The organism is Pseudomonas sp. NFACC08-1, from assembly GCF_900106735.1.
Taxonomy (GTDB): domain Bacteria; phylum Pseudomonadota; class Gammaproteobacteria; order Pseudomonadales; family Pseudomonadaceae; genus Aquipseudomonas; species Aquipseudomonas fluorescens_Q.
Window position 1 is genome coordinate 170,027 of record NZ_FNNL01000005.1, and the last position, 56,114, is coordinate 226,140.

Here is a 56,114-nt window from a genome sequence, read left to right on the forward strand (position 1 = left end):
GCGCGCGCAATGGGCTGGTCGGCCGCTGCTCTGGCATATCTACCAGCAGGAAGAAGACGTCCACCTGGAAAAGCTCGAGGCATTTCTCAGGCTCTACAATCAGGGGCTTTCACCGGCTGCGCAAAAAGCGATCAGCGGTCTTTGGCGGGCCTGGAATGCCGGCCAGGACATGACCGAATATTGGAAAGCCACCCGTGAACAGCAGCAGGAACTGGCCGGACATGCCCAGGCGTGGTGTCTGGAACAGGCCTCGCGAGCCGATCTTGCCGCAGCGCTGGTGAAGTTTTATGTAAATTGGATATGATACGCGGCCTAGATTTTTGTAAATCCCATCCAAATTCGGATATTCGCAATGAAAACTGGTAAAGAACTGAAACCCGGGACCGTGATCCGTCTCGAAAACGATCCTTGGCTGGTTCAGAAAGCTGAGTTCACCAAGTCGGGTCGTAACAGCGCGATCATGAAGACCAAGCTGAAGAACCTGCTGACCGGTTACAAGACCGAGATCGTCTACAGCGCCGACGACAAACTGGACGACGTGATCCTCGACCGCAAAGAAGCGACCCTGTCCTTCATCAGCGGCGACACCTACACGTTCATGGACACCACTGACTACACCATGTACGAGCTGAACGCCGAAGACATCGAAAGCGTTCTGCCGTTCATCGAAGAAGGCATGACCGACGTCTGCGAAGCCGTGTTCTTCGAAGAACGCCTGGTTTCCGTAGAACTGCCGACCACCATCGTGCGTCAGGTTGACTACACCGAAGGCTCCGCTCGCGGTGACACTTCCGGCAAGGTGATGAAGCCTGCCAAACTGAAGAACGGTACCGAGCTGTCGGTCGCTGACTTCATCGAAATCGGCGACATGATCGAGATCGATACCCGCGAAGGCGGTTCCTACAAAGGCCGCGCTAAATAAGCGAAGCCTTGTGTATGAAAAAGCCCGACCATTGAGTCGGGCTTTTTTATTTCAAGTGTCTCAGCAGAACCCTGTGGCGAGGGAGCTTGCTCCCGCTGGGCTGTACAGCAGCCCCAAACCCAGACAACGCAATTATCCAGTCATACCGCATTTGCCCATTTTACGACTGCTGCGCAGCCGAGCGGGAGCAAGCTCCCTCGCCACAAAGGCTCCGGGGCCCAGTTATTTCAAGTGCTGCTTGAGCTCTTCGGACACCTGCAACATCGCCGAACGCACCGCTGGCACCTGGCTGACCACGTTGAGCAAGCCATAGTCGTGGATCATGCCGTTGTAGCGCACGGCGGTGACGGGTACACCGGCCGCGTCCAGCTTGCGGGCATAGGCTTCGCCTTCATCGCGCAAGACATCAGCCTCGGCGGTCTGCACCAGTGCTGGCGGCAGGCCCTTGAGTTGTGCGGTGCTGGCCCGCAGCGGCGAGGCATAGATCTCGCCGCGTTGCCCGGCATCGGTGGTGTAGTTGTCCCAGAACCATTTCATCATGTTTTTACTGAGGAAGTGCCCTTCGGCGAACTGGTTGTAGGACGCCGTCTCGAAGCTGGCGTCGGTCACCGGCCATAGCAACGCCTGGAAACGGATCGCCGGCGTGCCTTTGTCCTTCGCCATCAGGGCCACGACCGCCGCCATGTTGCCGCCGACGCTGTTGCCCACCACGGCCAGGCGCTTGCCGTCGACGTTGATCTGCTTTCCGTGTTCGGCCACCCATTTCGTGGCGGCGTAGGCCTGGTTGATCGCCACCGGGTAATGCGCCTCGGGTGAGGGCGTGTAGTTGACGAACACCGCGACAGCGCCCGAGCCCGCCACCAGATCTCGAACCAGGCGTTCGTGGGTCGGGAAGTCACCCAATACCCAGCCACCGCCGTGGAAGAACATGAATACGGGCAACTCACCCTTGACCCCGGCCGGGCGAACGATGGTCAGGCTGATCGGCTGGCCATCGACCTGGATGGTTTTCTCGCTGACGTCGGCCTTGGGCAAAGTCAGTTTCACCCCCGCCTGGGCGCCCACCAATACGGCGCGGGCGTCCTTGGGCGACAGTTGCTCCAGGGGCTTGCCAGTGCCGGCATTCAGCACGTCGAGAAACGCCTGGGTGTTGTGTTCGACGATGCCGTCGGCGAAGGCACTGCTGACGCTGAGGGTGAGAAGGGTGCCGGCAAAGGCTTTGCTGAGCGTGTTCATGTGCATCTCCTTAGGTTCGGGTCCAGGGTTGGTGGTCAGACGGTCACGTGCAGGCGCACATCAACGTTGCCGCGGGTGGCGTTGGAGTACGGGCAGACTTGGTGAGCCGCATCCACCAGGCTTTGCGCGTCGGCCTGGTCCAGCCCTGGCAGGCTGATGTGCAGGTCGATGTCGAGGCCGAAACCGCCGGGGATCTGGCCGATACCGACATGGGCGGTAATCGAGGCGTCGTCCGGGATCTTGCGTTTGCTCTGGCTAGCCACGAATTTCAGTGCGCCGATGAAGCAGGCCGAGTAGCCGGCGGCGAACAGTTGCTCAGGGTTGGTCGCCGCACCGCCTGCACCACCGAGTTCCTTGGGCGTGGCGAGTTTGACGTCGAGGATGTTGTCACTGGAGATCGCACGACCATCACGGCCGCCGGTGGAGGTTGCGATTGCGGTGTAGAGAGTTTGCATGATGAGAGCCTCGTTTCTAGGGTGGAGTTATCGCGCTAAATGTTTGCGCGCTAATTAGGTGTGAGGCAAATGTATAGCGCTAATATTTTGCGCGCAAGATAAATTTTTGAGGTGAGTTGAATTTGCGCCACTGAAAGGGCGTGTAACCCTTGAGCTAGAGCGTTTCAGCGCAGCAAAAAAAATTTAGATGGGCGAGTTAGAGATTAAGGAGCGGCAGGACCCCGCCATCGCGAGCAAGCTCGCTCCCACATTAGATTTGCGTCGAAGGCAGATTTATAGCCACTGAGCATCAAGTGTGGGAGCGAGCTTGCTCGCGATAGCGGTGGATCAGTTGGAGGTCAGTCAGAGGCTGTCTTGCAAATGCCCGCGCAGTGCCTGCAGGTCAAGTTGCAGCTTCTTCAACTGCTCCAGGGTCTGGCCGCTGGCGGCGAGGATGCATTGGGGAATGTCGAGGGCTTTTTCGCGCAGGGCGCGGCCCTGTTCGGTGAGTTCGACAATCACCACACGTTCGTCTTCACGGCTGCGGGTGCGGCTCAGCAAGCCCTCGACCTCCAGGCGCTTGAGCAGTGGCGTCAGCGAGCCGGGGTCTGTCAGTAGGCGCGTGCTGATTTCACCGACGGTCAATCCGTCCTTTTCCCACAACACCATCATCGCCAGGTATTGCGGATAGGTCAGGCCCAGGGCTTGTAGCAGCGGTTTATAGACCTTGGTCATCAGCAGCGATGTGGAGTGCAGGGCGAAACAGACCTGGTTGTCGAGTAGCAGGGCTTCGCAGGCTTCGGGGGTGTCGCGCAGGGTGTTCATGGCAGAACCTTCAATCAATGATCGATACGAATCTAGCGGGCGAATCTTTAATGCACCAGATAATTCTGATATTTCGGATGGATGTTACGTTTCCCCGCTGGCGCCGACTGCGTAGGATAAGCGCCCTGAGGAAAAGGGGAGTCTTCTGTGTTCGAATTTGCACTGTTCTTGGTCTTTGGTGCCGTGTTGGGCACCTTGGGGGGATTGTTCGGGATCGGTGGTGGCCTGATTGCCATTCCGGTGCTGGGCGTCTGGTTCGGCCTCGACCAGCAAATGGCCCAAGGGACAGCGCTGGTCATGGTGGTGCCCAATGTGATGCTTGCGTTGTGGCGCTATCACCAGCGCAATCGCATCGAATTGCGCCATGTCCTGCCGTTGGCTTCCATGGGGTTCTGCTTTGCCTGGCTGGGTTCGATCTGGGCCGTGGGGATCGACGCGAACAGCATGCGGATCGGCTTCGTCGCGTTCCTGATCGCGCTGACACTCTACAACATGGCCCGCATGTTCGCCGCCAACGCACCGGCTTCGGCGCAGATGCGTTATGGCTGGCCATGGCTCGCCGTGCTTGGGGCGGCGTCCGGTACCATGGGCGGCCTTTTCGGTGTTGGCGGGGCCGTGGTCGCGACGCCGATCCTGACCAGCATTTTTGGCACCAGCCAGGTGGTCGCCCAAGGGTTATCCCTGGCACTGGCCTTGCCCAGCACCGGCGTGACCCTCGCCACTTATGCGTTTCACCATGAGGTGGACTGGAGCATCGGCCTGCCGCTGGCCGTCGGTGGCCTGCTGAGCATCAGTTGGGGGGTGAAAGTCGCCCACGCCTTGCCGGAGCGGCTGTTGCGCGGGCTGTTTTGCGGTTTCCTGGTGCTGTGCGCGGTGCTGCTCGCCTTTAAAGTTTGAAGCCTTCGACGATGTGCTCGGCCAGGCACTCGGTGATCGGCGATGGGTTATGCAGGTTGCGGATCAGCATGATGCTGGCCTCGGGCAGTTCCGGCAGGTCTTCAGCTTCGCCCAGTACGCGCATGTCCGGGGTCAGCAGGCTTTCCAGTTGCGCCGTGATTGCCAGGCCGGCGCCCACCACCGCCATGAGCGCCGACAGGCTCGAGCTGTTGTATGCCACGCGATAATCGCGACCCATGGCATCCAGCGCATTGCAGGCCCATTGCCGGCAGAAACAGTCACTGTTGAACATCGCCAGCGGCAGCGGTGTTTGTTCATGGACATTGAAGCAAGCGGCTTCGGCCCAGACAAAGCGTTCCTTGCGCAGCAACTGGCCGATTTCGTCCCCCGGTTTGCGGGTGACGATGGACAGGTCCAGGTCCTGGCGCAGCAGCAACTGCTTGGACGACTCGCAGTGCACTTCAATTTCGATCAGCGGGTAGAACTGGGCGAAGCGTTGCAGGATGCCTGGCAGAAAGCGCATCACGTAATCGTCCGGCGTGCCGATGCGCACCGTGCCAACCATGTGCGGTTCACGCAGGGTATTGAACACTTCGCTGTGCAGCTTGAGGATCCGCCGCGCGTAACCCAACAGCACCTGGCCTTCAGCGGTGAGCTTGACCTGGCGTCCGTCACGCTCGAACAACCGTCGTTGCAACACGTCTTCTTCCAACCGCTTCATCTGCATGCTGACGGCAGACTGGGTGCGATTGACCAATTCCCCGGCCCGGGTGAAACCGCCTTGGTCGGCGATGGCGACAAAGGTACGCAGCACTTCCGTATCGATGCTCGGGTAACTCGACAATTGATCAATCTCCGAGATGTATTGCATAAGAAACATTCGTTGGATTGATCTTATCGTTAGCGCGAGACTTGATCCATCCCCAACGGAGGACATCACGATGAAAGGTCAAAAAGGTTATCTACTGATAGACAAACTCTCCCACGGCTTTTCCGTCAGCGCCCTGCTGCACAAGTTTAGCCGCTGGTACGAATTGCACCACGAGCGCGAACTGCTGGCCGGAATGAGCGACGAGGCGCTCAAGGACATTGGCGTGAGTCGTGCCGATGTGGAGCGGGAAGTGGTTCGGCCATTCTGGGACGACCCAATGCACAAATGAGCCATCCTTTCCTACACAAACCCCTTATTGGTGAGGTAGGTTGCGAGCAGACAAGGAGATCTCCATGCCCGCGACTCTGTCCTTTACCCTCAAACAGGCCCGGCGTCTGGCGTTGGCCGCCCAAGGATTCGATGGGCGCTCACCGCCAGCTTCGGTGCAACCCTCACGCCTCAACCGTCTGATCGAACGCCTCGGCGTCCTGCAGATCGACTCAGTCAATGCGTTGGTGCGCGCGCATTACCTCCCGCTGTTCTCCCGTCTCGGTCACTACAATCGCGATTTGCTTGATCAAGCAGCCTGGAGCCAGGGCCGACGTCGTACGCTGTTCGAGTACTGGGGGCATGAAGCCTCGCTGCTGCCGATGTCGATGTATCCGCTGATGCGCTGGCGCATGAATCGGGCGTCGGGTGGCGAAGGGATTTATCAGCAGTTGGCGCGTTTCGGCCAAGAACGCCAGGATGTCATCCGCCGCGTTCTGGCGTCGGTCCAGGAGCAGGGCGCCCTGGGTGCGGGCAGCTTGTCTACGCGTCAGGAAAAGGCCGGGCCTTGGTGGGACTGGAGTGCGGAGAAACATGCGCTGGAGTGGCTGTTCGCCGCAGGCGAAGTCACGGTGGCGGGGCGGCGCGGGTTCGAGCGGCTCTACGACTTGCCCGAACGGGTACTGCCGGCCTCGATCCTGCAGCAACCGTTGCCGGACGAGGCCCAGGCCCAACGCGCCTTGCTGCTGCATGCAGCCGACGCCTTGGGCATTGCGACAGAGAAAGACCTGCGCGACTACTTTCGCCTCGCTCCGGCCGACAGCCGCGGGCGCCTGGCTGAGTTGGAGGAGGCCGGAGAGCTGCTGCGCTGCCAGGTGCAGGGCTGGAAACAACCGGCCTGGTGTCGACCCGCGGCGAAAATTCCTCGCAAAGTCGCCGCCAGTGCCTTGTTGTCGCCGTTCGACTCGCTGGTCTGGGAGCGCGACCGCACCGAGCGGTTGTTCGACTTTCGCTACCGGTTGGAGATCTACACGCCTGTCCACAAGCGGGTGTATGGCTATTACGTGTTGCCGTTCCTGCACAATGAACGCATCGCCGCTCGGGTGGACCTGCGGGCGGAGCGGGCCCTGGGCCGGTTGGCGGTGCATGCGGTGCATGAGGAAGAGCCGGGGTTGGACGAGGAGGGGGTGCAAGCCTTGGCGGTGAACCTGCGGCGCATGGCCGATTGGTTGGGGTTGGAGCAGGTCCAGCTTAACTGTCAGCGGGTGGGTGGGGTTCGGTTGGCGGTGGCATTGGCCCAGTTAAGTGGTGACTGACCCGACGCTATCGCGAGCAAGCTCGCTCCCACATTGGATCTGTTGTGAACACAAAACCTGTGGTCACCCGGGACCCCCTTGTGGGAGCGAGCTTGCTCGCGATAGCAGTCCAACCGGCGAAGAAGAACCTACCGCCGAACCTGCTTCAATGTCTCGGCAATCAGGAAAGCCAGCTCCAGCGACTGATCGGCATTCATCCGCGGGTCGCAGTGGGTGTGGTAGCGGTCCGATAGCCCATCCTCGGTAATCGGGCGCGCGCCGCCGATGCATTCAGTGACGTTTTGCCCGGTCATCTCGATGTGAATTCCGCCGGCATAGGTGCCTTCGGCTTCGTGGACCTGGAAGAACTGCTTCACTTCGCCGAGGATCTGCGCAAAGTCCCGGGTCTTGTAGCCGCTGCTGGCCTTGATGGTGTTGCCATGCATCGGGTCGGAGCTCCACAACACTTGCTTGCCTTCACGCTGCACGGCGCGCAATAGCGGCGGCAAGTGTTCGCCGACCTTGTTGGCGCCCATCCGGGCGATCAGGTTCAGTCGACCGGGGTCGTTCTGCGGGTTGAGCACGTCGATCAGGCGGATCAGGTCGTCAGGGTCCATGCTCGGGCCGACCTTGACCCCGATCGGGTTGTTCACCCCGCGCAGGAATTCGACATGGGCGCCGTCCAACTGACGGGTACGGTCGCCGATCCACAGCATGTGGGCCGAGCAGTCGTAATAGTCGTTGGTCAGGCTGTCACGGCGCACGAAGGCTTCTTCGTAATTGAGCAGCAACGCTTCGTGGGCAGTGAAAAAGCTGGTTTCACGCAGTTGCGGCGAGCTGTCCATGCCGCAGGCGCGCATGAATGCCAGGGTTTCGTCGATGCGGTCGGCCAGGTGGCTGTATTTTTCCGCCAGGGCCGAGTTGGCGATGAAGTCCAGGTTCCACTTGTGCACCTGGTGCAGGTCGGCGAACCCGCCCTGGGCGAAGGCGCGCAGCAGGTTCAAGGTGGCGGTGGACTGGTGGTAGGACTGCAGCAACCGCTCCGGGTCCGGTACGCGGCTTTTCTCGTCGAAACCGATGCCGTTGACGATGTCGCCCCGGTAGGCCGGCAAGGTCACGCCGTCGATGGTTTCATCATTGGCCGAGCGCGGCTTGGCGAACTGCCCGGCCATGCGCCCAACCTTGACCACCGGGCAGCCGGCGGCAAAGGTCATGACGATCGCCATCTGCAAAAGGACCTTGAAGGTGTCGCGGATCTTGGCCGCCGAGAACTCGGCAAAGCTTTCGGCGCAGTCGCCCCCTTGCAGCAGGAACGCCCGGCCTTGGGTCACCTCGGCGAACTGACGGCGCAACTCCCGGGCTTCACCGGCAAACACCAGTGGCGGATAGCTGGCCAGGGTCTGCTCCACCTGCAACAGGTGCGCGGCGTCGGGGTAGCGGGGTTGTTGCTGGATCGGCAAGGCGCGCCAGCTGTCAGGGCTCCAGGGTTGGCTCATCGTGATCTCTAGGTGATTTACGCTCGGACGGCCATGTTATCAGCAAATTAGTGCGTGACCTGCTCCGGTTGCTTCGCGGACAATCGCGCCTTTGTCCCGTATCCGCAGGCTCAAGCCGGCACGGTCACCATCAGGAGATGAAATGACAGAGGAGCGCGTCGAGCATTTGCTCGCCGAGGTGCACGACGAGTTCGGCATGATTCGCGTATTCGAAGTGGCCGATTATCGGTTTCTCGAGTTTGGCGATGCCATCGAGCAGAGTTGCGTGTTCACAGCCGATCCTAGCTGGCTCGAATATGACTATACCCGCGCCATGCTCATTGGCGCGTTGTGTCACGAGCAGCCGGAAAGTGCACTGTTTCTGGGGCTGGGCGCTGGTACGTTGACCCAAGCCTGCCTCAAGTTCCTGCCGTTGGAAGATGTCGAGGCCATCGAATTGCGCCCCGACGTGCCGCGCCTGGCCATCGAATACCTGGGGCTGGATGACGATCCGCGACTGTACATCCGTGTTGGAGATGCACTGGAACTGCTTGAAAGCGCTGAGCCTGCGGACCTGATTTTCGTCGACCTCTATACCGATGTCGGTCCTGGCGTCGGGCACCTGGCCTGGGGCTTCCTGGAAAACTGCCAGAAACGCCTCAACCCGGGCGGCTGGCTGGTGATCAACCAATGGGCCACCGACGACGGCAAGCCATTGGGCGCGGCACTGTTGCGCGGTTTGTACCACCGGCATTATTGGGAGCTGCCGGTGAAGGAGGGCAATGTGATCCTGATCGTGCCGGCGGACCTGGATCAGGAGCTGGACATGCAAGGACTGGTGGCCAGGGCCGAAGGGCTGGCGCCACGCTTGGGGTATTCGTTGCAGTCATTGATCAAGGCGATCCGGCCGGCGACCTGATCAAAGGCCCCAAAACCTTTTGACAAGTGAGTTCCCCTGTGGCGAGGGAGCTTGCTCCCGCTGGGCTGCGCAGCAGCCCCTCTCAAGCTCACTCAATCAACCTGATCCACCGCGTCGCCGGGCTCTAGGGCCGCTTCGCGCCCCAGCGGGAGCAAGCTCCCTCGCCACGGGGAATTCGGCACGGCGTGGGTTAAGGGAATGCCTCGAGTCAGTGTCAGTCTCAAGAGCAAATCGGTTGATCGACCGGAATGCTTTTGTGGCGAGGGAGCTTGCTCCCGCTGGGTCGCGAAGCGGCCCCCTTCGATTTCAGATATCAACCCAGGCGTCTGCTTCGCAGCCGAGCGGGAGCAAGCTCCCTCGCCACCAAGGGCAAAGTTGTCTGGAGGTGAACCGTTTTAGCCGGCTGTCCCAAGGCCCAGGCCAACGAGCCCCATAACGGTATCTGGCAATAAAAAAAGCTCCCTTTTCGGGCGAATTCCGGTATAGTGCGCGCCGGCCTTTAGCCGGGCCGCGTCAAGGTAGCGCAATTCCCCGAAGTCAGCTTCGGTTGCATGTCCGCACAACGGATGCTTCCACGACGTTCTTTTTCATTCATTCGTTTTCGCAAATCCCCGCCGACAAAGCAGCCAGGGCGACTCTTGAGTCTCAACACGGCATGCGCAGCTTTGGAGCATGGGTCTTTGCGGATGCACTTAGAGGCAGACCCATGACCCAGGAAACCGGCGGCTTCGCCGCTTTTAATCTCAACCCGAACATTCTTGCTGCCGTCACTGCGACCGGCTACGAAGAACCTTCGGCGATTCAGCAGCAATCGATCCCGATCATCATGGCCGGCCACGACATGATTGGCCAGGCGCAAACCGGTACGGGTAAAACCGCTGCGTTCGCCCTGCCGATCCTGCATCGCATCGATCCTGCCAAGCGCGAACCGCAAGCCCTGATCCTGGCGCCAACTCGTGAGTTGGCGCTGCAAGTAGCAACCGCTTTCGAAACCTATTCCAAGCAGATGCCTGGCGTTACTGTTGTGGCCGTTTATGGCGGTGCCCCGATGGGCCCACAACTGAAAGCCATCCGTAATGGCGCGCAGATCGTTGTCGCTACTCCGGGTCGTCTGTGCGATCACCTGCGTCGTGACGAAAAAGTCCTGGCCACCGTGAACCACCTGGTTCTCGACGAAGCCGACGAAATGCTCAAGCTGGGTTTCATGGATGACCTGGAAGTCATCTTCAAGGCCCTGCCAGCGACCCGCCAGACTGTATTGTTCTCGGCTACCTTGCCGCAATCGATCCGTGCCATTGCCGAGCGCCACCTGCGCGATCCGCAACACGTAAAGATCCAGACCAAGACCCAGACCGTCACCGCGATCGAACAGGCTCACCTGCTGGTTCACGCCGACCAGAAGACTTCCGCCGTTCTCAGCTTGCTGGAAGTGGAAGACTTCGACGCCCTGATCATGTTCGTGCGTACCAAGCAAGCGACCCTGGACCTGGCCAGCGCCCTGGAAGCCAAAGGCTACAAAGCCGCAGCGCTGAACGGTGACATTGCCCAGAACCAGCGTGAGCGCGTGATCGACTCCCTCAAGGATGGCCGCCTGGACATCGTTGTGGCGACCGACGTTGCTGCCCGTGGCCTGGACGTTCCGCGCATCACCCACGTATTCAACGTGGACATGCCGTACGATCCGGAATCCTACGTTCACCGTATCGGCCGTACTGGCCGTGCTGGTCGCGAAGGCCGTGCGCTGCTGCTGGTCACCCCGCGTGAGCGTCGCATGCTGCAAGTAATCGAGCGTGTAACTGGCCAGAAGGTAGCTGAAGTTCGCCTGCCGGACGCCCAGGCCGTTCTCGATGCCCGCATCAAGAAACTGACCAACAGCCTGTCGCCACTGGTGGCTGACGCCGAATCGACCCACGGTGATCTGCTCGATCGCCTGACCGCCGACATCGGTTGCAGCCCGCGCGCTCTGGCCGCTGCACTGCTGCGCAAGGCCACCAATGGCCAAGCGCTGAACCTGGCTGCAATCGAGAAAGAGCGTCCCCTAGTGCCGAACAACGCACCGCGTGGCGATCGTCCTGAGCGCACCGGTGATCGTCCGGACCGTGGTGATCGCGAGCGTCGTGCTCCGATTCCGCTGGCCGAAGGCCGTGCCCGCTGCCGTACCGCGTTGGGTGCCCGTGACGGCATCGCCGCCAAGAACCTGCTGGGTGCCATCCTCAACGAAGGCGGCCTGGCCCGCGAAGCGATCGGTCGCATCCAGGTGCGTGACAGCTTCAGCCTGGTGGAACTGCCGGAAGATGGTCTGGAGAAGTTGCTGACCAAGCTCAAAGACACTCGTGTGGCTGGCAAGCAGCTCAAGCTGCGTCGCTATCGCGAAGATTGATCGGCTCTTGGGTTGATTGATCGAACATAAAAAATCCCCGACTGGTTCGGGGATTTTTTATGCCTGTCGTTTGGTGTGCCTTCAGGGGGCGTGGGTGGAGGCCAATCAGTCAATCGAACCGATAGATGTCCATCCCCAGCGTCCCCATCGTGAACCCCGCATGGACAACGCTGAACTTGCCCCCCGCACCCCGGGCAAAATACAGCGGCAGCAAGTGCTCATCGCTGGGATGGCTGCGCACGGCGTTCGGCGCCTGGCGACGGTAATCATGCAGCGCGGCCTCGTCGTCGGCCGCCAGCTTCTCAACCATCCAGTCGCGAAAGGCCTTGGCCCAGGGCTCAATGCTGTCGGGGCCGGCGTTCCAGTCCAGGTCGCGCAGGTTGTGGGTGATGCTGCCGGAACCGATCAGCAAGATGCCTTGCTGACGCAGGCTCGCCAGGGCCTGGCCGACCTGTGTCTGCAACATCGGTCCCTGGCGGCTGGGCAGGGAAACCTGCACCACCGGGATGTCGGCTTCTGGGTACATCAAAGACAATGGCACCCAGACGCCATGGTCGGACGGCCGTTGAGGGTCGAGGCGTGCCGGAAGGTTCGCGGTGTTGAGCACGGCTGCGATTTGTGTCGCCAGTTGAGGATCGCCAGGCGCGGGGTACTGCACCTCATACAAGGCTGGTGGAAAGCCGCCGAAGTCGTGCCAGGTGCGCGGCTGCGGATTGGCGCTGACCAGCAATTCGTTGCTTTCCCAGTGGGCGGACACGATGACGATGGCCTTGGGCTTGGGCAATTGAGCGGCCAGGCGAGCCAATGCCGGACCGCTGTCGCCGGGCTCCAGGGCGAGTATCGGTGAGCCATGGGAGATAAACAGGCTGGGCAGCATGAAGGGGCTCCTGAGCGTTAAGATGTGATCATCTTCCGTCAGGTCAATGATCTAAATCTAATATAAGTTTTAGCCCGTTTTTATCGAATTTCTTGGAGTGAATCATGGAGCCCGAGTTTTGGCACAAGCGCTGGTCATCGAACCAGATTGGTTTTCACTTACCGGAGGTGAACCCGTACCTGCAACGGTTTTGGCCGCAACTGGGCCTGGCCCAGGGCAGTCGGGTGCTGGTGCCATTGTGTGGCAAAAGCCTGGATCTGCTGTGGCTTGCCCATCAGGGGTACTCGGTGCTGGGCGTGGAGTTATCGGAAAAAGCCGCCAATGATTTTTTTCTTGAACATCGGCTTGAGCCGAGCGTGAGTGAAGAGGGTGTGTTCAAGGTCTTCCGTGCCGGGGGCATCGAAATCCGCTGTGGTGATTTCTTTGCCTTGAGTGCTGCAGATGTGGCCGATTGCACGGCGTTGTACGACCGCGCTGCGTTGATTGCCTTGCCAGTGGCGATGCGAGAGCGGTATGCGGCCCATCTGCAGAAGATCTTGCCCAATGGCGTCGGATTGTTGATTACCCTGGATTACAACCAGGATGAAATGCCTGGCCCGCCTTTCTCCGTGGGCAATGATGAGGTGCTGAGGTTGCTGGGTAATGCCTGGCGACTGGAGGTCTTGCAGGAGCAGGATGTGCTGGGGGAGAGCTGGAAGTTCTTGCAGGCTGGGGTGAAGCGGCTGGATGAGCGGGTGTATCGGATTTCCAATCGTTGACGGATGAAGCTGTGGTGAGGGAACCCCCTGCTTTTGTGGCGAGGGAGCTTGCTCCCGCTGGGCTGCGCAGCAGCCCCCTCTCAAGCTCACTCAATTAACCTGATCCACCGTGTCGCCGGGCTCCAGGGGCGCTTCGCGCCCCAGCGGGAGCAAGCTCCCTCGCCACAGATTCCCCGGCTGTCAGCCGCGACGACGCAGTGCGTCGATACGCTCTTCCAGCGGCGGGTGGCTCATGAACATGCGAGCCAGGCCCTGCTTGATGCCACCGTTGATGCCAAAGGCATTCAGGGTGTCGGGCATGTGCACCGGCAAGCCTTGCTCGGCGCGCAGGCGCTGCAGGGCGCCGATCATGGCGCTGGTGCCGGCCAGGCGTGCACCGGCGTCGTCGGCGCGGAACTCGCGCTTGCGCGAGAACCACATGACGATGGCGCTGGCGAGGATGCCCAGTACCAGCTCGGCGAAGATGGTTGCCACGTAGTAGGCGATACCCTGGCCTTCTTCGTTCTTGAAAATCACCTTGTCGACGAAATTGCCGATGATGCGGGCAAAGAACATCACGAAGGTGTTCACCACGCCCTGGATCAACGCCAGGGTCACCATGTCGCCGTTGGCGACGTGGCCGATCTCGTGGGCCAGCACGGCCTTGACTTCATCGGGGGAAAACCGCTCGAGCAAACCCTGGCTGACGGCGACCAGTGCGTCGTTCTTGTTCCAGCCGGTGGCGAAGGCGTTGGCCTCGTAGGCTGGGAAAATCCCGACTTCCGGCATCTTGATACCGGCTTCGCGGGACAGTTGCTCGACAGTTTGCAGCAGCCATTGTTCGTGACGCGTGCGCGGCTGGCTGATGATCTGGGTGCTGGTGCTCATCTTCGCCATCCACTTGGAGATGAACAGCGAGAACAGGGAACCGGCGAAACCGAACACCGCACAGAAAATCAGCAGCTGATTGAGGTTGAGATCAACCCCGTTGGCCGCCATGAACCCGTTGAAGCCGAAGAGGCTCAGGGTGATGCTGGCAATCAGCACGACCGCCAGGTTAGTGGCCAAGAACAGCAGGATGCGCATCATGGTTGTGAAAATCTCCTCGTGCTAAAGATGTAGCGTTATGCGGGGTATATAAGGTGCCGCCGCAGGCTATTCAACTCGCCGACTATTTCAAACTGTGTCCTACACGCGTCCTAAATGTTTGAAAGACTTTTCTGAAAGTGACCAGGGAAAAGAAATGCGCTGCCTGCCCCCCGTGAACGTTGAGCCCAGATGCATGTTGACCGTCCAATCCCCAGTGTAGAAGGCCCGACGGAGTCGGCGGAACGGATATGTTGCTGAATCAAACAGCGTGCGAGGTGAGGACGCCTCGCACGCTGCCTGGCTTACTGACGGTAGGACTTGAGGAAGTTGCCGATCCGGCCAATGGCCTGGTCGAGGTCATCGACCCGTGGCAGGGTCACGACGCGGAAGTGATCCGGCCACGGCCAGTTGAACGCCGTGCCCTGGACCACCAGCAGCTTCTCGGACAGCAGCAGGTCGAGGACGAATTTTTCATCGTTGTGGATCGGGCAGACCTTCGGGTCGATCCGCGGGAAGGCATACAGCGCGCCCATCGGCTTGACACAACTGACGCCGGGAATGTCGTTGAGCAGTTCCCAGGTTCGATTGCGCTGTTCCAGCAGCCGGCCCTGGGGCAGGACCAGGTCGTTGATGCTCTGGTAGCCGCCCAGCGCCGTCTGGATCGCATGCTGGCTCGGCACGTTGGCACACAGGCGCATGTTGGCCAGCATGTCGATGCCTTCGATGTAGCTCTGGGCGTGATGCTTGGGACCGGAAATAACAACCCAGCCTGATCGGAAACCCGCTACCCGATAGGATTTGGACAGGCCGTTGAAGGTCAGGCACAGCAGGTCCGGTGCCAGGGATGCAGTGCAGATGTGCACGGCGTCGTCGTAGAGGATCTTGTCGTAGATCTCGTCGGAAAACACCACCAGGTTGTGTTGGCGGGCCAGTTCCAGCATGCCCAGCAGTACTTCCCTGGAATACACGGCGCCGGTCGGATTGTTCGGGTTGATGATCACCAGTGCCTTGGTATTGGGCGTGATCTTGGCCTTGATGTCCGCCAGGTCGGGAAACCAGTTGGCCTGTTCGTCGCACAGGTAATGCACCGGATTGCCACCGGACAGGCTCACGGCAGCGGTCCACAGCGGATAGTCCGGCGCCGGCACCAGCACTTCGTCGCCATTGTTGAGCAGGGCCTGCATGGACATCACGATCAGCTCGGACACGCCGTTACCCAGGTAGATGTCCTCGATGCCGACACCTTCGACCTGCTTCTGCTGGTAGTACTGCATCACGGCCTTGCGGGCGCTGAACAGGCCCTTGGAGTCGCTGTAGCCCTGGGCGGTCGGCAGGTTGCGGATGACGTCCTGGAGGATTTCATCGGGCGCTTCGAAACCAAAGGGGGCCGGGTTACCGATGTTCAGCTTGAGGATGCGATGGCCTTCCTCTTCCAGGCGTTTGGCGTGCTTGAGCACCGGGCCGCGAATGTCGTAGCAGACGTTGGCGAGCTTGTTCGATTTGCTGACCTGCATGGCGATGTGTTCCCGAAAATGAACGATCCAGGCGGCGTATGAACCACCGTACTGGGAATCCTGCGTCTGTGCCCAGGCCTGACGCGGTATAGGCGTCACAATCCGTTTGAATGCGCATGACGTGACTGCCAGACTGGCGTCTGACGAGGCGCAATCATACGTGCCGCCCGATCTGCGGAAAAGCGTCGGATCGGGCTTTTTCAATTGCCGAGGTAGGACGATGGAAAAGTTGGAAAAAACCCTTGAAGAATGGCACTCCATGCTCGACCCGGAGCAGTACAACGTCTGTCGGCTGAAGGGCACCGAACGGCCATTCTCCGGTAAATACAACGCCACCAAGACCGACGGCGTGTACCACTGCATCTGCTGCAACGAGCCGTTGTTCGATTCGCAGACCAAATTCGATTCGGGCTGTGGCTGGCCAAGTTTCTACGCGCCGATCGAAGGCAGCGCGGTGGTGGAGGTGCGGGACGTCAGCCACGGCATGATTCGCACCGAGGTGGTCTGCGCCAGATGCGACGCCCACCTGGGCCACGTCTTCCCCGACGGCCCGCCGCCCACGGGTTTGCGGTACTGCATCAACTCGGTGTGCCTGGATCTCGTACCCCGTTAGGCACTGCTCACAATCCCCCCTGTGGCGAGGGAGCTTGCTCCCGCTGGGCGGCGCAGCCGCCCCAATAGGGGATGACGCGGTCTTGCAGGAAAACCGCACCAGCCGGGTTTACGACGGCTGCGCCGCCGAGCGGGAGCAAGCTCCCTCGCCACAAGAGCCTGTGGGCTCCACAGACCATGGGTTCGGATAATTAAATTGCACACAATTGAATCGCTCGCTATCTTCACCGCCTGTCCTATTCGTTTTGGAGCCTTGCCATGAGCGACAATCTGCTGAGCATCCCGTGCACCACCATCAAGGGGGAGCAAAAGACCCTCGCCGATTTCGCCGGCAAGGCTGTGCTGGTGGTCAACACGGCCAGCCAGTGCGGGTTCACTCCGCAATACAAGGGGCTTGAGGCGTTGTGGCAGACCTACAAGGACCAGGGCCTGGTGGTGTTGGGCTTTCCCTGCAATCAGTTTGGCAAGCAGGAGCCGGGCGACGAGGGGGCGATTACCGAGTTCTGCGAGTTGAACTTCGGTGTGAGTTTTCCGCTGTTCAAGAAAATCGAGGTCAACGGCGCCAACGCCCATCCCCTGTTCGTCCAGCTTAAACAGCGGGCGCCCGGGGTGCTGGGGTCCAAAGGCATCAAGTGGAATTTCACCAAGTTCCTGATCGGCAGGGACGGCCAAGTGGTCAAGCGTTTTGCCCCGACCACCAAGCCCCAGGACCTGACCGGTGAGATCGAAGCGCTGCTCAAATGAATGACCTGTCAGTCGATTCCCTGAAGCTCGACAGCCAGTTGTGCTTCAAGCTGTACGCTGCTTCGCGTGCAGTGATCCGTGGCTACAAGCCAATGCTCGATCAACTCGGCCTGACCTATCCGCAATACCTGGCGATGCTGGTGCTGTGGGAATGGCAGGACACGGCCCCGCTACAGCCCACGGTCAAGGCGCTGGGTGAGCGTTTGCTGCTGGATTCCGGGACGCTGACGCCGCTGCTCAAGCGCCTGGAACAGCTGGACCTGGTCCAGCGCCAGCGTTCGGCCCGGGACGAGCGGGAGGTGCACTTGAGCCTGACGACTGCCGGACGAGCCTTGCGTGAACAGGTCGGCCCGCTCAAGGCCCGCCTGTTGTGCGACAGCGGTATCGACCTGGACCGCCTCGCAACATTGCGAGACGGTCTCGATCACCTGTTGGGCCAGATCAAAGCGCTGACGTAGTCGGCACCCACTGGTCCAGCACTGCCGCCAGTTCTTCGCGGCGGAACGGCTTGGACAGGTAATCGTTCATGCCGGCCGCACGGCAGCGCTCACGTTCCTCGGGCATTGCGTTGGCCGTCAGGGCGACAATCGGCAGGTCCGACCAGCGCCCGCTTTGGCGGATCTGTCGACTGGCTTCGTAGCCATCCATTACCGGCATGTTGCAGTCCATCAACACCAGGTCGAACACCCGCTGTTCCAGTTGACTCAGGGCTTCGGCGCCGTGGGCTGCGACGGTGACTTCGCAGCCCAGTTTTACCAACATACCCTTGGCCACCAGTTGGTTGACCGGGTTGTCCTCCACCAGCAGCACCCGTCCACGCCTGGACGGCGCCAGGGCTTCGATCTGTGCGTCATCGATGACGGTCGCCTCGCTTTGCATGGCGCGCCGCAGAATCTGGTACAGCGCATGGCGCGCCAGCGGCCGGGCCTGTTGTATCAGCGGGGCGAGGGCGGCGGCTTCTTCGCTGGGCATGAAGCTGCCATAGGCGGTCACCAGCAGGATCGGTGCATCAAAGGTTGGCCGCAGGTTGAACAGGCATTCCGGGCAGTCGGTAATCAGTACGTCGGGTGTGAGCCCCAGCAACCCGTCGTCGATGGAACGCTGCACATAATCCAGGCCCCATCCCGGCAACAGCATGCCCAGCAACTCGGCCAGGCCGCTGTTGCTGCCGGTGATGGCGACGACGTTGCCGCGCAACGGTTCGACCGGCGTTGCCGGCAGATGGCAGGGCAGGGGCAGGTCGGCACAGAACTGACTGCCGAAGCCAGCTTCGGAACTGATGGTCAACCGGCCCTGCATGGCTTCGCAGAGGTTGTAGGTCAGTGCCAGGCCCAGCCCGGTGCCACCGAACTGGCGGGTAATCCCGGCGCCGGCCTGGGTGAACGGCTGCAGGATTCTCGCCTGGGCTTCCTGGGGGATACCGATGCCCGTGTCGCAGACCTCGATGCGCACGCCGCCGTCGTAATGACTCAACTTCACGTCGACCCGGCCGAAGCGCGTGAACTTCAGTGCATTGGACAGCAGGTTGCTGACGATCTGACGCACCCGGGTCGGGTCGCCGAGAACCTGCGCCGGGAACTGCGGCTTGATCAGGCAGGCCAGTTCGACACTCGGGGCCGCGTTCTGGGAAAGCAGGTTGGCCGTATCCTCCACCAGGGAGCCGAGGTCGAACGGGATGCGTTCGAGTTCCAGTTGACCGGCGTCGAATTTCGACAGGTCGAGGATATCGTTGAGCAGTTCGACCAATACCTTGCCCGAGTCATGGGCAATCGATAGCTGTTGCTGTTGTTCGGCCGTCAGGGGGCCGTCCAGGGACAGGGCGATCATTCCCAGCAGGCCGTTGAGCGGTGTGCGGATCTCGTGGCTCATGTTGGCGAGGAACGCAGAGCGGGCCTCGGCCATGTCCAGGGCCGTGCGCCGGGCCACTTCCAGTTCCTCGTTGGACTGGCTGAGGCGGGCGTTGCTGGCCTTGAGTTCGGCGGTGCGTGCCGAGACGATGTTCTCCAATTGCGCGAGGTATTCGGTGAGGCGATTTTCGGCCGTGCGCCGCTGCTGGATTTCGGTGGAGATATTTTCGAACTGCTGGTTGGCGACGGAAACCAGTACGCCGATTTCATCGGACTGGTGGCCGGCAGGGCATTCCAGGTGATTCTGTTCGTTGCTGCTCGGGTCGCGGCTGCTCAGTTCGCGGATGACCCGCACCAGGGGCTTGGTCAGCATCACGTAGAACAGTGCCAGCAGCAGGCCCGTCAGGATCAGGCTGCGGGCGAAGCCGTTGAGCAAGGTGACCTCGGCACGGCGCAGGAAACGACTGCCGAACGCATAGGTGTCGACGTCCAGTCGCAGCATGCCCAGGGATTCGTTGGGCAAATGATCCAGGTAGAGCCGATCCTCGAACTGACGCTGGGCGCCGAACAGAAAGTCGCTGATGAACCGGTAGCTGCTTTGCAGCTCGGGCCGCTTGACGCTGGCGAGCACGGTATTGTTGTTGTCGATCAGCTCGGCCCCAATGATGGCCGGTGAGCGCAACAGGCCCATGGACAGCTCCTGGGCGAGCTCGGCGTCGATGTTGTAGGCGATGCGCGAGGCCGGGTTGTGGCTGATTTCCAGCAGCGAGAGGATTTCACGGTTGATCGACGCGTCTTCGCTGGCATAATCGATGCCGATCTGCATCAGACTGAGCAAGGTGCCCAACACGAAGCCCACCAGGACGGTCAGGCGGGCCTGCTTGTAGGAAAGCCGTTGGGTGAATCTGATGTCCATTGAGTGATGAACCACTTACGTTTCCCTTCGCCGGTCAAGCATAGCTGATCATCTCTGAATACCGGTGCAGCCGGTGTGTATTGTGTGAAGTAGACCCGCCATTGGATACGACGTTTCGTAGCTCGAGCGCCATCATTACTGTGAACCTGTCCGAGGAGAAGACGTGGACTCGCGATTGAATGCTTTTCTTGAGCGTGCCGATGCCGTGCTGGCCCGGATCGAGCCTTTGCTGCCGGCGCCCCGGCCCACCATCGATTGGACCCAGACCCTGGCCGCCCGCTGGCAGCGTGACGGCCGTAGCGGCTACCTGCTGCCGCTGCAGGTCAGCCTCGACATGCGCCTGTCGGACCTGATCGGCGTGGACCGCCAGGTCGAACAACTGGGCCGCAACACCCGGCAGTTCATCGATGGCATGCCTGCCAACCATGCCTTGCTCTGGGGCTCGCGTGGCACCGGCAAGTCGTCCCTGGTGCGCGCCCTGTTGGCTGAACATGCCCCGCATGGCCTGCGCTTGATCGAGATCGAACGCGACCACCTGGCCGATCTGCCTCGGGTGGTGGAGCAGGTTGCGAAACTGCCCCAGCGCTTCGTGTTGTTCTGCGATGACTTGTCGTTCGAATCCGGTGAAGGCGATTACCGCGTGCTCAAGAGCGTGTTGGATGGATCCCTGGAGCAGGCGCCGGACAACGTGTTGCTGTATGCCACTTCCAACCGTCGTCACCTGGTACCGGAGAAGGAAAGCGACAACGAGAACTGGAAACGGGTCGACGGCGAACTTCATCCCAGCGAAGCGGTAGAGGACAAGATCGCCTTGTCCGACCGCTTTGGCCTGTGGCTGTCGTTTTATCCGTTTACCCAGGAGCATTTCCTTAACGTGGTGGAGCACTGGATCGGCGAATTGGCAGCCAAGGCTGGGCTGGCCTGGCAGCGCGACGAAGCGCTGGATGTACTGGCGGTGCGCTGGGCAACCGGTCGCGGCAATCGCAACGGACGTTGCGCTTATCAGTTTGCCCGCTATTGGGTAGGCCTGAAATTGTTGGAGCACAAGGCATGATCGATTTGAAGGGCACCGGAGTCGGCCTTGACGGCTACGCGTTGTTATCGGCACAACTGGAATCCTTGCTGGCCGATGAGCGTGACTTCATCGCCAACGCCGCGCAGTTCTCGGCTTTCCTGTCCAGTCAGCTGGACGACCTGAACTGGGCCGGTTTTTACCTCAATCGCAACGAAGAGCTGGTCCTGGGACCGTTCCAGGGCCAGATCGCCTGCGTGCGGATCCCCTTTGGCCGCGGCGTGTGCGGTACGGCGGCCGCGACCCGGCAGACCCAGCGCGTCGAAGACGTCCATGCCTTCGCCGGGCACATCGCCTGCGACAGCGCGTCGAACAGCGAACTGGTGGTGCCGCTGGTCAAGGACGGGCGCCTGATCGGCGTGCTCGACCTGGACAGTCCGAAACTGGCGCGTTTTACCGAGCATGATCAAGCCGGCATCGAGCAGTTGGCCGCGATATTCCTGCGCCTGACGGATTGCTGATCATACCTTCAACCCTGCCTTGACCAGCAGGCCGTGGGGATCGATTTCATCGATCTGGTGCGGGTCGAGGAACTGGTTGGCGTAGCTCAGGTAGATCTTTTCATCGATGAACAGCCCGAACAGCTCGGGATCGATATGGGCGTCACGGCACATGGTGGCCATGATGCCCAGGGCTTCGCTCAGTTTCTTCGCTTTCTTGTAGGGGCGGTCGGCTGCCGTCAGCGCTTCGAAAATGTCGGCAATGGCCATCATGCGCGCCGGCAGGCTCATCTCTTCGCGTTTGAGACGCTTGGGATAACCGCTGCCATCCATCTTCTCGTGATGACCGCCAGCGATCTCCGCCACGTTGTCCAAGTGGCTGGGAAAGGGCAACTGGCTGAGCATCAGGATCGTCTGCACCATGTGATGGTTGATGACGTAGCGCTCCTCGCGGGTTAGCGTGCCTCGCGTGATGCTCAGGTTGTAGAGCTCGCCGCGGTTGTATTTCCAGGCCGGTACGTCGAGCTGGAAGCCCCACGGATTTTCCGCCGGGATCAGTTCGGCTTCGTGGTGTTCGAGCAGGTGCTCGGGCTTGTCTGCCAACAGTGGCTCAGTGACCGGTAGTGTCGGCTTGGGCGTGCGGGCCTGGCGCCGGTTTTCTTCCCAGGAAACCCCCAGGCGATCATCGAGGGTTCGGGTCCACGGGCGTTGCGCGATGTGTCGCAGGCGCTGCAGATCGGCTTCGGCCATGGCTTCGGAGCCCAGGTTGCAGCGGGCGACGAAAGCAAAGTCGTCATCCAGTGCCGTCAATGTCGCGTCGCGCTGTTGCGCCAGGGATGACGGCTCGCCGCCGCTTGCCACGGCCTGCCAATAATCGACCCAGGCGTCGCGCTTGAGCACCTCGAAGCGGGTGCGTATCTCGTGGATCCGGTCGTTCAGGGTTTCCAGCTTGGTGGCCTTGTCGACCACATATTCGGGGGTGGTGACCTTGCCGCAATCGTGCAGCCAGGCGGCGATGTGCAGGGCTTCCCATTCGTCCTCGGTGGGCCGATAGGTTTCGAATGCCGGTACCTGGCTGGCAGCGGCCGCCTGGGCGAGCATCAGGGTCAGGACCGGCACCCGCTGGCAATGGCCGCCCGTGTAGGGACTCTTGGCATCGATCGCGCCGGCCAGCAACTGGATGAAGGCGTCCAGCAACTGCTTTTGCCTGGCTTGCAGGCGCTGACCCTCGATGCTCACGGCGGCGGCACCGGACACGGCCTGCAGGAAGGCGATGCGGTCGGGCTGCAGTTTTTCCAGGTCGGCTTCGGTGCCGCTGTCGGTGATCAGCAGTACCAGGACGCCGACGGTTTCCTGGTGCCGATTGCGAAGGCGAATACCGATCAGATGGACGCGCGGCGAGTCCAGCTCCCGCAGGACGCTCTGCAGATCGGCCGCCTGTTCGAAGCCCAGGGAGGCCACGAGGTTGTCCGAGGTGGCCAGTTGCTGGAGCCATTGCGGGCTGTCGCCAGCCTGGAGCTCATGACTGCGTAACTTGAAGGCCTCGAGATCCCTGGGTGTTCCATTGATGACCAGCCCATACGGCTTGACCCGGTTGTCGTCGTTCTCGCGCAAGTAGATCAGGCCTGCCTGGGCCTGGCCGATTTTTACGGTTTCAAACAACACCCGTTCCAGCAACGGGGCGAAGCGGGTTTCGGCGCGCAGGCTGGCGGTGATTTCAAAGAAACTCGCCAGGGTCTCTTTCATGCGCGCCATCGACACGCTCAACTGATCGACTTCCAGCACCGGGGAGCGACGGGACACCGGGTAGTTGAAGTCAAAGCTGCGAATGGCATCGGCCTCCTGCACCAGTTCGCGCAAAGGCTTGACCAGGATCCTGGACGTCAGCCAACCCAGGGGCAGGCACAGCAGCAGCGTGGCGAGGGTGATGAGCGCGCCTTGCCAGCGCATGCGATAGGCATTGTCCAGCAGCTCATCTTCAGGGACCAGCAGCGCCAGTTCCAGGCCCTGGGGCCCGCCTTCCTGCATGTGGCTGCGAGAAACGATCCACTGGCGTCCGTCCGCTTCCAGGCGCGTGGCATCGGTGTTGTCGTCGAGCGCAGCGGCAATGGCCAGGCTGAGGTCTCGGGCCTTGATCAGGCGTGCCGACTGGGCATCGGCGAGCAGCCGGCTGTTGTCGGGATAACCCACTGCGTTGCCCTTGGGATCGAGCAAGACGACTTCGGTGCCGGTGGTCACCTTGTGTTTGGCCAGGGTCTGGGACAGGGCCGCCAGGGTCAGGTCGGCGCCGATGACAGCCTGCTCGCCACTGCGCAGGGCGAGGGTGGTGCCGACGTTATGGGTGGAGAAAAAAACGTAGGGCTCGGTGGTGATCTGCTCGGTGCTGCCGGCGGCGCTGCGAAACCAGCTGCGGCTGCGGGGGTCGTAGGTTTCGTCGGCAATGTCCCGGCGCCCGATGAGCGTCAGCGTCTCGTCGTAGAACAGCGACTGGGAGTGAACCGGGCCTTGCTCGGTTGCCCGCTCCACGGTCCAGACTTGGTAGACCGCCTCGGCCGGTGCCTGCAGGGCGACTTTCAGGGCCGCGGTGCGCAATGGCCGGACCATCATGAAGTTGCCCTGATGATCGCCCAGGTACAACGATGCCAGGTTCGGGTTGTCCCGCAGTGCCTGGCTGAAGGGCACGAGCAGGGCCAGGCGTTGCGCCATCTGGGGAGTGCGCGTCGCCGGGTAGTCGGCCAACAGCCTCAACAGGTGGCGGATGGGTTCGTAGGTGTCGTACAGATCCAGGCGCACATCCTGTTCAATACGGTTGAACAGTTTCTCACTGCTGGACAGGATGATTTGCGTGGTTTGCCGGTAATTGAAAATCCCCAGCACCACCCCGGTCAGCAACAGAAGCAGGGTAAACATCACGCTGATGTGAACGTGCAGGGGGAACCGGCGTTTTTCCGGACGCGGTGCGCTGGGCATTGCAGTCACTCCAAGTGTCAGGGGGCGTTCTCGATGGTGTTCCCGCGTGCAGGGAAACCGATCGAGAACCCCCAGGTACGCACTGCTGAGCGAATAGCATAGTAAACGCTGGATTATTTTGCCTTGGCGATCTCCGTTTCGAGGGCCCGCTCCAGTTCGCTCATGGCTCGGTCGAGGGCGTCGATGCAATCGCTGATTCGCCTGGGCGCTTGCGCCTGGTGACAAGCGTGTTCCAGCGCCTCGCACCGCTGGATCAGTGAGGTCGCCTGGACGATGCGGGCGACGCCTTTTATCTTGTGCGCTATTTCGGCCAGTGCTGACCGGTTTGCGCTGTGGGCGATGTCGAGCAACTCCTGGCGGTCCGAGCGGCTGCTGCTGAGCAATTCGGCCAGCAGCCGTCGGTTGGACGACGGGTCGCCGCCGGTCAACGCCTGCAGGCTTTGTATGCTGAAAGCTGCCGGGCAACTGACGGGTTTGACTGCCTTGATCCATTGGCTCAAGGCGCTCAGGCTGATTGGCTTGAACAGGCAGTCGTCCATCCCAGCGTCCTGGCAGCGTTGTTTTTCCTCCGGTTGGGCATTGGCAGTGAACCCCAGTAGGGTGCAGGGCGGTCGTTGCTGCTCGGATTCATCGCGACGAATCGACCGGGCCAGTTCGTAGCCGCTCATGATGGGCATGTTGCAATCGGCGATGACCAGATCGAAGTGGTTCTTTTGCCAGACCTCAAGCCCGTGGGCACCATCATGGGCGACCTGGTAGTGATGGCCCAGGTATTCCAGTTGCTGCGACATCAGCAGGCGGTTGGCGGGATGATCGTCCACGATCAGGACGTTCAGGGGGGCCTGGGCCGTTTCGATGACCGGTTCAGGTGGGGGGCGAACCGGCGCCGTCGCCAGGACGGTCAGCTGCAGGCAGACCTGGACCTGGGTGCCGGTGCCGGGTTGGCTGTTCATGTGCAGGCTGCCGCCCATCATCCGGCACAGGTTACGACTGATCACCAGTCCCAACCCCGCACCGTTGCGGGCCATCCGGCTGGTGTTATCGACCTGGGCAAACGGCTCGAACAAACGTTGCAGGTCCGCCGGAGCAATACCGATGCCGCTGTCGTTGACCTCCAGGTGCATTTGCAGGACGTCGTCCCGGTCGGTTGGAGACAGCCGGACCTTGATCACTACCTGGCCCTGCTCGGTAAATTTGAGGGCATTGCTGATCAGGTTCGACAGCACCTGTTTGAACCGCAACGGGTCCATCAACACGTCAGGGCTGCCCTTGGCGGCGTCGAACTGCAGGGACAACGCCAGGTTTTTCTGCCGGGCCACGCCCTCGAATACCCGAATGACCGATTGCAGCAAGGCCCTGAGATTGACGCGTTCGGGGGCCAGGCTCAGATGACCGGATTCGATACGGGCGATGTCCAGAATATCGCCTATCAGTTCGAGCATGCCGGAGGCCGACTCGTACGCGACTTCGATGGTCGAACGGTCTACACGGCCCTTGTCGGCCTGTTTCAGGGCCAGCTCAAGCATGCCGATCACTGCGTTCATGGGGGTGCGGATTTCATGGCTCATGGTTGCCAGGAACGTGCTTTTGGCGCGGTTCGCGTCATCGGCCCGTTGCTTGGACGCGCGCAGCTCCTCGAACAGCTGGCGCCGCTCACTGATGTCGATCCAGCCGCCGATGATGCCTTGCACTTCGGCGGCGGAGTTTCGGTAGGGGAGGATCCAGTGATAGATCGTCAGTTGCCTGTCCCCGATGTGCAGGGGCCGGTCGACGATCAGGGCGGTGCCTTCGGCCATGACGCGTTGGTAGTCCGCCTGGTACTCCTGCGCTTCGAAGGCGTTGCTCATGGATCCTGGCATCAGGCTCTTGCCGATGACGTCTTCGCGTTTGACGTCGAACGTTTGCAGGTAGCTGTCGTTGCAGCTTTGCAGGATGCCGTTGCGATCCCTCACGTAGATGGGATGGGGGGTGCCGTTGAGCAGTGAATGCATGAATTCGAGTTGATCATTGAGGGCCAGTTCCGCCCGTTGGCGTTGCCTGATCTGGCGCTGCATGTAGGCGTTCCACGCCAGGGAAAACAGTAACAACAGGCCAACGCCCACGACGACCTGGAGGAACAGGCGGTTGTAGGTGCGCCAGGTGTGTTCCGAGGGCGAGACGTAACCGCGCCAGCGGTTGTTGATGACGCCCAGTTCGTCAGGGTCGATGCTGGTCAGGGCCTTGTCGAGGATGGCGTTCAACTCTGTGGCGTTTTTTGCCGTGGCCAGCGCGAACATGGCCTGTTGGGTGCCCACCGTGCTGCTGATTTGCAACCTGTCGCGCCACGCATAGGAGGAGATGAAGTAGTTGGCCATCACCTGCGAGTTCACGCTGCCGTCGACCTGGCCATGGGCGAGCATTTCCACGGCGCGCAAGGGGCCGTCCGTTTCGATGATTTGAAGGTTCGGGTACTGGCTGCGTAGCCATCCGATGACCGGATTGCCTTTGGCGATTGCCAGGCTGGCGTGGCCTAACTGATCGAGTGTCGTGGGCGTGTCGGACTGTTTGCGGGTCAGCAGGACGAACGAGCTATCGACGTAGGGGCGGCTGAACTTCAACTGGAGTTGTCGTTCACTGCTGGGCAAAAGTGCGGCGATCATGTCGGCTTGATCGTTGAGGACCGCAGCAATCATTTCGCTGTCGTTCTGGCGGCGCTGGATGTCCAGGCGCAGGCCGGTGCGCAGCCGGATCAGTTCCAGCAGGTCGGCACTGATGCCGCGAAAGTCCCCATCCGCATCGAAGAAGGTGAACGGCGCGGAGGTTTCGTTCACCACCACCCGGACCACCGGATGCCTCGCCAGCCAGCGTTGCTCGCGGTCGGTCAGTTGTATCCTGTGGTCCGTGAGATACAGGTCGCTGCCTGCACTCCAGCGCTTGGAGATGGCGGCTTGCTCGGCAATGGAAACCTGGCTCAGCGTAGCGTTGATGACTTCCAGCAAGCGGGTGTCGCTACGCCGTACGGCGAAACCGAACCCATGGGATTCGTGTTTGCCGAAGCTGGCCATGCGGATATTGCTCAAGTAGCCCTTGTTGATCATGTAGTGGGTGGAAAGGGTATCGCCGAGAAATACATCGGCCTGACCGAAGGCGACGGCATTGATGGCGTTCTGGTAGGACGGGTAGGTGGTAATGAGTGCCTTGGGGTAGAGTTTTTCAATTTCCCGTAGCGGCAGGTAGTGATAAACCATGCTCAGCCGCAACCCCTCGAGATCGTCAGTCAGGGATCGGCTTTCATTCGTTCGGGTGACGAGAACGGGTTGGTCCACTGCGTACGGCGTCGACAGCACAATGTCGGGGTTGCGCGCCTCGAAACCGTTGGCGGTGCCAAGCATATCGATTTGCCCGTCCTTGAGTGCGGCCATGGCCGCCTCGCGGGAATCGAAGCGCAGGACTGTTATGGGCAGGTCGATGGCCTTGGCGATGATGTCGGCGTAATCAGCCGTCAGGCCTTCGTAGTCGCGTCCGCTGGTGGAAAGATCGAAGGGCGGGTAGTCCGGGGCGGAAGTTCCCAGGACCAGCGCTTGCCGATCCTGTAGCCAGGCGCGGTGAACATCATCCAGCTTGACCTCGGTATGGGCCATGGACGAGCGGCCTAGCAGGGTATATTGCTCGGGCGCATTCGCTGCCGCCGTGAGCATTCCTGTATAAAACGCTGCGCTGATCAGCAGGAGACATTCGGTTATGCGTCTGAGCATCCTGTTTTTCTCACACCAGCGCGTTGCGCTTCGCCATTTCAATCAGATCGACCAACGACTTGACCTTGAGCTTCTGCATCAGCCGTTTCTTATAAGTACTGACGGTCTTATTGCTTAGAAACATTCCTTTGGCTATTTCCTTGTTGGTACGACCCTGGGCAAATAGTTGCAGCACCATCAGTTCCCGATCATTGACACTTTTGAAAAGGTCCAGCTCGATACTGCGTGGGTCATCCGGGCGTACCGGATTCAGCGCCTGGCTGGGAAAGTAGTTATAGCCGGACAATACTGCTTTGATTGCGCTGACAAGTTCGCTGAGGTCTTCCTGTTTACAAACGTAACCAGAGGCACCGGACTGCATGCATCGAATGCCGAAGAGCGTCGGCGACTGGGCCGTGAGCACCAGCGTCTTGAGCGGAGTGGTCATGGCGTTGAAGCGCGAGAGGATTTCCAGCCCGTCGAGTTTGGGAATGCTGATGTCCAGGATAACCAAGTCTGGCATGCATTCGCGCACCATTTGCATCGCATCGACGCCGTTGTCAGTTTCTCCCACGACCTTATAGCCCTCATGCTCCAGAAGCATGCGAACAGCGAGGCGGATGACCGGATGGTCGTCGACAATGAAAACGGAGTTCATGAATAAATTACCCTGCGAACTTGAATAAAGCGCGCACCTTAGCCCACTTACAACCAGGGCCGTACGAAGAGACGGGCATGCAACTTCAATTTCAGAAGTTTCCTACAAAAAAAGAGGCAAGATATTACGATGTAATCGGTTTTTTAGTAGGTGGATGGCAAAAAGAGATGGGAGGAGTTGGCAGTGTGTGAAGGGATATTTCTTTGATTGTGTTGGTTGTGCAAACAAAGGAAGCGTTTTTAATCGAGGTGTGTGTAAGCCATACATTATTTATCTACTTCAAACTCCCTGTGGCACAGCGCTACAGAATTCACATTCACCGCCAATCCCCTGTGGGAGCGAGCAAGCTCGCTCCCACATTTTTTCGAGGTGCTGCAAAGGGTGCCTTTTATTGGCGCGTGCGGCCGGTCATTTCCTGGGCCATTTCGCTGGCGTAGCTGTCGGTCATGCCGGCAATGAAGTCGATCATTCGCAGGAACGCGCCATGCAAAGGTCCATTGGGATCCGGCGCATTGTTCCCCAGCAGGTCGAGAATGCGGCGATTCTTGAACGAAGGCGTGCGGCCCCCATGCTGTTCAAGGGCCGCTCCGCAAAATCCGTTGAGCAGGATTTCCAGCGTGGTGTAGGCGCCGATTTCATGCAGGGTCTTGCGCTTGTCCTGGAAAATTTTCCGGCGCGCCATGTCCTTGGCATTCAACACGCAGCGTTTTGCCGGGCCGTGCATATGCTCCACGAGATCTCCTGGCAATGTGCCGGCAAGCAAGGCTTCCTGCTGTTCGACAAACGCCCGGGCGGCGGCGTTGGTCAGGTGTTCGATGGCCTTGCCCCGCAGGATCGCCAGTTTGCGTCGCCGCGAGTCCAGTGGCCCCAGCTGCCGGTAAGTGTCCGGAAGATCATCGCCCACCAGGTCCAGGAGCAGCGATTCCACCTGGGGGTATTCCAGGAGATCCATCTCCACGCCGTCTTCCAGGTCGATCAGCGCGTAGCAGATGTCATCGGCGGCTTCCATCAGGTACACCAAGGGATGCCGTGCCCAGCGTTGATCCTCGATCTGTGGCAAACCGAGTTTGTGGGCAATCTGCTCCAACAGTGGCAGTTCGCTCTGGTAGCAACCGAACTTGTGCTTCTTGTAGCCCAGCGAGTCCGCGTGGCGGGCAGTCCAGGGGTATTTCAAATAGGTGCCGAGGGTGGCATAGGTCAGCCGCGTTCCGCCGTCGAACTGATGGTATTCAAGTTGGGTGAGGACGCGGAATCCCTGGGCGTTACCTTCGAAGTTGAGGAAGTCGTTGCGCTCGGCTTCGCTCATTGCATCGAGCCAACCACGGCCGGCAGCCTGCTGGAACCAATAGCGGATAGCATCCTCGCCGGAGTGACCGAACGGCGGGTTGCCAATGTCGTGGGCCAGGCAGGCCGATTGCACCACCATGCCCAGGTCGCTTGGCTCGCACCAGTCAGGCAGGGCATTGCGGATGGTTTCCCCCACGCGCATGCCCAGGGAACGCCCGACGCAGCTGACTTCCAGGGAATGGGTCAGGCGCGTATGGATGTGGTCGTTGCTGGAGACCGGATGCACTTGCGTCTTGCGTCCGAGGCGGCGGAAGGCGCCGGAAAAGATGATGCGGTCGTGGTCCTTGTGGAAAGGACTGCGGCCCAGTTCTTGCGGACTGTGCAGCGGTTTTCCGAGGCGTTCGCGAGTCAGCAGGGTGTGCCAATCCAAGGCCGGTTGCTCCGTTTGATGGTGTCGGTGTCCTAGCTTCCCGGTTCGTGGGCTGCCCTGCAAGGCTTATAGGCCTGCACAGACTGGATACACAACCCTGTGTGGCGAGGGAGCTTGCTCCCGCTGGACTGCGAAGCAGGCCCATTTTTGTGAGTGCTTCGCACTCAAGCGGGAGCAAGCTCCCTCGCCACTGGGGCCTCAGGGTTTGCGCATATCTTTGGCCAGCTTGATCAACGGCAGCAATGTCGTTGCCAGGCGGATCAGGCCCGTCAAGCCACCGCCACCACCATTGCGGGTTCGTTTTCCGGTGATGAAACCGAGCAGGGACACCGCCGCCACACCCCACAGTGGCGCGTGCTTGATGCCGAAGCCTTCGTGCCAGCTTTGCGTCAAGCCGCGTGCCCGGTGCAAGGGCTGCAGCAACTGGCGTGTTTCCTGGCGGATTTCCTGGCGGTGCATTTCCATGCGCAGACGCACCAGCGCCTTGCGCATTTCCTGTCGTGTCCGGGCTTGAGGAATATCAGGCAGGCTCATGGCAACAGGCGCTCCCGATCATTGGCCAGTTCTTCGAGGGTGGCGTGGAAAGGAGAGGACTCGTCGTAGATCGCCGCCTTGAGCCGAAGCCCGCAGAACAGCGCCGCCAGCAGATAAAACAGGCACAGGCCGATAATGCCGGCCAGACGATAGGTGTCCCATACCAGGATCAGTACCAGCGCCGAAAGCCCGACCAACAGCAGCAGGCCGAACACCAGCGCAAGGCCGGCGAACAGCAGGAGACTGACAGTGCGTGCCTTCTGTTCCTGCAGCTCCATGCCGAACAATTCGACGTGGCTATGCAGCAAGCCAAGGAACGCCGCGCCCAGGCGGCGTGCTGTAGTTTTTGTGCCCGCTTCGGACGAGCCGGATTCGTCGATACCCATCATCAGCGCCGTGTCGCCAGCAGACCAATCAGAAAGCCAACGCCTGCCGCAATGCCTACGGATTGCCAAGGGTTGGCCTGTACATATTCCTCGGTGGCGACCACCGCAGCCTGGCCGCGTTCGCGCATGGAGTCTTCCGTCAGCTTGAGCGTTTCGCGGGCGCGCAGGAGGGTTTCGTGAATCTGGCTGCGCAATGCATCGGCTTGATCGCCTGCCAGCGTCGCGGTGTGATCGAGCAACCGCTCCGTGTCGCTGACCAGCGTCTGGAAATCTTCCATCAGGGTTTCTTGAGCAGTCTTTGCCTGGGGTCTGGTCATCGGTGAATCTCCGTAAGTGACGTCTGAAACGTTCGAGTATGAGCCTTGCTGGAAGGTTCAGTACAAGTGACTGGTACAACTTTTGCTCAGGTTTTTGCCATGTACTGGTGCGTCAACCTGCGTCAGTGCGCTGAAGCTGGGCGAAAGCCCGAAAAACCTTAACCCAAATAATCAAAACCCGCGAAGCACCTCCAAGCGGGATTTCGTTTTGACCGTTCTTGCGCACCAAAGCGGTTCGTCGGCCTGCGTACGGCCAATGAGTCGTTTCAACTTGGTGCGCTCGCAAGGCTGGCGAACCGGTTTGGTGCTTTTTTCAACTTTTTCAGGTCTGCCCATACCATGGAAAATATGCAAAACGCCGTGGACGGTCTGGTCCACAGCTCCAACACGCTGTTCATCCTGCTCGGCGCGGTCATGGTCCTGGCCATGCATGCCGGCTTTGCGTTTCTTGAAGTGGGAACGGTCCGGCAAAAGAACCAGGTCAATGCGCTGTCGAAAATCCTCAGCGATTTCGCGGTCTCGACCCTGGCCTATTTCTTTATAGGCTATTGGATTGCCTACGGTGTGACCTTCCTGCAACCGGCGGCGGTGCTCAGCGTCGATCATGGCTATAGCCTGGTGAAGTTCTTCTTCCTGCTGACCTTTGCCGCTGCGATCCCGGCCATCATTTCCGGTGGTATTGCCGAACGTGCCCGGTTCGCACCGCAGTTGTGCGCCACGGTGCTGATCGTGGCGTTTGTCTATCCGTTTTTCGAGGGCATGATCTGGAACGGCAATTTTGGCCTGCAGGCCTGGCTGCAAGCCCGGTTCGGCGCCAGTTTCCATGACTTCGCCGGCTCCGTGGTGGTGCATGCCATGGGCGGCTGGCTGGCGTTGGCTGCCGTGCTCTTGCTCGGCCCGCGTAATGGCCGCTACCGGGACGGTCGCCTGGTGGCGTTTGCGCCTTCGAGCATTCCATTCCTGGCCTTGGGTTCGTGGATCCTGATTGTCGGCTGGTTCGGTTTCAACGTGATGAGTGCCCAGACCTTGCCCGGGGTGAGCGGGCTGGTGGCGGTCAATTCGTTGATGGCCATGGTTGGCGGTACCGTGGCGGCATTGATTGTCGGACGCAATGACCCGGGCTTCCTGCACAACGGCCCGCTGGCCGGTTTGGTGGCGGTCTGTGCCGGTTCCGACCTGATGCACCCGGTCGGTGCGCTGGTCACGGGGGCCATTGCCGGTGCCTTGTTTGTCTGGTGCTTCACTGCGGCCCAGGGCAAGTGGAAGATCGACGATGTGCTCGGCGTCTGGCCGCTGCATGGGCTGTGCGGTGTCTGGGGCGGCATTGCTTGTGGCGTCTTTGGCCAGAGCGCCCTGGGCGGCCTGGGTGGGGTCAGCCTGGTCAGCCAATTGATCGGCACGGCGCTGGGCGTTGTCGTCGCCCTGGTCGGTGGGTTCGCGGTCTATGGCGCGATCAAGGCCGTGCTGGGGCTGCGCCTGACCCAGGAAGAAGAGTATTACGGCGCCGACCTGTCGATTCACAAGATCGGCGCGGTCAGCCAGGACTGAGCGTCAAACTAGGGCTCCTTGTCCTGGTTGCCGGGATAAAAGCCATGGAGCAGGCGGTAGCGGTCATGACGAACCTGGTCCACATGATGCCGGACCTGCTGCTCGGGCAGGCCGAGCATGATCAAGGCGTGGGAGGCCAGCATCAGGCTCGACTCCAGCAGTTCCGGGACCACTTCGCTGGCCCCGGCAGCCTGCAACTCGGCCAGTTGGCTGTCGTCACGGGTGCGTACCAGGATCGGTACCTGGTGATTGACCTGGCGGGCCGCCTTGAGCACGGTGATGGCGATGTCGGTCTTGTCCACCGCGATCACCAGCAGTCTGGCGCGGCTCAAGCCAACGGCCGCAAGCAGGTCACCTCGTCGCGAATCCCCGTAATGCACGCAGTTTTCCCCGACGGTGGCTTCCCGGATAATCACCGGGTCGTCATCCAGGGCGACGAACGCCTGGCCTTCGCGACGCAGGAACCGCCCGATGGATTGACCGACGCGCCCGTAGCCGCAAATGACCACATGGCCCGACAAGCCGGCGTTGAGTGCGCTGATCTGGTCCAGTTGCGCCTCTTCGTTGGGTTTGCGATGCAGGCGCGCGGCGATGCGTGGCGCCGCACGCAGCAACAGGGGCGTCAGTAGCATCGAGCAGAAGGTCGCGGCCAGAAGCAGGCCGCTGATGTCGGCGGGCATGAGGCGGTTCTGCTGCATGAGGGCCATCAGGGCGAAGCAGAATTCACCGCCCTGGGCCAGCGCCAGGCCACTGCGCCAGGCGGTTTCAACGTCACTGCCGCGCCATTTCACCAAGATGGCGACCACACAGCCCTTGATGAGCATCAGGCCGATGGTCAATCCCAGGATCAACAAGCCGTCGTCGAGGAACAACTGCAGGTCGATCAGCATGCCGATGCTGACGAAGAACAGCCCCAGCAGGATATCTCGGAACGGACGTATGTCGGCTTCGATCTGGTGCCGGTAGTGGCTCTCCCCCAGCAGCATGCCGGCCAGGAACGCTCCCAGGGCTGGCGACAAACCGAGCAGGTGGGTCAGCCATGCCGTCAGCAACACGATCACCAGGGCCAGCAGCACGAACAGTTCCGCGGACCGGGACGCCGCCACCTCATGGAATAGCCGGGGCAACAGCAGTCGGCTAGCCAGCAGCAGACCACCGAACAGAACCAGGGTCTTGCCCAAGGTCAAGGGCAGTGCCCAATACCATGGATGGTCGCTACTGCCGGCGAATACCGGCACCAGGGTCAACAACAGCACCGCGACAACGTCCTGGAACAACAACACTCCGATGGCGTTCTGGCCATGGCTGCTGAAGATTTCTCCCAGGCTGGTCAACTCCTTGCTGACGATGGCGGTGGAGGACAAGGCAAGTCCTGCGCCGAGCAACAACGCGGCGATCACAGGGGCGCCGGCCAACGCCAGCAATCCCGCCAGGACCGCCCCTGAGCACAGCACCTGCAGGCTGCCGAGGCCGAACACGACCCGACGCAGTTCGAGCATTTTCGACAGGGAAAACTCCAGCCCCAACGAGAACAGCAGGAACACCACTCCGAGCTCGGCCAGGTCTGGCAGTTCTTCGCTGTCGTTGACCCAGTCCAGCGCGGTGGGCCCGACCGCCAGCCCGACGCAGAGATAACCCAACACGGGTGGCAGGCGCAGCCGTCTGAACAAGGCGATGACCACCAGGGACGAAGCAAGGATGATCAGCAGGTTGGCAAACAAGGGGAACTCCGTTTCAAGGCTACAACGCACAGCGTAGAGGGGAAAATGCGACAAGCGTCGCTGGAAAGGCATTGACGTTCAGTGATTTGCATCAGCGTTTTACCGAAACACCTTGAAGCGAGCCAGCGACTCGACGGTTTCCCGGGTCGGGCCTAGAATGACCGTCTATCTTTTTTGGGTCTACCCGCCATGCTTCCTGAATGCCAGTTGTTCGGCACCCTGGGGTGTCATCTTTGCGAAGTAGCTGAAGCTGAACTGATGCCTCTCGTCGAACATGGATTGTTGGTGGAGCTGGTGGACATTTCAGAACGCGAAGCCTGGGTGGACAGTTATGGGCTGCGTATTCCCGTGCTGCGCAGGCTGGATACCGGTGCCGAGCTGGACTGGCCCTTCGAGGCCGAACAGATCGTGAAGTTTCTCGGTTGAGCAGCTCATCTGTCAGTTCCTGATACTGCGGTTGGCGAAAGTATCGTGCTTCGGTTACTGTATGTGCATACAGTTATCTGGAGTGCATCCCCTTGGTCAATGTCGAACAACTGAAAAGCAGCGTGAACAGGATGTCCGCGGACGTTGTGCGCGAGGCAGTCCTGGAACTGCGCCTGGATGGCTTGGTTACCGAAGGCAAGACGCCCTTCAATAAACTGCATTTCAACACCTGTTTCGCCGAGATTGAAGCGTTGTTCCAGCGTGCCGGCTATCACAAACAGCTGGATGTGGTGGGTTACCAGGGCCTGTTGTACGCGTTGTACGATCCAGGTCGCTGGGAGGCGGTGGAAGTGCTGCGCTGGTTGAAGGAGTTCACCGAAGCTGCGGCAAAATCGACGTCGGTCACCACGTGAGCAATCATTGCTGGGCTGGCCTGTGCGACTGTCGGATAATACCGCCTCGCAAAAATGCCTAAGAGTTTTCAATGTCCGGTTCATCGTTTTCCGCCGCTCATCATCAGGCCAGTACGCTGTACCTGCCGCCCGGTTCCTGGCAGACGGTGCTGGAGTGCCTGTGCGAGCATTTCAGCGCCATCAGTCGCGAGCAGTGGCTGGACCGGATCGCTCGGGGTCGGGTATTGGACGGGGAGGGCAAGGCCATCCAGGTCGACCTGCCATACCGTGAAGGCCTGCGCATCCACTACTTCCGTGAAGTGCCCGACGAGAAGCCGATCCCGGTGGTGGAGTCGATCCTGTATGCCGACGAGCACTTGGTGGTAGCAGACAAACCGCATTTTCTGCCTGTCACTCCGGCGGGCGAATACGTCGAGCAAACCTTGTTGCGCCGGCTGATCCGGCGCCTGGACAACCCCCATCTGGTGCCCTTGCACCGCATCGACCGGCACACGGCCGGGCTGGTGTTGTTCTCGGCCAACCCGCACACCCGTTCGGTGTATCAGTCGTTGTTCCCGACACGGCAGATCGAGAAGCGCTACCAGGCCATTGCCCGCGCGTTGCCTGGGTTGACCTTTCCCCGGGTGCATAGAAGCCGGATGATCGATGGTGAGCCGTTCTTTCGGATGCAGGAAGGACCGGGCGAGCCCAATACCGAAACGGCCATCGAAGTGCTGGAAAGGAACGGCGAGTTGTGGCGCTATGGCTTGTATCCGGTCACGGGCAAGAAACACCAGTTGCGGGTTCACATGAATGCCCTTGGGGCGGGGATCTGCAATGATCCGTTTTATCCTGATGTGCTTCGGGACGCCGAGGATGACTACGCCAACCCGCTCAAGCTACTGGCGCAAGGGCTGCGTTTCATCGACCCGATCACCGGCCAGGAACGTGTATTCCAGAGCGAGATCATATTGCAGTGGTAGTGCCCCCTGGTTTCCGACCAGGCATAAAAAAGCCCGCAAATGTTGCGGGCTTTTCGTATCTGGCGGTAGCGCTGAAGATTACAGGTCTTTAACGGTACGAACCTGATCCTTGTTCACGCGAGTCTGCTTGCCATCCAGTTGCTCGAATTCGTAGAAGCCGCTTTCTTCATCGTAATGAGGGGTATCGACGGCCTGGATTTCGCGACCGTCATTCAAGGTGATCACTGTTGGCGAAGCGCACCCGGCAAGGGTGGCGAGGCCCAGAGCGAGCATGAACGTGGCGAGGGTCCGTTGTGTCATGGTGTTTCTCCGAATGGATTCTTCAAGTTACTGACCTTCAGACGTATACATTGCGCGCAAGTTCCTGGCTAGTGTCAATCTGACACGCCTTTATGTCGGGCCAGTAACTCCGGGGTGTTCAGATTGGCCAGCCGTGGGTCGTCGGCAGGGCATTGCAAGGCAACGGCGTGCAACGCGCGCATAACCCGACCGGGGCTGCGTTCGCCGTCGCTCCAGGCTTTTTCGAAGCTCGCTGCCAGGGCCAATGGGATGACACACAGCAGCGGTTCCCAATGCTCGCCGTGCCGCACCATCAATGGCTGATCGGGGTGCTGGCTGGCCGTCCTGCGCATGTTGTCGAGCAGGCCTGCGTCGATCTGCGGCACGTCGCACGGTAGCACCAGCAAATACGGATGCTTCGCAGCCTTGAGGCCTGCCCGGATACCTGCCAGCGGCCCGGGAAAGTCGCCTTCCTCGTCATGCACCAACTGATCGGCATACGGTGCATAACGTTGCGCATTACGGTTGCAGGAAATGATCAGGTCATCGCTCAGGGCGCGGGTCTGGCGATGGATATGGGCAATCAGCGGTTCGCCTTGCCACTGCACCAGGCCTTTGTCCTGACCGCCCATGCGTTGCCCGCGGCCACCCGCCAAGAGCAGAATGGAGCAGGATGGCAGCGGCGTAATCGAGGTCATGGCGTGTCTCCGCACGGGCGCAAAAATGAAGCGCTGTGATATAACACCGGGCTGTTTCCTTCACAACTGGACGAGCCTATGAAAGCCAAGGCTGATGTACCTTTCGTGCCGCTCAATATCGCGGTGCTGACTGTCAGTGATACTCGTACCCTGGAAACCGATACGTCCGGGCAGGTCTTCGTCGATCGGCTCACGGCGGCCGGCCACAACCTGGCACAGCGGGTCCTGCTCAAAGATGATTTGTACAAGATCCGTGCGCAAGTCGCGACCTGGATTGCCGAAGACGTGGTGCAGGTGGTGCTGATCACCGGCGGCACGGGTTTCACGGGACGTGACAGCACGCCGGAAGCCGTCACGTGCCTGCTGGACAAGCAGGTCGATGGCTTTGGCGAGTTGTTTCGACAGATATCCGTGGCCGACATCGGCACTTCCACCGTGCAGTCCCGCGCGCTGGCAGGCCTGGCCAATGGCACGCTGGTGTGTTGCCTGCCGGGTTCGACCAACGCGGTGCGTACCGGATGGGATGGCATCCTGGCCGAACAGCTGGATGTGCGGCATCGGCCGTGCAACTTCGTGGCTCATTTGAAACAGGCAGCGCCTTGTGAATCCCGTGGGTAAACCGGGCAAGGCCGGGGCCTTGATGGCTGTTGAGGTCGCGTTGGAGCGACTGTTCGAGATGGCGGCTGCCACGCCGATTGTCCAGCGCGAGCATTTGCCTTTGGCCGCGGCGCTAGGGCGAGTGCTCGCCGAGGATCTGGTGTCGACCCTTGATTTGCCGCCATGGCCCAACAGCGCCATGGACGGCTATGCCTTGCGGTTGGCTGACTGGAGCGGCGAGCCGTTGACGGTCAGCCAGCGGATTTTTGCCGGGCAGGCCCCGGAGCCGCTGGCGGTTGGCACGTGTGCGCGGATCTTCACCGGGGCGCCAGTCCCTGCTGGCGCCGATTGCGTCGAGATGCAGGAAAATGCCGTGGTTGAAGACGACCAGCGGGTGCGGTTTACCGAGCCCATGGTCAGCGGGCAGAACATTCGCCCCCAGGGACAGGAGACCACCGTCGGCGAGCAGGTGCTTTCTGCCGGTACGCGCCTGGGGCCGATCGAGCTGGGGCTGGCAGCCTCCTTGGGCTGTGCCTCGCTGGAAGTGGTGCGCAAAGTTCGCGTCGCAGTCCTGTCCACGGGGGATGAGCTGGTCGAACCCGGTCAGGCGTTGGGCCCGGGCCAGATCTATAACAGCAACCGCGTGCTGCTGTGTGGCTGGCTGCAATGCATGGGTTGTGAAGTGATTGACGCGGGTATCCTGCCTGACGATTTATCGGCCACCCGCGAGCGCCTGGCACAGTTGTCTGATGTCGATCTGATCCTGTCCACCGGTGGAGTATCGGTGGGGGAGGCGGATTTCCTGGGCATCGCCTTGCGCGAGGACGGCGAGCTGGCGCTATGGAAACTCGCCATCAAGCCGGGTAAGCCGCTGACGTTCGGGCATTACCGTGGCGTGCCGGTCATAGGCCTGCCTGGAAACCCTGCCTCGACCCTCGTGACTTTCGCACTGCTGGCACGGCCCTACCTGCTAAGACGCCAGGGCGTTAAGTCGGTGGCGCCGCTCATGTTCAAGGTGCCGGCCGGTTTCGCCTGGCCGAAGGCTGGCAGTCGACGAGAATACTTGCGAGGCCGCATGGAGAATGGTCGAGCGATCATCTACCGGAATCAAAGCTCGGGTGTCCTTCGCAGCGCCGCCTGGGCCGAAGGGTTGGTCGAAGTGCTTGAGGGACGGACGCTGGTGGAGGGCGATGAGGTGGGTTTCATTCCCTTGAGCGAAGTCCTGGGTTAGCACCGTGGCAGGTGTCCTGCGGCCCGAGCCGGATCCTCGGGCCTTCACGCCTCTCACCTTCATCGTGTGAGCAGCATCACCACCTGATCGAATCGATTGTTCGCAATCCAGCCCAGCAGACCGAGCACCACCGCTGCAGCGCCAGCCGAATAGGCCAGCCTGTGGCGGATCACCTTTACGTCGGTGCGAATTTCATCCATGTCTTTGCGGATGTATTTGAGGTGGGTTTCCAGTTCAACGACGCGCGGTTCCAAATCAATTCCTCCAACGGGATTACTGCAACTTTTGCATGCGTTCTGAGTATTGGCCCGCCCGCTTCCAAGGGGAGCGCGCTGCTGGGGCAACAGCTTGTATTCACGGTTATGCATGGGACGGTTCATCCCCTTGGCCATAACTGTTCAAACGACTGATCCGGCCCCAGCGGGCCGTGACGTATCCATCCATGGGTAAGTGCTTCCTTGTGTGAAGAGGGTTTTAGCGTTCCAGCAAAACAGAAGGCCAAGGTGTCTCAATACCGCTAGAGGGTCAATTGAGCTGATTCGCCAGATCGTGTAAGAAAACTCTTCGAATCAAGACGTCCCGGTCGAACGAGCTGCCCTGCGGGTTTTTCCCGGGGGCAAGCCTTCCTGCTTTTTTAATAAATTGAGATGTTTCGGGCTTTTTCGCTCGAATGAGCGGTCCCATTTCCTGAACCTTCCAATGACGGAGACAACGATGAGCAAAGGCAAGGCGCTGTTGATTTTGCATGGCAAGCAAGCGCTCAACGAAGAGGTTCGCACGGCAGTGATGCTCAAGCGCGAGCAGGGCTGGGACCTGGCGGTACGGTTGACCTGGGAGGCCGGTGATGCCCAACGATGCGTCGATGAGGCGCTGGAGGCCGGTTATACGCGACTGATCGCCGGCGGCGGTGATGGGACCTTGCGTGATATCGCCGAAGCGATCGTCCTCCATTCGAGTGAAGCCAGCCTGGTACTGCTGCCGCTGGGCACTGCCAACGATTTCGCCCGGGCGGCTGGCGTTCCGTTGGAGCCTGCGCAGGCCCTGGATTTGCTCGACGTTGCGCCGCAGGCCGTGGATGTGGGGGAAGTCTGCGGTCGGATTTTCCTGAACATGGCCACCGGCGGTTTTGGCAGCCAGGTGACGGCGAACACTTCCGAGGATCTCAAGAAAGTCCTGGGAGGCGCGGCCTACCTGTTCACCGGCCTGTCGCGATTCAGTGAGCTGAGTGCCGCCTATGGTGAGTTGCAGGGCCCCGATTTCCACTGGCAAGGCGATTTGCTCGCGCTGGGCATCGGCAATGGCCGTCAGGCGGGGGGTGGCCACGTGCTGTGCCCGCAGGCGTTGGCCGATGATGGGTTGCTGGACATCAGCATCTTGCCGGCGCCTCAGGAGGTGGTCAGTACGTTGAAGGACTTGCTGGCGGGTGGCCTGGGCATCGACAACATGTTTGTCCGCGCGCGCTTGCCATGGGTGGAGATCAAGGTCGCGCAAGGCCTGGATATCAATCTCGATGGCGAGCCGTTGCAGGTAGACGCCCTGCGTTTCACTGTCCGCCCAAAAGCACTGAACGTGCACCTGCCGACCGATTCGCCGCTGTTGGGTGGCGCGACGGCGCTCAATCGTCCAGGCTGATGATCTGTTCGCGAACCGCGAACAGCACAAGGCCGGCCACGTCATGGATCTGCAGGCGCTTCATGATTTGCGCCCGGTGGGTTTCCACGGTCTTGATGCTCAGGTTCAGGCCGTTGGCTATTTCCCGGGTGGACTTGCCGCGCACGATCAGCCGCAGTATTTCCAGCTGGCGTGCCGTCAGGTTATGAGTCCGGGCGGGGTCCGACTGATGCTTCTGGACGCGGGTCAGCGCCTGGTTGATCACGGTATGGGCGATGGCCGGGCTCAGGTAGCGTTCGTTGTTGCGCAGCGCCTCCAAGGCGTGTTTCAGCTCATTGGCGGTGGTGTCCTTGAGCAAATAGCCATGGGCTCCGGATTCCAGCGCCTGCATGATCAGCGCCGGATCCGTATGCATGGACAGGATCAGCACCTTGCTGTGGGGGCGCACCCGCTTGAGCTGTTGCAGGGCGTCCAGGCCGCAGGTGTCCTTCATGGAAATGTCCAGCAGCACGATATCGGGGTTCAACCGTTCGACCAGTTCGACCAATCGCGTGCCATCACTGGCTTCACCAATGACGGCATAGCCCGGGATATCCATGACCAGCGCGCGCACGCCAGCCCTGATCAGGGAGTGGTCATCGACCAGGAGCAAATTACAAATCAAAGGAGAACCTTATTCTTACTGGCTCGTTCCAGGGCTCGCGGCGCCCAGGGAAAGCGTGCTTCGATGTGCGTGCCCTTGCCGGCCTCGCTGATGACCTTGAGGGTGCCGCCCAACTGTTCGACCCGCTCCGACATGCCGGCCATGCCCCGTTGGCCTTCGCGAGCGGGGTGGGTGGCCGGGACAAATCCCTGGCCATCGTCGCTGATCAGCAGGCTCAGGCCGTCAGGCAGGCGTTGCAAGCGTACCAGCAGATTCGTCGCCCGGGCATGACGCAAGATGTTGGTGACCGCTTCCTGGGTGATCCGGAACACCGCGACCGACATTTCCTCCGGGATGCCTGCCATGCGCTGTTGGCAATCGAGGCTCCACTTCACCGGGGCATTGGCCAGCGTCTTGAGCAGGTGCGCCCGCAGGCTGGCTTCCAGTCCGAGGCTGGCCAGTTGCCGGGGGTTGAGGATCGCCGATACGTCGCGAACCTTGTTGAGGGTTTCGTCCAGGGTCTCGCAGAGTAGCGCGCATTGGCCTTGCAATTCTTCCGGCATCCGCCGCTTGAGCCATTCGCCTTGCAGCTTCGCTGCGGTCAGCAACTGGCCAATGTCGTCGTGCAATTCGCGGCTGAGGCGATGGCGCTCGTTTTCCTGGACCTCAAGCAACCGGTCGGCCAGTTCCTGAGGCTGGAACTTGATGGATTTGCGTGACAATCGATGGTGGATCGCCACACAGGTCATGGCCGCGACATTCAGTACCAGCAGGCTCAACGGCACCGTGTAGGCGAACAGGTAGGCCAGCAGGCAGCCGAGGGTCGAGCAGATACACAATAATAATGTGAAGCGACGGGCGTTTTCTCGGGAGGGAGGCCAGGTGATGAATGACTTGAGGCTGGCGTACATAGCGGATGGAGCCAATGAATGTTCGCTGCGGGCTGGCCGGTCAGCGCATCTGACAGGCCCGGTCGGGTAAACGTTTCAGGTCGAGGGCAGCTTCGGTCGGCGGCTTTTACGGCGCTGTCTTGAAGTGGCTGACGCGAGAGATAGTACCACTTCACCTATCGTTGGTCGCGCTCGGCATGGCGCGGTGAAAGCGCTACGCACCAGGCACGCAGCACTGAGCCGGCATCGTCGCCTCAGGCTTGTTTCTGGGGGTAGGGTACCAAGGCCAGCGGACGTGACACTGCCGATGCCTGGTCGGGGCTCTGGCCTACCTGGAAAGCGAATGCCTCGATCAACGAGATCTGTTCACTGGTGTCCAGGCTCAACTGGCCGGTGGTGTGATCGACCAGTTCCAATTGCCAGGCCATCAGGGTTAAACAATCCTTCAGGGCGTCCAAGGCCTGGTCATGCAACTCCATGTGGCTTTGCGCGTGACTGAGCAAACCATGGATGTGCAGTGAAAACTCCGAAACGGCTTCCAACGCCAAGGCATTGGCCTTGTTCGACAGTTTCAGCAAGGTGCTGAGCATGCAATCGATGGCATCCTTGTCGTTGTTGATCAATTGCAGATGGCTCAGGCATTCCTCCGACTTGGCCAGCAGCGTCTCGGCTTCGATCAGAAGCTCGGGAAGACGCTGACTCCAGTTCCTGCGATCGTTCGGCATGCTTATCTCCACAACATCATGTCAGGCGAAAGGAAACCGCTGATGGCGAACGGCTGGATCTCAAGGTCGACCGCGGTCGGACGCACGGCGACACATCCCTGCCGTTCAGCGAAAGTGAATTCGCAAACAATTGCACGGGTGGGATCGGCCGAAGGACTGGAGGTCCGATGTCCTGTGGTCGCGCACAAAAGCCTGACTCCGTTCAGCAATGAGAATGGCGTCACATTAATGGCTATTGGATACCGGGAATATCAGGTTGGACCTGATTGTGCCTAGGGGAATCCCTTAGGCAGGGGAACTTTGCAGACAAGCGAGGGTCGCGTGGCAGGGAAAAATCGCAGATGAAATCATGAAGCCAGTAAAGCATGATGTTAATGTGACATCAATGCCCCGCGCTTGTATTTTATCCGGGGGTCAAGATTCGGTCCGTCCAGCCGATATCTCATTCATTGGATTCATCCGAACAAGCCCAGGAGTCATCAATGGCCGGCATTCTCGACACAGTAGATCAACGAACCCAACTGGTGGGTGAGAATCGCCTGGAAATTCTCATGTTTCGCTTGGCGGGTCGACAGTTGTTCGCCATTAACGTGTTCAAGGTCCAGGAAGTGCTGCAGTTGCCGAAGCTGACCCTGATGCCGCAGCGTCACGCGTTCGTGTGCGGCGTGGTCAATCTGCGCGGCCAGACGTTGCCGGTGATCGACCTGTCCCAGGCCATTGGCATGCGTCCTTTGGTGCCGGGCCCCAACAGCACCATTATCGTGACTGAATACAACCGCTCGGTTCAGGCATTCCTGGTGGGCGGCGTCGACCGCATCGTCAACATGAACTGGGAAGCCATCCTGCCACCGCCGACCAGCGCTGGCCGTGAGCACTACCTGACGGCCATCAGCAAGGTGGACGATCAGTTGGTGGAAATCATCGACGTGGAAAAAGTCCTGGCCGAAATCGTGCCGTACAACGCCAAGGTCTCCCGGGACAAGCTTGAGGACCCGGTGCTGGAGCGCGCCCGTGGTCGCGAAGTGTTGCTGGTGGACGACTCCAACGTCGCGCTCTCGCAACTGCGCGATACCCTGGGGCAACTGGGCGTGAAAATGCACATCGCCAGCGACGGCCTCAAAGCCCTGAACATGCTCAAGGCCTGGGCCGATACCGGCGAGGTCATGACCGATAAATTGCTGATGATCTTCACTGACGCGGAAATGCCCGAAATGGACGGCTACCGGCTGACCACCGAAATCCGCAACGACCCGCGCTTGCGTGGGCTCTATGTCGTACTGCACACCTCGCTGTCCGGCAGCTTCAACGATTCGATGGTCAAGAAGGTCGGTTGCGACAACTTCCTCTCCAAATTCCAGCCGGACAAGCTGGTCGATGTAGTGCGCCAGCGGCTGATGCTCGACTGAAACCGATGGTGGTTTGCTTCAATGGCCGGCTCGTATAAGGTGGCATTTTTTCGCCACCAGGGAAGTTGACCATGTTGCGGCTGAGCGCGCTGTATCGGTATCCGTTGAAGTCCGGCAAGGGCGAGTCCTTGCAAGGGATCGGCCTGGACAAGCTCGGGCTGGACGGTGACCGGCGCTGGATGCTGGTGGATGAGGGCACAGGGCGTTTCCTGACCCAGCGAGCCGTGGCGAAGATGAGCCAGCTCTCAGCCTTGTGGAACGAATCGGGCGGCCTGACGCTCAGCGCGCCGGGCCATGGCGCCATCGACGTGCCGCTGCCGCCAGTGGTGGAGGAACAGCGGCGCGGGGTGATTATCTGGCGTGACACCTTGCGTGTGCCGGATGCCGGTGACGAGGCCGCGGCCTGGGTCAGCGAATTCATCGGCAATCCTACCCGCCTGGTGCATGTGCCGGTGGATCTGGCGCGTACCACCGCCGCCGGTTATGGCAAGGATGACGATAAGGTTGCCTTCGCCGATGGTTTTCCCCTGCTGCTGATTGGCCAGGCGTCCTTGCAGGACCTGTCGAGTCGGGTCGGTCGTTCGCTGGAAATGTTGCGCTTTCGCCCCAACCTGGTGGTCGAGGGCAGCGAGGCGTTTGCCGAGGACGGCTGGAAGCGCATTCGTATCGGCGAGGTTGAGTTCCGGCTGGTCAAGCCATGCTCACGTTGCATCATGACCACGGTCGATCCGCAAACCGGCGAACGCGATCCGAATCGCGAACCCTTTGCCACCTTGCAGCAGTACCGCTCGACACCGGACGGTGCGATGTTCGGTCAGAATCTAGTCAACGACAGCAATGGTCGGCTTGAAGTTGGCATGCCGGTTGAAGTGCTCGAATAAAAGGATCCGTAAACAAAAATGTGTGGCGAGGGGATTTATCCCCGCTGGGCTGCGAAGCAGCCCCAAAAAGGCTGAACACAATCAGCCTGATACACAGAGGGCGGCAGGTCTGGGGCTGCTTCGCAGCCCAGCGGGGATAAATCCCCTCGCCACAGATGAGCGGCGTATCTATGCCACAGAATCAGCCGCGATACTCACACAGGTAAGCGGTGTCGACGGCCACTTTGAGCTGGAATTTGCTGTTGGCCGGAACGTTGAACTGGCTGCCGGCTTCGAAGGTTTCCCAGTCGGTGCTGTCAGGCAGCTTCACGGTCAGGGCGCCGGAGACCACGTGCATGATTTCCCGTTGGGCCGTGCCGAACTCATATTCGCCCGGTGCCATGACGCCGATGGTCGCAGGGCCTTCGGCAGTGCCAAAAGCGATCGACTTGACGGTGCCGTCGAAGTACTCGTTGACTTTAAACATGGGCGATTCCTCGAAAAAGGGGCTGAAAAAGGCCGGCCAGTATGCACAAGGCCGCAACATTCGTCATCTGCCGCGCTGGGAGGTGGCTGCCGCTCAACCCGGAAGCACCAGGGGCAACAACCGTGCGGTATTGCGGGCATCTTCCAGCGCTCGGTGCTGTTGACCGCAGAATTGCAGGCCCGCCAGTTGCAGCGCGCCATTGAGCCCCAGCGGTCGCTCCAGTCGACGGGCCTTGGCGAAGCGTTGCTTGAGGTTCATGTGCGGCACCTGGCCGAGGACACTGTGCAATTGCTGGTGCTGCCATTCCTGAAGCAGTTGCTTGCGGTCGTAATCGCCCCAACTGACCCAGCTTTCCAGCTTCGACTGATACGGCGCCAGCCAGCGCTCGAACACCGGCCAGACCTCGGTCAAGGGTGCGGCACTGTCGATATTGGCCTGGGTGATGTGGGTCAGTTCGCGACAGAAGGGCGTCAGCAGCGGTCGCCTCAAGGGCCGCACGAAGCGCTGGAAATGATCCACTTCGCGGCCGTCACGATTCACCAGCGTGGCGCCGATTTCGATAATTTCCATTTCGGTTACCGGCCAGCCACCTTCATCGGTGGTGGCCTCCAGATCAATCACCAGCCAGTGAGGCATTGCAGGGTTCCCGGTATCGGCGTGCTGATGGGTTTGAGCGTAGTCAAACCCTCGGCATCCGACTAGTGGGCCCTTTCAACGCGCAACAAAACCTGGCGTTTTTTCACCTGGTCACCCCGCGCGACCTGCAATTGCCTGACCACGCCGTCGACGCCGGCCTTGAGTGGGTGCTCCATTTTCATGGCCTCAAGCACCATGAGCAACTGGCCTTGGTGCACGGTGCTGCCTTCGCGGACCCGCAGCTCGACAATGGCGCCGTCCATTGGCGCCTTGAGCGTGCCGTCGCTGGCGCTGGTCTTGGCGGCGATGGGGGCCAGGGTCCGATCTTGCAGGTGCAGGCCACCAGGGCAGGCGAACAGCCAGAGATCGTTGCCATCGAGGCGCCACGCATGCCGCCGGCGAATCCCATCGATCACCAATGTTGCGCCATGGGGGGTAGCGTCGAGCAACCTCAGTTCGATCAAGCGCCCGGCACTGCGGATATTGAATGTGCCGTCGGCTTCGGCCATCAGGCTCAGCGTCCAGTCGTGCTCCCCGACACCGATCCGGTAATGCAGCGCCACGCCGATGCTGTTGCGCCATCCGCCCAGGCCCTGAGCATGCCGTGCCTGCGAGGCCTGATAAAACGCCGCCGTGGCGATGGCGAGTTGTTCGGCAGAGGGCTCAAGGGGCCGGAGCGCCGCATGATCGGTAAAGTGTTGCCCGATGAATCCGTTGCCGAAGTCACCGTCGATGAACCGCGGATGTGCCAGCAACCCGGTGAGCAGCCGCTGGTTGCTCTGGACGCCAAGCAGGACGCAATCTTCCACCGCTCGCAATAATTTGCGTCGGGCCTCCTCGCGAGTGGCGCCGTGGACGATGAGCTTGCCTAGCATCGAGTCGTAAAACGGGGTGATGGCTTGGCCCTCCAGCAGGCCATGGTCGATTCGCACGCCGTCCTGCATGGGCGGCTCCCAACCGATCAACCGCCCGGTCTGGGGCAGAAAATCCGCTGCCGGGTCCTCGGCGTACAGCCGCACCTGCATGGCATGGCCGCTAAGCGTCACCTGCTTCTGGCGCAGGGGCAGCGCCCTGCCGGCGGCGACGTCCAATTGCCAGGCCACCAGATCCAGGCCGGTGATCAACTCGGTGACCGGGTGTTCGACCTGCAGGCGCGTGTTCATCTCCAGGAAGTAAAACCGACCGTCCGCAGCGAGCAGGAACTCCACGGTCCCGGCCCCGACATAATTCACTGCGCGTGCGGCCTTGAGCGCCGCGTCACCCATGGCCCGGCGCAGGTCGGTGGTCATGACCGGGCAGGGCGCTTCCTCGATGACTTTCTGGTGGCGCCGCTGGATCGAGCAGTCCCGTTCGCCCAGGTGGATCAGCTGACCGTGATGGTCGCCGAAGATCTGCACTTCCACATGCCGCGGATCGATCAACGCCTGTTCGAGGATCAACTCGTCGCTGCCAAAACCATGCAGGGCCTCCGAGCGCGCGCCGCGCAACTGCTCCAGCAGGTCCTCGGCCCGCTGGACCAGGCGCATGCCTCGACCTCCGCCGCCGGCGCTGGCCTTGATCATCAACGGGTAGCCGATACGCCCGGCTTCGCGCTGCAGCGTGTCGTCGTCCTGGGCGGCGCCCTGGTAACCGGCGATGCAGGGAACGCCGGCTTCAATCATGGCGATTTTTGCCCGGCGCTTGCTGCCCATCAGGTCGATGGCCTCGGGGCTGGGGCCGATGAACACGATGTCGGCCGCTTCGCAGGCCTTGGCGAACCCGGCATTTTCCGAAAGGAAGCCGTAGCCGGGATGGATCGCATCGGCTCCGCAGCGCCGGGCTGCATCGAGAATGGCCGAGGGGTTGAGGTAGGACTGCTGCGCCGCGGCTGGGCCGATCAACACCGCTTCATCGGCCATGCGCACATGCAGCGCGTCGGCGTCAGCCTCGCTGAACACCGCTACCGTGCGATAACCCAGGGCTTGGGCGGTGCGCTGGATGCGACAGGCGATTTCGCCGCGGTTGGCGATGAGGATTTTGCTGAAGGCGGGCATGGGTTCATTCCTGGCGTCTTGCGGTGTCTGTATGGGCCTCATCGCGAGTAAGCTCTGCTCCCACAGGCGAATGCACTCACTGGGCATTGTGGGAGCAAAGCGTGCTCGCGATGGCGCTCTGGCAGGTGATGCACTCAGTTTTTCTTTCCCGGCAAAATCCCCATGAGTTTGCAGATGATGCCCAGCATGATCTCGTCCGCACCGGCACCGATGGACACCAGCCGCACGTCGCGATAGGCCCGGGCGACCGGGTTGTCCCACATGAAGCCCATGCCGCCCCAGTATTGCAGGCAACTGTCGGTGGTTTCCCGGGCCAGGCGTCCGGCCTTGAGCTTGGCCATCGACGCCAGTCGCGTGACGTCCTGGCCGTTGATGTACTGCTCGGTGGCCTGGTAGACCAGCGCCCGCAGGCATTCGATCTCGCTGGCCAGTTCCGCCAGGCGAAAGTGGATCACCTGGTTGTCGATCAGGGGCGCGCCGAAGGTCTTGCGTTCCTTGCAGTACTCGATGGTGCTGTCGATGCAATGCTCCAGGCCCTTGAGCATGTTGGCCGCGCCGAACAGGCGTTCTTCCTGGAATTGCAGCATCTGCATCATGAACCCGGCGCCCTCCTGGCCGATGCGATTGCGTTGTGGCACCCGCACGTCGTCGAAAAACACCTGGGCGGTTTCCGAACTGCGCATGCCGAGTTTGTCCAGGTGCTGGCCAAGGCTGATGCCGGGGCTGTGCATCGGCACCATGATCAGCGACTTGTTGACGTGGGGCTTGTCGTCCGAGGTATTCGCCAACAGGCAGATGAAGTCCGCGCTTGGCGCATTGGTGATCCACATCTTGCTGCCATTGATGACGTAGTCGTCGCCGTCCTTGCGCGCGGTGGTCTTGAGGCCGGCGACGTCGGAGCCGGCGCCCACCTCCGAGACGCCGATGCAGCCCACCTGTTCGCCGCGGATGGCCGGGCGCAGGAAGGCTTCACGCAACTCATCGGAGCCGAAGCGGGCCAGGGCCGGGGTACACATGTCGGTTTGCACGCCGATGGACATGGGCACGCCGCCGCAATGAATGGTGCCGAATTCCTCGGCCGCGACGATCGAATAGCTGTAGTCCAGGCCCATGCCGCCGAAGGCCGCTGGTTTGGAGATGCCCAGCAGGCCCAGCTCGCCGGCCTTGCGGAAAACCTCATGGATGGGAAAACGCCCGGCTTTCTCCCATTCGTCGACGTAAGGGTTGATGTCATGCTCGACAAACTGGCGAACGGTGCGCCGCAGTGCTTCGTGTTCCTGGGTGAAGATCATTTTCAGTGTTCTCCTGTGAGCCGTGGAGCGTCCTCAGAAACGGGCCACGCCGAAGCTGTTGGCTTGCAGTGGCCGCTGCTCGGCCTCGTGACAGATGTCCAGCAGGTAGCCCAGCAAAGTGCGCGTGTCGCGCGGATCGATGAGCCCGTCGTCCCACAGGCTGGCGCTGCCGTAGAGGGCGGTGGACTGGCTGTCGAGTTTCTGCGCGGTGGTTTGTTCGAGCAGGTCCAGCGCCTTCGGGTCGGGGGTCAGGCCGTTCTTGATCTGCGTGGCCTCGGTGACCATGCGCAGGACCTTGCCGGCCTGGGCACCGCCCATCACCGCCGTATGGCTGTTGGGCCAGGCGAAGATGAAGCGTGGGTCCAGCCCACGGCCGCACATGGCGTAATTGCCGGCGCCATAGGAGCCGCCCACCACGACGGTCAGCTTGGGCACTCGGGCATTGGCCACGGCCTGGATCATCTTGGCGCCGTGCTTGATCACCCCTTGTCGCTCTGACTCGGTGCCGACCATGAACCCGGTGGTGTTGTGCAAAAACAGCAACGGCGTGCGGCTCTGGTCGCACAATTGGATGAACTGGGCGGCCTTGCTGGCGCCTTGCGGCGTGATGGGGCCGTTGTTGCCGATCAGGCCGCAGGCATGGCCGCGAATGTGCAGGTGACCGCAAATCGTCTGGGCGTCGAACTCGCTTTTGAAGGCCAGGAAATTCGAGCCGTCGGCGATGCGGGCGATGATTTCCTGCACGTCATAGGGTTTCTTCGGGTCGTCGGGGACCAGTCCCAATAATTCGTCGGCAGGGTAGAGCGGTTCCGGCCAGCTCCGTTCGGGCTGCGGTGGCAGTTGTGCATTCCAGGGCAGCAGGCTGAGAATCTCCCGGGCCAGGCGCACGCCGTCGGCGTCGTTCTCCGCCAGGTATTCGGCGGTGCCCGCCACCTGCGCATGCATCTGTGCACCGCCCAATTCCTCCTCGCTGGCCACTTCGCCGGTCGCGGCCTTGAGTAACGGCGGCCCGGCCAGGAACAAGCGCGCCTTGTCGCGCACCACCACCACGTAATCCGACAACCCTGGCTGATAAGCCCCGCCTGCGGTGGCCGAACCATGCACCACGGTGATCTGTGGCAGGCCCATGGCCGACATGCGTGCCTGGTTGGCGAAGCAGCGTGCGCCTTCGACGAAGATCTGCGCGGCGTAATTGAGATTGGCGCCGCCACTTTCGGCGAGGGTGATGACCGGCAGTTTGTTTTCCATGGCGATCTGTTGCAGGCGCAGGGTCTTGTACAAGCCGCTGGGGGAAATCGTGCCGCCCTTGATTGCGCTGTTGTTGGCCACCACCAGCACCCGCACCCCGGACACGTAGCCGATCCCGGCGATCAGGCCGCCGCCGGCCTGGCTACCGTCCTTGTCGTCATGGAGTTTGTAGCCGGCCAGGCTCGCCAGTTCGAGGAACGGCGCGCCAGGGTCCAGCAGCAGGTTCAGGCGCTGGCGCGGCATCAGTTGGCCGCGCTGGTCGAACTTGCCCTGGGCCTGGGCGGCTTTCTCCAGCACGGCCTGTTCGAGCTGGCGCAGCTGTTCGACACCGGCCAGCATCGCCGCGTGGTTGCGAGCGAAGTCAGCGCAGTGCGGGTCAAGGTGCGATTCGATGACTGGCATTGGAGTTCCTCATGTTCGAACAAATGCGCAAAACCCTGTGGCGAGGGAGCTTGCTCCCGCTCGATTGCGCAGCAATCGCAAAAATCGGGGTCGCTGCGCAACCCAGCGGGAGCAAGCTCCCTCGCCACACAAAAGCTGCTGGTCATGTGCTTGACCGAGCGGCACGGGTCATGGCGACTCTCCCTGGCCGACCCGGTCGGCAATGTGCTGCGGCACCGGTATCTGGATCTCCAGCAACTGTTGGGCGAACGCCTTGCCCTGGGGATCGATGCGCAGACTGGCGACACCGCCCCCGCCGAGGGCGTTTTCCAGCAGGAAATTCAAGCTGTGGGTGCCCGGCAGGTACCAGCGTTCGACCCGGCCCAGCAGCGGGTCGAGCACGTGGCTCATCCAATCGACCAGCACCTCCGGGGTCAGCGCCTCGGCGATCCAGGGCAGGTATTCGGGGTCCCGGGCGATCACGCCAATGTTGCTGTGGTTGCCCTTGTCGCCGGAGCGCGCCACCGCCAGTTTGACCAACCGCACGCTGGCATCGGTCCGGCCTTGGGGTTTGGGCAGGTCCGGGGCGACGGGCAGATCGAGGGTGTGCAGCGGTTTGAAAGCGGGCAGGGGACAAGGGTGACGCTGGCCGTCGAGTTCAATCTCGAGCCGGCAGGTGGCCTTGTCGATCAGGAACGAGAACAGGCGAATCAACGGTGACACCGTCGGCCGGCCGCCGACCAGCCCTGTCAGCCCTGGCGCCATGCCGGTGGCGGCTTGGGCGATTTCCCTGGAAAACAGCACCAGCGGCTGTTTCTCCGGGTGCCGAACCGCCAGCTTGATCACCACCTCACGACTGTCCCGGCGCTGACTGTGCTGGCCGTAAGTGGCTTCGCTGCCCAGCAGTTCGATGTTCACTTCGCTGTAGGGCGACCAGCCTCGTTGGCTGAAAATCTGTGAGGTCTTGGCGACGATTGCCTGGCTGATGCGTTCGGCCTTGGCCACCGCATCAATGCCGGCGATCAGGCAGGTGGCGGTGCAGCGCCAGCCGTCCGGCCAGGTGGCGCTGACCTTGTATTGATCGGTGGGCGGCAAGCCCTTGGCACCGTGGACGCGCACGGCGTGCTTGCCTTGCTGGATCAACCTGACCTGGCTGAAATCACAGATCACGTCCGGCAATAGATAGCCTTGCGGGTCGCCGATTTCGTAGAGCAACTGCTCGCCGACGGTCAATGGCGTGACCAATCCGCCGCTGCCTTCGGCTTTGGTGACCGTGAATTGGCCGTCGGCGCTGACCTCGACGATGGGAAAGCCGATGTGCTCGTAATCCGGCACTTGCTCCCAGTCGGTGAAGTTGCCGCCCGTGCACTGGGCGCCGCACTCGATCAGGTGCCCGGCCAGTGCGGCTTGGGCCAATCGGTCGTAATCGTCCCAGGCCCAGTCGAATTCATGCACCAGGGCGGCGCTGACCACGGCGCTGTCCACCACGCGACCGGTGATCACCACATCAGCCCCCAGGCGCAACGCCTCGACGATGCCGGGCGCGCCGAGGTAGGCGTTGATAGACACGCACGCGCAGGGCAGGGGTTCGCCACTGAACATTTCGCGAATGCCCTGGGCGGCGAGCCGTTCGAATTGCGGTTGCAGGTCATCGCCCAGCAGCACGGCGATCTTCAACGGCACGCCCCGCTGGTCGCAGGCCGCTTGCAGGGCCTTCGCACAGGCCCGGGGATTGACCCCGCCGGCGTTGCTGATGACACGGATCCCGTTGTCATGCAAACGCCCTAGCAACGGTGTGAGGACCTCGATGAAGTCCGTGGCGTATCCGCTCGAAGCATCCTTCAGCCGCGCCCCGGCCATGATCGACATCGTCACCTCGGCCAGGTAGTCGAACACCAGGTAATCCAGCGCCCCGCCCTCGACCAGTTGCGCCGCCGCAGTACAGGTATCGCCCCAGAAGGCGCTGGCACAACCGATACGGATCGTTTTGGGCATGGCGTTCCCTCCGGCAAAGGTGGTTCGAGACTACCAAGCAAGCGCTTGGTTTGTAAACGACCGCTGGTTCTTCTGGCCGAGCGCTTGCTTGGTTGCCTCGGTCAGCTTAAATTGCCCGCGCCACTGATGGTTTGGTGTGCAATTGCTCGCGCGTTGGTTGATCGACTGTAGGAGAGAATGGGTGGACGAGCAAAAAGCCCTGGGCGTGATGCGGGAGCTGGTCGACAACGGGCAACTGACCGACCCGGACAGTGCTCGCGGCAAATTGCTCCAGACCGCCGCCCACCTGTTTCGCAACAAAGGCTTCGAGCGCACCACGGTGCGTGACCTGGCCAGTGCCGTGGGCATCCAGTCGGGCAGCATTTTTCACCATTTCAAGAGCAAGGACGACATCCTGCGGGCGGTGATGGAAGAAACCATCCGCTACAACACCGCATTGATGCGCGCAGCCCTGGCCGAGGCAGACAGTGTGCGTGAGCGGGTATTGGCGCTGATCCGCTGCGAATTGCAGTCGATCATGGGCGGTACCGGCGAGGCCATGGCGGTGCTGGTCTATGAATGGCGTTCGTTATCGCAGGAAGGGCAGCGGCACGTGCTGGCCCTGCGTGATATTTATGAAGACTTGTGGCTCGAGGTCCTGGGCCAGGCCAAGGAGGCCGGGTATATTCGCGGTGACGTGTTCATTACCCGGCGGTTCCTCACGGGAGCGTTGTCCTGGACCACCACCTGGTTTCGCGCCGAAGGCAGCCTGAGCCTCGATGAGCTGGCCGAGCAAGCCCTGATCCTGGTGCTTGAAGAAAAACAATAATCGAGCAATACCTTAAATGACCGTGCGTGGCTGGCTAAGTGACTGAAACCGCCTAGCTTGATTGTTATTGATGGGGACTTTTGGGGAGTGGGTTATCTTGACGTTTTCGCCGATGGGGATGACCTCGCGTCTGGTGCTGGCTGCTCTGGCCGTTTTCCTGGTGTTGCCGACCGAGGCAGCGCAACTGGTACGGATCGGTGCGGCGCATTTTCCGCCTTATACCGTTCGTCCTGAGAACGGCGCCGACACCGGCCTGCTGCCGCAAATGGTGGAGGCCTTGAACCAGGCGCAAACCGACTATCAGTTCGTGCTGGTGCCGACATCGATCCCGCGTCGCTTCAATGATTTCAAGCAGGGCCGGGTCGACATGGCGATTTTCGAGAATCCCGAATGGGGTTGGCAGGATGTGCCACACACGTCGGTGGACATGGGCCTGGAAGATGCGGAAGTCTTCGTCGCCCAGCGCCAACCGGAACGCCAGCAAAGTTATTTCGCCGACCTCAGGGGCAAGCGCCTGGCGTTGTTCAGCGGTTATCACTACGCCTTTGCCGAATTCAACGCCGACCCCAAGTTTCTCGCCGGTCAATACAACGCCACGCTGACGTATTCCCACGATAGCAATCTGCTGATGGTCCTGCGCGGGCGCGCGGATATCGCCCTGGTGACCCGTTCGTACCTCAATGATTACGTGCTGCGCAATCCCGAAGTCGGCCCGCAATTGCTGGTGTCTGAGCGCATCGATCAGGTTTACCACCATTACGCGTTGATCCGGCCACAGGCGCCCATTTCCAGTGAGGCGTTTGCACAGTTGCTGCAAATGCTGCGGGATAACGGTCAGTTGCTGAACATCTTCCAGCCCTACCAGATTCATCTGGTGCCCATGCATTCCCATTGAATGCGCCACTAAATTTCCCTTCCTGGCTCACGTCCCACGTTGACTACCGACGAATACGCGAGCCCCTCCCATGTCCAACCTCAACCACCCGACGACGTTGCCCTTGCCCGGCGGCCGTCGCCTCGGCGCCGATGAAACCGAACGCCACCTGAGCCTGATGCTCGAAGGTGCGCCGCTGATCCGGCTGCGCCTTGCGCGCGGTCCCGAGCTGCACGTGCACTTGCAGGAGATCAGCGACCGACCAGTAGGCCCGGCGCTATGGGCGGCCTGCTATTGGCTGTTTGCTCGCCATCCCGACTGCCAGCGCCTGACCTGGCACCTCGACGAGCGCCCCGGCGAAGCCTTGCTCAGCGGTTTGTTGACGGCCACTGAACGTGCCGGTGAGTACTTTTGCGAGCGCACAATGTTCTGGCAATTACCGCAGCCCTGGCTGGGGGAGTCGTTCAACGGCAGTTACCCGCAACAGATGGTCATCACCGATGGCCGCCGCCATCCACGTCGGCCCATCAAACCCCGTGGCGAGGTGTATCGGCGTTTCGATGCGCGGCTGGGGGCCTGGGTGTCCTTGCGCACCCTGGAAATCGAGCAGGACTTGGAACGTTTCAACCGCTGGCAGAACAGCCCGCGGGTGGCGAGCTTCTGGCAGGAGGAGGGCAGCCTGGAAC

General features: G+C 61.0%; 54 protein-coding genes (2 of these 54 running past the window's edge). 25 read left to right on the top strand and 29 right to left on the bottom strand.

Annotated elements, in window-relative coordinates; all coding sequences use genetic code 11:
• Nucleotides 1-304: the 3' portion of an elongation factor P maturation arginine rhamnosyltransferase EarP gene (gene earP / locus BLU76_RS12735; protein WP_092222948.1), read on the top strand. The gene continues 830 nt to the left of window position 1, outside the view; the window shows 304 of its 1,134 coding nt (coding positions 831-1,134); its start codon lies beyond the left edge, outside the window; the stop codon is at nt 302-304.
• Nucleotides 305-352: 48 nt separating this feature from the next.
• Entirely contained in the window at nt 353-922 is a 570-nt protein-coding gene (locus BLU76_RS12740; RefSeq protein ID WP_003199385.1) for an elongation factor P, read from the top strand.
• Nucleotides 923-1,144: 222 nt separating this feature from the next.
• Here the strand turns inward: BLU76_RS12740 and BLU76_RS12745 are convergent, their stop codons facing one another.
• From BLU76_RS12745 to BLU76_RS12755, 3 genes are all read right to left on the bottom strand, one after another.
• Nucleotides 1,145-2,158 carry an alpha/beta hydrolase gene (locus tag BLU76_RS12745; RefSeq protein ID WP_092222950.1) on the bottom strand — a complete coding sequence of 338 codons (1,014 nt, stop codon included), beginning with the start codon at nt 2,156-2,158 and terminating at the stop codon, nt 1,145-1,147.
• Nucleotides 2,159-2,193: 35 nt separating this feature from the next.
• Complete coding sequence (locus BLU76_RS12750; protein ID WP_003199389.1) at nt 2,194-2,613, bottom strand: organic hydroperoxide resistance protein; 420 nt, start codon at nt 2,611-2,613, stop codon at nt 2,194-2,196.
• A gap of 342 nt (nt 2,614-2,955) precedes the next feature.
• The gene (locus tag BLU76_RS12755) at nt 2,956-3,417 is read right to left on the bottom strand and encodes a MarR family winged helix-turn-helix transcriptional regulator (RefSeq protein ID WP_063322315.1); all 462 of its coding nucleotides are present in this window, start codon (nt 3,415-3,417) and stop codon (nt 2,956-2,958) included.
• A 147-nt stretch (nt 3,418-3,564) separates the two neighbouring features.
• Between BLU76_RS12755 and BLU76_RS12760 the strand changes: the two genes are divergently transcribed.
• Nucleotides 3,565-4,314: a sulfite exporter TauE/SafE family protein gene (locus BLU76_RS12760; protein WP_063322314.1), complete on the top strand. Its 750-nt coding sequence runs from the start codon at nt 3,565-3,567 to the stop codon at nt 4,312-4,314.
• On the opposite strand, the gene BLU76_RS12765 is transcribed toward BLU76_RS12760, so the two are convergent.
• On the bottom strand, nt 4,304-5,158 hold the full coding sequence (locus tag BLU76_RS12765; RefSeq protein ID WP_027912697.1) for a LysR substrate-binding domain-containing protein: 855 nt from the start codon (nt 5,156-5,158) through the stop codon (nt 4,304-4,306). The genes BLU76_RS12760 and BLU76_RS12765 overlap by 11 nt on opposite strands.
• A 97-nt stretch (nt 5,159-5,255) precedes the next feature.
• Here BLU76_RS12765 and BLU76_RS12770 point away from each other — a divergent pair, with 97 nt between their 5' ends.
• On the top strand, nt 5,256-5,474 hold the full coding sequence (locus BLU76_RS12770; protein WP_063322313.1) for a DUF1127 domain-containing protein: 219 nt from the start codon (nt 5,256-5,258) through the stop codon (nt 5,472-5,474).
• Nucleotides 5,475-5,538: 64 nt separating this feature from the next.
• On the top strand, nt 5,539-6,768 hold the full coding sequence (locus BLU76_RS12775; RefSeq protein ID WP_092222952.1) for a winged helix-turn-helix domain-containing protein: 1,230 nt from the start codon (nt 5,539-5,541) through the stop codon (nt 6,766-6,768).
• A 128-nt stretch (nt 6,769-6,896) separates the two neighbouring features.
• Here BLU76_RS12775 and BLU76_RS12780 read toward each other — a convergent pair whose 3' ends face one another.
• A complete protein-coding gene (locus tag BLU76_RS12780; protein ID WP_003199400.1) occupies nt 6,897-8,243 on the bottom strand; it encodes a class II 3-deoxy-7-phosphoheptulonate synthase in 1,347 nt (448 codons plus the stop codon).
• 142 nt (nt 8,244-8,385) lie between these two features.
• On the opposite strand from BLU76_RS12780, the gene BLU76_RS12785 reads away from it, so the two are divergent.
• Nucleotides 8,386-9,141 carry a spermidine synthase gene (locus BLU76_RS12785; RefSeq protein WP_003199402.1) on the top strand — a complete coding sequence of 252 codons (756 nt, stop codon included), beginning with the start codon at nt 8,386-8,388 and terminating at the stop codon, nt 9,139-9,141.
• Nucleotides 9,142-9,847: 706 nt separating this feature from the next.
• Nucleotides 9,848-11,521, top strand: coding sequence for a DEAD/DEAH box helicase (locus BLU76_RS12795; RefSeq protein WP_003199404.1), 1,674 nt, complete (start codon nt 9,848-9,850; stop codon nt 11,519-11,521).
• 109 nt (nt 11,522-11,630) lie between these two features.
• On the opposite strand, the gene BLU76_RS12800 is transcribed toward BLU76_RS12795, so the two are convergent.
• A complete protein-coding gene (locus BLU76_RS12800) occupies nt 11,631-12,398 on the bottom strand; it encodes a DODA-type extradiol aromatic ring-opening family dioxygenase (protein WP_092222955.1) in 768 nt (255 codons plus the stop codon).
• Nucleotides 12,399-12,502: 104 nt separating this feature from the next.
• Between BLU76_RS12800 and BLU76_RS12805 the strand changes: the two genes are divergently transcribed.
• Nucleotides 12,503-13,156 (top strand): thiopurine S-methyltransferase, encoded by a 654-nt coding sequence (locus tag BLU76_RS12805; protein WP_092144819.1) that lies wholly within the window; start codon nt 12,503-12,505, stop codon nt 13,154-13,156.
• 180 nt (nt 13,157-13,336) lie between these two features.
• Here BLU76_RS12805 and htpX read toward each other — a convergent pair whose 3' ends face one another.
• Both htpX and BLU76_RS12815 read right to left on the bottom strand, forming a co-directional pair.
• Nucleotides 13,337-14,224: a protease HtpX gene (gene htpX / locus BLU76_RS12810; protein ID WP_003199411.1), complete on the bottom strand. Its 888-nt coding sequence runs from the start codon at nt 14,222-14,224 to the stop codon at nt 13,337-13,339.
• 302 nt (nt 14,225-14,526) lie between these two features.
• On the bottom strand, nt 14,527-15,738 hold the full coding sequence (locus tag BLU76_RS12815; RefSeq protein WP_003199412.1) for a pyridoxal phosphate-dependent aminotransferase: 1,212 nt from the start codon (nt 15,736-15,738) through the stop codon (nt 14,527-14,529).
• A 220-nt stretch (nt 15,739-15,958) separates the two neighbouring features.
• Between BLU76_RS12815 and msrB the strand changes: the two genes are divergently transcribed.
• The 3 genes from msrB to BLU76_RS12830 all read left to right on the top strand — a co-directional run bounded on the left by msrB (nt 15,959) and on the right by BLU76_RS12830 (nt 17,552).
• The gene (msrB, locus tag BLU76_RS12820; protein ID WP_092144817.1) at nt 15,959-16,351 is read left to right on the top strand and encodes a peptide-methionine (R)-S-oxide reductase MsrB; all 393 of its coding nucleotides are present in this window, start codon (nt 15,959-15,961) and stop codon (nt 16,349-16,351) included.
• Between the two features lie 257 nt (nt 16,352-16,608).
• A complete protein-coding gene (locus BLU76_RS12825; protein WP_092144815.1) occupies nt 16,609-17,094 on the top strand; it encodes a glutathione peroxidase in 486 nt (161 codons plus the stop codon).
• Nucleotides 17,091-17,552 (top strand): MarR family winged helix-turn-helix transcriptional regulator, encoded by a 462-nt coding sequence (locus tag BLU76_RS12830; protein ID WP_092144813.1) that lies wholly within the window; start codon nt 17,091-17,093, stop codon nt 17,550-17,552. Before BLU76_RS12825 ends, BLU76_RS12830 begins: the two co-directional genes overlap by 4 nt.
• Here BLU76_RS12830 and BLU76_RS12835 read toward each other — a convergent pair.
• The gene (locus tag BLU76_RS12835; RefSeq protein ID WP_092222957.1) at nt 17,536-19,857 is read right to left on the bottom strand and encodes a hybrid sensor histidine kinase/response regulator; all 2,322 of its coding nucleotides are present in this window, start codon (nt 19,855-19,857) and stop codon (nt 17,536-17,538) included. The genes BLU76_RS12830 and BLU76_RS12835 overlap by 17 nt on opposite strands.
• A 163-nt stretch (nt 19,858-20,020) precedes the next feature.
• On the opposite strand from BLU76_RS12835, the gene BLU76_RS12840 reads away from it, so the two are divergent.
• A complete protein-coding gene (locus BLU76_RS12840) occupies nt 20,021-20,911 on the top strand; it encodes an ATP-binding protein (protein ID WP_003199422.1) in 891 nt (296 codons plus the stop codon).
• Complete coding sequence (locus BLU76_RS12845; protein ID WP_014337288.1) at nt 20,908-21,390, top strand: GAF domain-containing protein; 483 nt, start codon at nt 20,908-20,910, stop codon at nt 21,388-21,390. The genes BLU76_RS12840 and BLU76_RS12845 overlap by 4 nt, the downstream gene beginning before the upstream one ends.
• On the opposite strand, the gene BLU76_RS12850 is transcribed toward BLU76_RS12845, so the two are convergent.
• From BLU76_RS12850 to BLU76_RS12880, 7 genes are all read right to left on the bottom strand, one after another.
• On the bottom strand, nt 21,391-24,339 hold the full coding sequence (locus BLU76_RS12850; protein ID WP_092144809.1) for an HD domain-containing phosphohydrolase: 2,949 nt from the start codon (nt 24,337-24,339) through the stop codon (nt 21,391-21,393).
• Between the two features lie 113 nt (nt 24,340-24,452).
• Nucleotides 24,453-28,073 carry a transporter substrate-binding domain-containing protein gene (locus BLU76_RS12855; protein WP_170867297.1) on the bottom strand — a complete coding sequence of 1,207 codons (3,621 nt, stop codon included), beginning with the start codon at nt 28,071-28,073 and terminating at the stop codon, nt 24,453-24,455.
• A 10-nt stretch (nt 28,074-28,083) separates the two neighbouring features.
• A complete protein-coding gene (locus BLU76_RS12860) occupies nt 28,084-28,710 on the bottom strand; it encodes a response regulator transcription factor (RefSeq protein WP_003199430.1) in 627 nt (208 codons plus the stop codon).
• A gap of 388 nt (nt 28,711-29,098) precedes the next feature.
• Nucleotides 29,099-30,427: a deoxyguanosinetriphosphate triphosphohydrolase gene (locus BLU76_RS12865; protein ID WP_053183171.1), complete on the bottom strand. Its 1,329-nt coding sequence runs from the start codon at nt 30,425-30,427 to the stop codon at nt 29,099-29,101.
• Between the two features lie 198 nt (nt 30,428-30,625).
• Nucleotides 30,626-30,961, bottom strand: coding sequence for a hypothetical protein (locus BLU76_RS12870; protein WP_092144803.1), 336 nt, complete (start codon nt 30,959-30,961; stop codon nt 30,626-30,628).
• Complete coding sequence (locus BLU76_RS12875; RefSeq protein ID WP_063322302.1) at nt 30,958-31,347, bottom strand: phage holin family protein; 390 nt, start codon at nt 31,345-31,347, stop codon at nt 30,958-30,960. Before BLU76_RS12875 ends, BLU76_RS12870 begins: the two co-directional genes overlap by 4 nt.
• A gap of 2 nt (nt 31,348-31,349) precedes the next feature.
• Nucleotides 31,350-31,664 carry an ElaB/YgaM/YqjD family protein gene (locus BLU76_RS12880; protein ID WP_092144801.1) on the bottom strand — a complete coding sequence of 105 codons (315 nt, stop codon included), beginning with the start codon at nt 31,662-31,664 and terminating at the stop codon, nt 31,350-31,352.
• A 339-nt stretch (nt 31,665-32,003) separates the two neighbouring features.
• Here BLU76_RS12880 and BLU76_RS12885 point away from each other — a divergent pair, with 339 nt between their 5' ends.
• Nucleotides 32,004-33,212: an ammonium transporter gene (locus BLU76_RS12885; protein WP_092222961.1), complete on the top strand. Its 1,209-nt coding sequence runs from the start codon at nt 32,004-32,006 to the stop codon at nt 33,210-33,212.
• 8 nt (nt 33,213-33,220) lie between these two features.
• On the opposite strand, the gene BLU76_RS12890 is transcribed toward BLU76_RS12885, so the two are convergent.
• A complete protein-coding gene (locus BLU76_RS12890; RefSeq protein WP_092144797.1) occupies nt 33,221-34,933 on the bottom strand; it encodes a cation:proton antiporter in 1,713 nt (570 codons plus the stop codon).
• Nucleotides 34,934-35,122: 189 nt separating this feature from the next.
• On the opposite strand from BLU76_RS12890, the gene BLU76_RS12895 reads away from it, so the two are divergent.
• From BLU76_RS12895 to BLU76_RS12905, 3 genes are all read left to right on the top strand, one after another.
• Nucleotides 35,123-35,359 carry a glutaredoxin family protein gene (locus BLU76_RS12895; protein WP_063322298.1) on the top strand — a complete coding sequence of 79 codons (237 nt, stop codon included), beginning with the start codon at nt 35,123-35,125 and terminating at the stop codon, nt 35,357-35,359.
• 92 nt (nt 35,360-35,451) lie between these two features.
• Nucleotides 35,452-35,772 (top strand): hypothetical protein, encoded by a 321-nt coding sequence (locus tag BLU76_RS12900; protein ID WP_063322297.1) that lies wholly within the window; start codon nt 35,452-35,454, stop codon nt 35,770-35,772.
• Nucleotides 35,773-35,843: 71 nt separating this feature from the next.
• Nucleotides 35,844-36,734: a pseudouridine synthase gene (locus tag BLU76_RS12905; protein WP_063322296.1), complete on the top strand. Its 891-nt coding sequence runs from the start codon at nt 35,844-35,846 to the stop codon at nt 36,732-36,734.
• A 78-nt stretch (nt 36,735-36,812) separates the two neighbouring features.
• On the opposite strand, the gene BLU76_RS12910 is transcribed toward BLU76_RS12905, so the two are convergent.
• Nucleotides 36,813-37,034: a YgdI/YgdR family lipoprotein gene (locus BLU76_RS12910; RefSeq protein WP_003199454.1), complete on the bottom strand. Its 222-nt coding sequence runs from the start codon at nt 37,032-37,034 to the stop codon at nt 36,813-36,815.
• 74 nt (nt 37,035-37,108) lie between these two features.
• Nucleotides 37,109-37,711, bottom strand: coding sequence for a molybdenum cofactor guanylyltransferase MobA (gene mobA, locus BLU76_RS12915; RefSeq protein ID WP_092222963.1), 603 nt, complete (start codon nt 37,709-37,711; stop codon nt 37,109-37,111).
• Between the two features lie 78 nt (nt 37,712-37,789).
• Between mobA and moaB the strand changes: the two genes are divergently transcribed.
• Both moaB and glp read left to right on the top strand, forming a co-directional pair.
• Nucleotides 37,790-38,329, top strand: a complete 540-nt coding sequence (gene moaB, locus BLU76_RS12920; protein WP_063322294.1) for a molybdenum cofactor biosynthesis protein B — start codon at nt 37,790-37,792, stop codon at nt 38,327-38,329.
• Between the two features lie 22 nt (nt 38,330-38,351).
• Entirely contained in the window at nt 38,352-39,539 is a 1,188-nt protein-coding gene (glp, locus tag BLU76_RS12925) for a molybdopterin molybdotransferase MoeA (RefSeq protein WP_170867300.1), read from the top strand.
• Nucleotides 39,540-39,598: 59 nt separating this feature from the next.
• Here the strand turns inward: glp and BLU76_RS31870 are convergent, their stop codons facing one another.
• The gene (locus BLU76_RS31870; protein WP_256571802.1) at nt 39,599-39,907 is read right to left on the bottom strand and encodes a hypothetical protein; all 309 of its coding nucleotides are present in this window, start codon (nt 39,905-39,907) and stop codon (nt 39,599-39,601) included.
• 346 nt (nt 39,908-40,253) lie between these two features.
• On the opposite strand from BLU76_RS31870, the gene yegS reads away from it, so the two are divergent.
• Nucleotides 40,254-41,171: a lipid kinase YegS gene (gene yegS, locus BLU76_RS12935; RefSeq protein ID WP_092222966.1), complete on the top strand. Its 918-nt coding sequence runs from the start codon at nt 40,254-40,256 to the stop codon at nt 41,169-41,171.
• On the opposite strand, the gene BLU76_RS12940 is transcribed toward yegS, so the two are convergent.
• The 3 genes from BLU76_RS12940 to BLU76_RS12950 all read right to left on the bottom strand — a co-directional run bounded on the left by BLU76_RS12940 (nt 41,155) and on the right by BLU76_RS12950 (nt 43,408).
• Nucleotides 41,155-41,814: a response regulator gene (locus BLU76_RS12940; protein ID WP_063322291.1), complete on the bottom strand. Its 660-nt coding sequence runs from the start codon at nt 41,812-41,814 to the stop codon at nt 41,155-41,157. The two genes, yegS and BLU76_RS12940, sit on opposite strands and share 17 nt — an antisense overlap.
• Nucleotides 41,811-42,704, bottom strand: coding sequence for a sensor histidine kinase (locus BLU76_RS12945; protein WP_063322290.1), 894 nt, complete (start codon nt 42,702-42,704; stop codon nt 41,811-41,813). Before BLU76_RS12945 ends, BLU76_RS12940 begins: the two co-directional genes overlap by 4 nt.
• Before the next feature lie 233 nt (nt 42,705-42,937).
• Nucleotides 42,938-43,408, bottom strand: a complete 471-nt coding sequence (locus tag BLU76_RS12950; protein WP_092144787.1) for a hypothetical protein — start codon at nt 43,406-43,408, stop codon at nt 42,938-42,940.
• A gap of 482 nt (nt 43,409-43,890) precedes the next feature.
• Between BLU76_RS12950 and BLU76_RS12955 the strand changes: the two genes are divergently transcribed.
• A complete protein-coding gene (locus tag BLU76_RS12955) occupies nt 43,891-44,814 on the top strand; it encodes a chemotaxis protein CheV (protein WP_063322288.1) in 924 nt (307 codons plus the stop codon).
• A gap of 71 nt (nt 44,815-44,885) precedes the next feature.
• On the top strand, nt 44,886-45,695 hold the full coding sequence (locus tag BLU76_RS12960; RefSeq protein WP_092222967.1) for an MOSC domain-containing protein: 810 nt from the start codon (nt 44,886-44,888) through the stop codon (nt 45,693-45,695).
• Between the two features lie 181 nt (nt 45,696-45,876).
• Here BLU76_RS12960 and BLU76_RS12965 read toward each other — a convergent pair whose 3' ends face one another.
• The 6 genes from BLU76_RS12965 to BLU76_RS12990 all read right to left on the bottom strand — a co-directional run bounded on the left by BLU76_RS12965 (nt 45,877) and on the right by BLU76_RS12990 (nt 53,746).
• On the bottom strand, nt 45,877-46,161 hold the full coding sequence (locus BLU76_RS12965) for a pyrimidine/purine nucleoside phosphorylase (protein WP_014337306.1): 285 nt from the start codon (nt 46,159-46,161) through the stop codon (nt 45,877-45,879).
• Nucleotides 46,162-46,254: 93 nt separating this feature from the next.
• Nucleotides 46,255-46,797, bottom strand: a complete 543-nt coding sequence (locus BLU76_RS12970; protein WP_063322286.1) for a 3'-5' exonuclease — start codon at nt 46,795-46,797, stop codon at nt 46,255-46,257.
• Between the two features lie 62 nt (nt 46,798-46,859).
• Entirely contained in the window at nt 46,860-48,830 is a 1,971-nt protein-coding gene (locus BLU76_RS12975; RefSeq protein ID WP_092222969.1) for an acetyl/propionyl/methylcrotonyl-CoA carboxylase subunit alpha, read from the bottom strand.
• A gap of 134 nt (nt 48,831-48,964) precedes the next feature.
• Nucleotides 48,965-50,122: a citronellyl-CoA dehydrogenase gene (atuD, locus tag BLU76_RS12980; RefSeq protein ID WP_092222970.1), complete on the bottom strand. Its 1,158-nt coding sequence runs from the start codon at nt 50,120-50,122 to the stop codon at nt 48,965-48,967.
• 33 nt (nt 50,123-50,155) lie between these two features.
• Nucleotides 50,156-51,772: a geranyl-CoA carboxylase subunit beta gene (atuC, locus tag BLU76_RS12985; protein WP_092222973.1), complete on the bottom strand. Its 1,617-nt coding sequence runs from the start codon at nt 51,770-51,772 to the stop codon at nt 50,156-50,158.
• Nucleotides 51,773-51,940: 168 nt separating this feature from the next.
• Complete coding sequence (locus BLU76_RS12990) at nt 51,941-53,746, bottom strand: acyclic terpene utilization AtuA family protein (protein ID WP_092222975.1); 1,806 nt, start codon at nt 53,744-53,746, stop codon at nt 51,941-51,943.
• 181 nt (nt 53,747-53,927) lie between these two features.
• Between BLU76_RS12990 and BLU76_RS12995 the strand changes: the two genes are divergently transcribed.
• From BLU76_RS12995 to BLU76_RS13005, 3 genes are all read left to right on the top strand, one after another.
• A complete protein-coding gene (locus BLU76_RS12995) occupies nt 53,928-54,554 on the top strand; it encodes a TetR/AcrR family transcriptional regulator (RefSeq protein WP_063322281.1) in 627 nt (208 codons plus the stop codon).
• Nucleotides 54,555-54,672: 118 nt separating this feature from the next.
• Complete coding sequence (locus tag BLU76_RS13000) at nt 54,673-55,449, top strand: substrate-binding periplasmic protein (protein ID WP_092223099.1); 777 nt, start codon at nt 54,673-54,675, stop codon at nt 55,447-55,449.
• 70 nt (nt 55,450-55,519) lie between these two features.
• Nucleotides 55,520-56,114: the 5' portion of a GNAT family N-acetyltransferase gene (locus BLU76_RS13005; protein WP_092222977.1), read on the top strand. Its footprint extends 419 nt past the window's final position; the window shows 595 of its 1,014 coding nt (coding positions 1-595); it begins with the start codon at nt 55,520-55,522; its stop codon lies off the right edge, out of view.

Excerpts from the sequence above, each read along its gene's own strand:
- BLU76_RS12855 (WP_170867297.1), bottom strand. The coding sequence starts at position 28,073 with ATGCTCAGACGCATAACCGAATGTCTCCTGCTGATCAGCGCAGCGTTT.
- atuC (WP_092222973.1), bottom strand. The coding sequence starts at position 51,772 with ATGCCAGTCATCGAATCGCACCTTGACCCGCACTGCGCTGACTTCGCT.
- moaB (WP_063322294.1), top strand. The coding sequence starts at position 37,790 with ATGAAAGCCAAGGCTGATGTACCTTTCGTGCCGCTCAATATCGCGGTG.
- BLU76_RS12895 (WP_063322298.1), top strand. The coding sequence starts at position 35,123 with ATGCTTCCTGAATGCCAGTTGTTCGGCACCCTGGGGTGTCATCTTTGC.
- BLU76_RS31870 (WP_256571802.1), bottom strand. The coding sequence starts at position 39,907 with ATGCATAACCGTGAATACAAGCTGTTGCCCCAGCAGCGCGCTCCCCTT.
- BLU76_RS12780 (WP_003199400.1), bottom strand. The coding sequence starts at position 8,243 with ATGAGCCAACCCTGGAGCCCTGACAGCTGGCGCGCCTTGCCGATCCAG.
- msrB (WP_092144817.1), top strand. The coding sequence starts at position 15,959 with ATGGAAAAGTTGGAAAAAACCCTTGAAGAATGGCACTCCATGCTCGAC.
- BLU76_RS12960 (WP_092222967.1), top strand. The coding sequence starts at position 44,886 with ATGTTGCGGCTGAGCGCGCTGTATCGGTATCCGTTGAAGTCCGGCAAG.
- BLU76_RS12785 (WP_003199402.1), top strand. The coding sequence starts at position 8,386 with ATGACAGAGGAGCGCGTCGAGCATTTGCTCGCCGAGGTGCACGACGAG.
- BLU76_RS12945 (WP_063322290.1), bottom strand. The coding sequence starts at position 42,704 with ATGTACGCCAGCCTCAAGTCATTCATCACCTGGCCTCCCTCCCGAGAA.
- BLU76_RS12845 (WP_014337288.1), top strand. The coding sequence starts at position 20,908 with ATGATCGATTTGAAGGGCACCGGAGTCGGCCTTGACGGCTACGCGTTG.
- BLU76_RS12830 (WP_092144813.1), top strand. The coding sequence starts at position 17,091 with ATGAATGACCTGTCAGTCGATTCCCTGAAGCTCGACAGCCAGTTGTGC.
- BLU76_RS12825 (WP_092144815.1), top strand. The coding sequence starts at position 16,609 with ATGAGCGACAATCTGCTGAGCATCCCGTGCACCACCATCAAGGGGGAG.
- htpX (WP_003199411.1), bottom strand. The coding sequence starts at position 14,224 with ATGATGCGCATCCTGCTGTTCTTGGCCACTAACCTGGCGGTCGTGCTG.
- BLU76_RS12965 (WP_014337306.1), bottom strand. The coding sequence starts at position 46,161 with ATGTTTAAAGTCAACGAGTACTTCGACGGCACCGTCAAGTCGATCGCT.
- BLU76_RS13000 (WP_092223099.1), top strand. The coding sequence starts at position 54,673 with ATGACCTCGCGTCTGGTGCTGGCTGCTCTGGCCGTTTTCCTGGTGTTG.
- BLU76_RS12860 (WP_003199430.1), bottom strand. The coding sequence starts at position 28,710 with ATGAACTCCGTTTTCATTGTCGACGACCATCCGGTCATCCGCCTCGCT.
- BLU76_RS12740 (WP_003199385.1), top strand. The coding sequence starts at position 353 with ATGAAAACTGGTAAAGAACTGAAACCCGGGACCGTGATCCGTCTCGAA.
- BLU76_RS12880 (WP_092144801.1), bottom strand. The coding sequence starts at position 31,664 with ATGACCAGACCCCAGGCAAAGACTGCTCAAGAAACCCTGATGGAAGAT.
- BLU76_RS12870 (WP_092144803.1), bottom strand. The coding sequence starts at position 30,961 with ATGAGCCTGCCTGATATTCCTCAAGCCCGGACACGACAGGAAATGCGC.
- BLU76_RS12775 (WP_092222952.1), top strand. The coding sequence starts at position 5,539 with ATGCCCGCGACTCTGTCCTTTACCCTCAAACAGGCCCGGCGTCTGGCG.
- BLU76_RS12975 (WP_092222969.1), bottom strand. The coding sequence starts at position 48,830 with ATGCCCGCCTTCAGCAAAATCCTCATCGCCAACCGCGGCGAAATCGCC.
- BLU76_RS12770 (WP_063322313.1), top strand. The coding sequence starts at position 5,256 with ATGAAAGGTCAAAAAGGTTATCTACTGATAGACAAACTCTCCCACGGC.
- BLU76_RS12750 (WP_003199389.1), bottom strand. The coding sequence starts at position 2,613 with ATGCAAACTCTCTACACCGCAATCGCAACCTCCACCGGCGGCCGTGAT.
- BLU76_RS12815 (WP_003199412.1), bottom strand. The coding sequence starts at position 15,738 with ATGCAGGTCAGCAAATCGAACAAGCTCGCCAACGTCTGCTACGACATT.
- BLU76_RS12990 (WP_092222975.1), bottom strand. The coding sequence starts at position 53,746 with ATGCCCAAAACGATCCGTATCGGTTGTGCCAGCGCCTTCTGGGGCGAT.
- BLU76_RS12885 (WP_092222961.1), top strand. The coding sequence starts at position 32,004 with ATGGAAAATATGCAAAACGCCGTGGACGGTCTGGTCCACAGCTCCAAC.
- glp (WP_170867300.1), top strand. The coding sequence starts at position 38,352 with ATGGCTGTTGAGGTCGCGTTGGAGCGACTGTTCGAGATGGCGGCTGCC.
- mobA (WP_092222963.1), bottom strand. The coding sequence starts at position 37,711 with ATGACCTCGATTACGCCGCTGCCATCCTGCTCCATTCTGCTCTTGGCG.
- atuD (WP_092222970.1), bottom strand. The coding sequence starts at position 50,122 with ATGATCTTCACCCAGGAACACGAAGCACTGCGGCGCACCGTTCGCCAG.
- BLU76_RS12835 (WP_092222957.1), bottom strand. The coding sequence starts at position 19,857 with ATGGACATCAGATTCACCCAACGGCTTTCCTACAAGCAGGCCCGCCTG.
- yegS (WP_092222966.1), top strand. The coding sequence starts at position 40,254 with ATGAGCAAAGGCAAGGCGCTGTTGATTTTGCATGGCAAGCAAGCGCTC.
- BLU76_RS12745 (WP_092222950.1), bottom strand. The coding sequence starts at position 2,158 with ATGAACACGCTCAGCAAAGCCTTTGCCGGCACCCTTCTCACCCTCAGC.
- BLU76_RS12755 (WP_063322315.1), bottom strand. The coding sequence starts at position 3,417 with ATGAACACCCTGCGCGACACCCCCGAAGCCTGCGAAGCCCTGCTACTC.
- BLU76_RS12875 (WP_063322302.1), bottom strand. The coding sequence starts at position 31,347 with ATGGGTATCGACGAATCCGGCTCGTCCGAAGCGGGCACAAAAACTACA.
- BLU76_RS12800 (WP_092222955.1), bottom strand. The coding sequence starts at position 12,398 with ATGCTGCCCAGCCTGTTTATCTCCCATGGCTCACCGATACTCGCCCTG.
- BLU76_RS12955 (WP_063322288.1), top strand. The coding sequence starts at position 43,891 with ATGGCCGGCATTCTCGACACAGTAGATCAACGAACCCAACTGGTGGGT.
- BLU76_RS12795 (WP_003199404.1), top strand. The coding sequence starts at position 9,848 with ATGACCCAGGAAACCGGCGGCTTCGCCGCTTTTAATCTCAACCCGAAC.
- BLU76_RS12850 (WP_092144809.1), bottom strand. The coding sequence starts at position 24,339 with ATGCCCAGCGCACCGCGTCCGGAAAAACGCCGGTTCCCCCTGCACGTT.
- BLU76_RS12950 (WP_092144787.1), bottom strand. The coding sequence starts at position 43,408 with ATGCCGAACGATCGCAGGAACTGGAGTCAGCGTCTTCCCGAGCTTCTG.
- BLU76_RS12905 (WP_063322296.1), top strand. The coding sequence starts at position 35,844 with ATGTCCGGTTCATCGTTTTCCGCCGCTCATCATCAGGCCAGTACGCTG.
- BLU76_RS12805 (WP_092144819.1), top strand. The coding sequence starts at position 12,503 with ATGGAGCCCGAGTTTTGGCACAAGCGCTGGTCATCGAACCAGATTGGT.
- BLU76_RS12910 (WP_003199454.1), bottom strand. The coding sequence starts at position 37,034 with ATGACACAACGGACCCTCGCCACGTTCATGCTCGCTCTGGGCCTCGCC.
- BLU76_RS12970 (WP_063322286.1), bottom strand. The coding sequence starts at position 46,797 with ATGCCTCACTGGCTGGTGATTGATCTGGAGGCCACCACCGATGAAGGT.